Annotated in this window: 27 protein-coding genes (1 of these 27 only partly in view); 20 read left to right on the forward strand and 7 right to left on the reverse strand. The window is 63.5% G+C overall.

The features are described 5' to 3' along the window. Window positions 1-559, reverse strand: partial view of a response regulator gene (locus K1X11_RS23270; protein ID WP_221030099.1) — the 5' portion only. It extends 122 nt beyond the left edge of the window; 559 of the gene's 681 nt are visible here — the first part of the coding sequence; its start codon is at window positions 557-559; its stop codon lies off the left edge, out of view. Window positions 560-699: 140 nt separating this feature from the next. Here K1X11_RS23270 and K1X11_RS23275 point away from each other — a divergent pair, with 140 nt between their 5' ends. Further along, window positions 700-1,707, forward strand: coding sequence for a hypothetical protein (locus tag K1X11_RS23275; protein ID WP_221030098.1), 1,008 nt, complete (start codon window positions 700-702; stop codon window positions 1,705-1,707). On the opposite strand, the gene glmS is transcribed toward K1X11_RS23275, so the two are convergent. Then, complete coding sequence (gene glmS / locus K1X11_RS23280) at window positions 1,694-3,547, reverse strand: glutamine--fructose-6-phosphate transaminase (isomerizing) (RefSeq protein WP_221030097.1); 1,854 nt, start codon at window positions 3,545-3,547, stop codon at window positions 1,694-1,696. The genes K1X11_RS23275 and glmS overlap by 14 nt on opposite strands. Before the next feature lie 86 nt (window positions 3,548-3,633). On the opposite strand from glmS, the gene K1X11_RS23285 reads away from it, so the two are divergent. Further along, a complete protein-coding gene (locus tag K1X11_RS23285) occupies window positions 3,634-4,923 on the forward strand; it encodes a glucose-1-phosphate adenylyltransferase (RefSeq protein ID WP_221030096.1) in 1,290 nt (429 codons plus the stop codon). 76 nt (window positions 4,924-4,999) lie between these two features. On the opposite strand, the gene K1X11_RS23290 is transcribed toward K1X11_RS23285, so the two are convergent. The 3 genes from K1X11_RS23290 to K1X11_RS23300 are packed head-to-tail and all read right to left on the reverse strand — an operon-like array spanning window position 5,000 to window position 8,074. After that, entirely contained in the window at window positions 5,000-6,295 is a 1,296-nt protein-coding gene (locus tag K1X11_RS23290; RefSeq protein WP_221030095.1) for an MFS transporter, read from the reverse strand. 16 nt (window positions 6,296-6,311) lie between these two features. Beyond that, complete coding sequence (locus tag K1X11_RS23295; RefSeq protein ID WP_221030094.1) at window positions 6,312-7,286, reverse strand: N-acetylglucosamine-6-phosphate deacetylase; 975 nt, start codon at window positions 7,284-7,286, stop codon at window positions 6,312-6,314. Continuing rightward, entirely contained in the window at window positions 7,283-8,074 is a 792-nt protein-coding gene (locus K1X11_RS23300) for a 6-phosphogluconolactonase (protein WP_221030093.1), read from the reverse strand. Before K1X11_RS23300 ends, K1X11_RS23295 begins: the two co-directional genes overlap by 4 nt. Window positions 8,075-8,366: 292 nt before the next feature. Between K1X11_RS23300 and K1X11_RS23305 the strand changes: the two genes are divergently transcribed. After that, complete coding sequence (locus tag K1X11_RS23305; RefSeq protein WP_221030092.1) at window positions 8,367-9,569, forward strand: AGE family epimerase/isomerase; 1,203 nt, start codon at window positions 8,367-8,369, stop codon at window positions 9,567-9,569. A 21-nt stretch (window positions 9,570-9,590) separates the two neighbouring features. Here K1X11_RS23305 and ychF read toward each other — a convergent pair whose 3' ends face one another. Next, window positions 9,591-10,691 carry a redox-regulated ATPase YchF gene (gene ychF / locus K1X11_RS23310; protein WP_221030091.1) on the reverse strand — a complete coding sequence of 367 codons (1,101 nt, stop codon included), beginning with the start codon at window positions 10,689-10,691 and terminating at the stop codon, window positions 9,591-9,593. 105 nt (window positions 10,692-10,796) lie between these two features. On the opposite strand from ychF, the gene rpsP reads away from it, so the two are divergent. From rpsP to K1X11_RS23390, 16 genes are all read left to right on the forward strand, one after another. Continuing rightward, a complete protein-coding gene (gene rpsP, locus K1X11_RS23315) occupies window positions 10,797-11,057 on the forward strand; it encodes a 30S ribosomal protein S16 (RefSeq protein WP_221030090.1) in 261 nt (86 codons plus the stop codon). 112 nt (window positions 11,058-11,169) lie between these two features. Beyond that, window positions 11,170-11,856, forward strand: coding sequence for a tRNA (guanosine(37)-N1)-methyltransferase TrmD (gene trmD, locus K1X11_RS23320; protein WP_221030089.1), 687 nt, complete (start codon window positions 11,170-11,172; stop codon window positions 11,854-11,856). Then, the gene (gene rplS / locus K1X11_RS23325) at window positions 11,853-12,218 is read left to right on the forward strand and encodes a 50S ribosomal protein L19 (protein WP_221030088.1); all 366 of its coding nucleotides are present in this window, start codon (window positions 11,853-11,855) and stop codon (window positions 12,216-12,218) included. The genes trmD and rplS overlap by 4 nt, the downstream gene beginning before the upstream one ends. Window positions 12,219-12,398: 180 nt before the next feature. Beyond that, window positions 12,399-14,393: a transketolase gene (tkt, locus tag K1X11_RS23330; RefSeq protein WP_221030087.1), complete on the forward strand. Its 1,995-nt coding sequence runs from the start codon at window positions 12,399-12,401 to the stop codon at window positions 14,391-14,393. Between the two features lie 360 nt (window positions 14,394-14,753). Next, window positions 14,754-15,212, forward strand: coding sequence for a MarR family winged helix-turn-helix transcriptional regulator (locus K1X11_RS23335; RefSeq protein WP_221030086.1), 459 nt, complete (start codon window positions 14,754-14,756; stop codon window positions 15,210-15,212). Window positions 15,213-15,248: 36 nt separating this feature from the next. Continuing rightward, window positions 15,249-16,370, forward strand: a complete 1,122-nt coding sequence (locus K1X11_RS23340) for an efflux RND transporter periplasmic adaptor subunit (protein WP_221030085.1) — start codon at window positions 15,249-15,251, stop codon at window positions 16,368-16,370. Between the two features lie 59 nt (window positions 16,371-16,429). Further along, window positions 16,430-19,543 (forward strand): efflux RND transporter permease subunit, encoded by a 3,114-nt coding sequence (locus K1X11_RS23345; protein ID WP_221030084.1) that lies wholly within the window; start codon window positions 16,430-16,432, stop codon window positions 19,541-19,543. Window positions 19,544-19,565: 22 nt separating this feature from the next. Further along, complete coding sequence (locus K1X11_RS23350) at window positions 19,566-20,906, forward strand: TolC family protein (protein ID WP_221030083.1); 1,341 nt, start codon at window positions 19,566-19,568, stop codon at window positions 20,904-20,906. Between the two features lie 54 nt (window positions 20,907-20,960). Continuing rightward, window positions 20,961-23,960 (forward strand): hypothetical protein, encoded by a 3,000-nt coding sequence (locus K1X11_RS23355; protein WP_221030082.1) that lies wholly within the window; start codon window positions 20,961-20,963, stop codon window positions 23,958-23,960. A gap of 44 nt (window positions 23,961-24,004) precedes the next feature. After that, the gene (locus K1X11_RS23360; RefSeq protein WP_221030081.1) at window positions 24,005-24,994 is read left to right on the forward strand and encodes an AAA family ATPase; all 990 of its coding nucleotides are present in this window, start codon (window positions 24,005-24,007) and stop codon (window positions 24,992-24,994) included. Beyond that, window positions 24,991-25,638, forward strand: a complete 648-nt coding sequence (locus K1X11_RS23365; protein WP_221030080.1) for a hypothetical protein — start codon at window positions 24,991-24,993, stop codon at window positions 25,636-25,638. The genes K1X11_RS23360 and K1X11_RS23365 overlap by 4 nt, the downstream gene beginning before the upstream one ends. Window positions 25,639-25,687: 49 nt before the next feature. Then, a complete protein-coding gene (locus K1X11_RS23370) occupies window positions 25,688-27,928 on the forward strand; it encodes an AMP-binding protein (protein WP_221030079.1) in 2,241 nt (746 codons plus the stop codon). 59 nt (window positions 27,929-27,987) lie between these two features. Continuing rightward, entirely contained in the window at window positions 27,988-29,430 is a 1,443-nt protein-coding gene (locus tag K1X11_RS23375; RefSeq protein ID WP_221030078.1) for an FAD-binding oxidoreductase, read from the forward strand. Between the two features lie 127 nt (window positions 29,431-29,557). Beyond that, window positions 29,558-31,216, forward strand: coding sequence for an alanine/glycine:cation symporter family protein (locus tag K1X11_RS23380; RefSeq protein ID WP_221030077.1), 1,659 nt, complete (start codon window positions 29,558-29,560; stop codon window positions 31,214-31,216). A gap of 132 nt (window positions 31,217-31,348) precedes the next feature. Next, window positions 31,349-35,209 (forward strand): chromosome segregation protein SMC, encoded by a 3,861-nt coding sequence (smc, locus tag K1X11_RS23385; protein ID WP_221030076.1) that lies wholly within the window; start codon window positions 31,349-31,351, stop codon window positions 35,207-35,209. 14 nt (window positions 35,210-35,223) lie between these two features. Further along, entirely contained in the window at window positions 35,224-37,266 is a 2,043-nt protein-coding gene (locus tag K1X11_RS23390; RefSeq protein WP_221030075.1) for a hypothetical protein, read from the forward strand. A gap of 1,265 nt (window positions 37,267-38,531) precedes the next feature. Here K1X11_RS23390 and K1X11_RS23395 read toward each other — a convergent pair. Continuing rightward, window positions 38,532-39,818, reverse strand: coding sequence for an integron integrase (locus K1X11_RS23395; RefSeq protein WP_221030074.1), 1,287 nt, complete (start codon window positions 39,816-39,818; stop codon window positions 38,532-38,534). A 1,237-nt stretch (window positions 39,819-41,055) separates the two neighbouring features. On the opposite strand from K1X11_RS23395, the gene K1X11_RS23400 reads away from it, so the two are divergent. Next, a complete protein-coding gene (locus K1X11_RS23400) occupies window positions 41,056-42,654 on the forward strand; it encodes an IS1182 family transposase (protein ID WP_324725960.1) in 1,599 nt (532 codons plus the stop codon). Window positions 42,655-42,849 lie beyond the last annotated feature (195 nt).

A 42,849-nucleotide genomic window follows, 5' to 3' on the forward strand; every position in this document is an offset into this window, starting at 1 on the left:
GGTGGGAAATCTCTTTGACGGTGAAGCCGCGGGCCGACTCGGCGACGACTTCCTTTTCGCGGGCGGTGAGCAGGCCGACGGCTTCGGCATCGGTGCTGAGTCCGCCGCGGAGCAGGGCGAGGGCTTCGGGCGAATAAAAGGGCAGCCCGGCGGCGATCTGTTCCAAGGCGGTGACGAGGATGTCGTAAGGTTCGCCCTTGGAGACGAAGCCGAGGATGCCGGAGTCGAGCGCGGCGCGCACGGCGGCGCCATCGCGGCGGGCGGTCACCGCCAAGATACGCAGGCCGGGGTGGGCTTGGAGCAGGTCGCGAGCGAGATCTAGGCCGGACTGGTCGGGCAGGCCGACGTCGCAAATCATCACGGCCGGTTCGTGTTGCTGAAAGAGGCGGCGGGCCTCGGCGGCGGTGGCGGCTTCACCGACGAGTTGAAACTGCGCCTGGCGGGAGATCGCCATGCCGACCATCTGCCGAATCATCGCCTCGTCCTCGACCACGATGGCGCGAAGCGGGGCGGGAGCAGAGGAAGCGGCGGGGGTAACGTCGTCGGCGTCGGGAGGCATTGCTGGTGCATCGTTGTGTGCGATGAGGGAGGCAGCGCAACGTCCTAGTGCAAAACGGACTCACCCGATCGGGTGAGGGCCGTCTAACCCGATCACGTGACGCGCGAGGCCATGCGTTTGCGCTAGGCTGGCCGCGTTCCATGAAAACGCTTTCCTCCTGCTTCCTCCACCTCACCGGCCTGGCGACCCTGGGCGTGGGCATCACATCGGCGCAGTTCGATATGCCCACTGGCGTGTTTGATAACGAAATCTCGTTTGTCGGTTCCGCGGCGACCAACGGTGTATCCGGTTACCAAGGGCCCGACGCGGCGACCACCGGTCACACCTTGATCAGTGACAACGCGCCCTCCGGCACGGCTTATCACTTCGTCGCGGGTCGCCCCTACGGCCCCGATCCCGACGGCTCGACCTTCGCTTCGCAGGCGGACGGCGCGAGCGGCTTCACGTCGTTTCAACTGATGCTCGGGACGCAGGGCTACACGCTGAGCGACGTGACGATCCATTTCGGGCCCAACTCGAGTAACTTTGAGAACAGCTGGAATCTTGGGCAGGGGCGCAACGGTCTCAACTCCAGCACCGGCGCGTTGGTGATCCCGGCCGGCGTCCTGGGCGTCGACCACGAATACGAGGCGTGGACGGGCAGCTCGGTGGAGGATCGTTTCTACGCGGCGAACCCGACCGACGTTTTTTACTACATCGCAATCAACGGTATTCGGGCCATCGATGTGGGTTACGCCGATCTGTATATGCGGATCGACTACGGCAGCACCTCAGCCGGAGGCGATGACATCATCCAAGCCTATCACACGGTGTCAGGCGTGAGAATCAGCGCGGGCGTGAACGGTATGCCGGAATACACCATCGCCGACGCGTTTGTGAACGACGTGAGCAACGCCGGCGGCGGCATTCAGGTCATCATCGATTCGGTGCAGGCGGCGGTGACGGGGGCCTATTCCTACAACGGCAAAGTCGGCAGCCATTTCGCGATCGACGGTCGTCTCGCCGCGGTGCCGCTCTCAGCGGTGCCGGAGCCCGGCACCTACGCGGCGTGGGCGGCGGCGGGGGCCTTTGGGTTTGTGCTCTGGCATCGGCGTCGGCAGCAGCTGGCCGCGGTCGCGGCGACGCCGGAGCCGGTCACTCAACCGTGACCGACTTGGCGAGGTTGCGGGGTTTGTCCACGTCGCAGCCTCGCTCGACCGCCACGTAGTAGCTGAAGAGCTGGAGGGGAATCGTGGCGACAATGGGCAACACCGCCTCGTGGCAGGCGGGAATCGTGATGACGTCGTCGGCCAGCCCCTCGGGCAGGTCGGCGTCGTCGGTCGTGATGGCGATGATGGGGCCGCCGCGGGCTTTGATCTCCTGCATGGAGGAGACGACCTTGTTGAAGAGCTCGTTGTTGGGGACGAGGAAGACGGAGGGGCAGTCGGCGTTGATGAGGGCGATGGGGCCGTGCTTCATCTCGGCGGCGGGGTAAGCCTCGGCGTGGATGTAGGAGATCTCCTTCAACTTCAGCGCGCCTTCGGCGGCGATGGGGAAGAGCTCCAGTCGACCGAGGAAGAGCATGTCGCTGACCTGGGCGTAGCGTTGGGCGATCTGCTTGATGTGATCGGCCTGTTGCAGGGCCTCGCGCACGAGGTCGGGGGCGGCTTTGAGGGCCTTCACGATCTCCACACCGTCGCGGAAGCTCATGTCCCGGATGCGGCCGAGGTAGAGCGCGAGCATGGCGCCGATCATGAGTTGCGAGGTGAAGGCCTTGGTGGAGGCGACGCCGATCTCGGGGCCGGCGTGTTGGTAGATACCACCATCGGCTTCGCGGGCGATGGTGGAGCCGACGACGTTGTTGATCGCGAGCACCTTGAAGCCCTTGCGTTGGGCTTCACGCATGGCGGCGAGGGTGTCGATGGTCTCGCCGGATTGGCTGATGACGAAAAAGAGGGTGTTGGAGAACAGCGGGGTGTTGCGGTAGCGGAACTCCGAGGCGTGGTCGCACTCGACCGGAATGCGGGCGAAACGCTCCACGAGGTGCTCGGTGACGAGGCCGGCGAACATGGCGGTGCCGCAGGCGCAGAACATGAGGCGCGAGGTGGCGCGCAGTTCGTTGGCGGAAAGGTTGAGGCCGCCGAAGTTGGCGGTGGAGCCATCCTCGGCGAAACGGCCGCGCATGGCGTTTTCGAGGGCCTGAGGCTGTTCGAAAATCTCCTTCTCCATGAAGTGGGCGTAGTCGCCGAGCTCGGCGTCCTGCACCTGCCAGGTGACCTTGTCGATGACCGGCGAGACGTCGGTATCGTTGATGGTGGAGATCTCGAAAGCGTTGTCGCGGATGCCGACCAGCTCGCCGTCCTTGAGGTAGACAACGTTCTGGGTGCGGCTCACGAGGGCGGCGACGTCGGAAGCGACGACGAGCTCATCCTGGCCGACGCCGAGGATGAGCGGGGAACCCTTGCGGGCGGCGACGAGTTCGCGGGGGCAATCACTGCAGAGCACGCAGATGCCGTAGGTGCCCTCGACGTGGAAGAGGGTCTTGCGCACGCTCTCGAGCAGGCGGGAGCCGCCGTCGGCCGGATCGCCTTCCTTCTCGTAGTGGTAGGCGATGAGGTTGGTGAGCACCTCGGTGTCGGTCTCGGACGCGAAGGTGTAACCCTTGCTGAGGAGGAATTTCTTAATGGCGGCGTAGTTCTCGATCACACCGTTGTGGATGAGGGCGATCTTGCCGTCGGAGGAGAGGTGCGGGTGGGCGTTCTCGTTGGTCACGCCGCCGTGGGTGGCCCAGCGGGTGTGGCCGATGCCGCAGGAGCCGGGCAGAGTGGAGGGGGCCGCTTTTTGAATCAGGCCCTCGACGCGTCCGGTCTGTTTGGCCAGCTTGAAGCCGTCTTGTCCCAGCACCGCGACGCCCGCCGAATCGTAGCCACGATATTCCAGCCGCTTGAGCCCATCGAGAATGATGGGAGCGGCCTTGGACTTTCCTACGTAACCTACGATTCCACACATAATTTTAACCTAATTAGGCTGGCGAAACTACGCGTCGCGCCAAAGCTGGAGCAAGGCATTTGAACCCCTCCCTCCCTCCGAAAAGCATGAGCTCTAGTAAGAAAGTGGTCGCAGTCGTCATGGGCGGCGGCCGCGGCACCCGCCTCCATCCCCTCACCACCGAAAGGTGCAAGCCTGCCGTGCCTCTGGCCGGCAAATACCGCTTGGTCGATATCCCGATCAGCAACTGCATCAACTCGGGCATCAACCGCATCTTTATTCTGACGCAGTTTCACACCGCGTCGCTGCACCGCCACATTCAGAATACCTACCACTTCGATCCGTTCGGCGGTGGTTTTGTGGATATCCTCTCGGCCGAGCAGACCGAAAAGACCAACGACTGGTATCAGGGCACGGCCGACGCGGTGCGACGCAACCTGCAGCATCTGCGCAACGAGGAACACGACTACGTGCTCATCCTCTCGGGCGACCAGCTCTACCGCATGGACTTCTCAAAGATCATCGAGGAGCACGCCAAGACCGGCGCCGAGGTGACCATCGCCGCCATGCCAATCCCGGTCTCCAAGATCGAGGGTCTGGGCCTCATGGGCGTCGACGACGACCTGAAGATCCAGAAGTTCGCCGAAAAGCCGAAGGACCCCGCTGTCATCGACAGCCTCGCGATGGGCGAGGAGCTCGAAAAGAAGCTCGGTAACGCCAACCCGACCGAGAAGCGCTGCCTGGCTTCGATGGGTATCTATGTTTTCAACCGCAAGGCGCTCGATGAAGCCCTTGCCAACGACATGACCGACTTTGGCAAAGAGGTCATCCCGAGCCTCCTCGGCGAGAAGCAGCTCAACGCCTACGCCTTCGAGGGCTATTGGGAGGACATCGGAACGGTGCAGGCCTTTTTCGAGACCAACCTCGCCATCACCGATCCGCTGCCGCCTTTCGACTTCTTCGACGAGGATGCGCCGATCTACACCCACAACCGCGCCCTGCCGCCGTCCAAGGTCAATGAGTGCACCTTCCACAACGTGGTGATCGGCGACGGTTGCATCATCGAGAGCTGCTCGATCCGGCGCTCCGTGTTCAGCCCGCGCTCCTTCGTGCGCTCCGGCTGCCAGTTGGAAGAGGTCGTGATGATGGGCTCCGACAGCTACGAGACAGCCGAGGACGCCAAGCGCAACGAGGCTGCCAGCATCCCGCATCTGGGGTTGGGGCACGATTGCCGCATCAAGGGCTCCATCATCGACAAGAATACCCGCATCGGTGACCGCGTGGTCCTCTCGCCGGAAGGCAAGCAGGACGGCGTTTACCAGCACGGCGTGGTGATTCGCGACGGTGTATTGGTGGTGCCCAAGGGCGTCACCATCCCGCACGGCTTCGAGCTCTGAGCCACCGGTTCGACACTCTTCAGCAACTTTCCCCGGGGCGGACGCGTGGCGTCCGCCCTTTTTTTGTATCTCGATCTCAGGCCGAGATCTGCCCCGTGCGCGGCTGACCCGGGGTGCTGACCTCGCCGAGGTTGCCGACCAACCAGCTCACCAACGCGAGGGCCGACAGGTGCATGACCCCGCTGGCGACAAACACCGGCGTGAAGGACACGTTTTCCACCGTCCAGCCGATCGCCTGTTGCGTCACGATACCGGCGATACCGCCAAAAGCGCCGGCAAAGCCCGTCACCGAGCCCACCACGTGTTTCGGAAACACCTCCGCCGGCAAGGTCATGTTGGCCCAGGCCGCGTGCGCGAACATCGCCACACTGATCATGCCCACGGCCGCAGCGGCTGACGGGAGCGTTATGATCGACAGCAACGCGACCGGCATGGTGCAGGAGGCGATGAACATGGTCGTTTTGCGGGCCTTGTTCAGCGTCCAACCGCGCCGGATCAACCAGCCCGGGAAACCACCGCCCGTCAGGTTACCCAGGGCGAGGGCCACGAAGGGGATCCAGCCGTATTTGCCGACGCTCGCGAGGTCGAAGCCGCGCTCCTGTTGCAGGAACTTGGGCGTCCAAAAGATGAAGAAGTAGGAGATCGGGTCGGTCAGCATGCGCGCCGCGATACAGCCCCACACGCGCCGGTCGGAGAGCAGGGTGCGGATGGGGATGGCTGGTTTCTTCGGCTCGTCGGAACGGCTGTCGTTGTCGGACTCGATGTGCGCCAGCTCGGCCGCCTTGAGCCACTGATGTTGCCGGGGCAGGCGGAAAACGACGGCCCAGACCGCCACCCAAATCAGACCGAGAACACCGCCGACGATGAAGGCGTAGCGCCAGCCCCAGGTCAGCGCGATCCACGAGACAAGCGGTGCCGCCAGACCCGCCCCGACCGCCGTGCCGGCGTTGAAAATACCCACGGCCATGGCGCGCTCTTTAAGCGGAAACCACTCGGTCACGGCCCGAATGCCGGCCGGAAAACTCGCCGGCTCGGCCGCGCCCAAGAGGAAGCGGCACACGGAGAACTGCGCCGCGGTGCGAGCGAACGCGTGCAGCATGTTGGCGACCGACCAGCCCGAGACAAAAATGAGGAAGGACCAACGGCTCCCGAGCACATCCACCAACCGGCCGCAGACCGCATACATCACGGTGTAGCTGAGCAGGAAGGCCGAGGTGATGTTGGCGTAGTCGATGTCGGTAATGCCGAGCTCATCCTGGATGGTCTGCGCCAGCACGGAGAGCGTCTGCCGGTCGAGGTAGTTGAGCTCCGATGCGAGGCAGAGCATGATGACGATATACCAGCGCAGGCCGGGGATCTTGAGACGGGACATGGGCAGCAAGGAGGGATCAGGTGGTGGGCGGCAGGATGGTGAGTTGGTGGGACGATTCCTCCCACTCCACGTCGATGGGCGGAGGGGCGGGCATTTGCAGGAGTGCGGCGGGGCGGGTCGAACCACAGGCCCAGGCATCGGCCAAGGAGAGTCCACCCACGCGCATGGCGTGGGTGACGGCGCGATCCATGGTGAGGGCCGAACCGGCGAGATTGCCGGCGGGCGGTTGGGAGACGCGCCCGTTGGCATCCACCTCGGCTACGATGTCACCCAAGGTATAGGAGCCGGGTGGGGCGGCGGCGCCGCACATGGCGTCGGTCACCAAGATCGAACGCTCGACGCCCTTGGCTTTGAGCATGGCGCGCAACACGTCGTCGGGGAGGTGGAATCCATCGGCAATGAGACTGGCGGTCAGTCGGTCGTCGGCGAGCTGCGGCCAGAGCACGTTGCGATGCCGGTCCATCGTGCCGTGGCAACCGTTGCCCAGATGGGTGGAGAGTCGGGCGCCTGCCGTCACCGCGTCGTGGATACACGCGGCATCGGCGGCGGAATGACCGATGGCGACCAGCACCTGGTGTTCGACCAGATACTCGATGAGCGGCAACGCCCCGTCGGTTTCGGGCGCGAGGGTGACCAGGCGGATGTGCCCTTCGGCCACGTCCTGGCGGCGTTGAAAGTCCTCAATTGATGGGGCGATGACATGCGCCAGCGGGTGGGCGCCGCGCGGTCCGTCGTGCGGCGAAAAGTAGGGACCCTCCATGTGCAGGCCGGCGATCAACGGACTGTCGCATCGCACCAGCTTTCGCGCGCAGGCGGCGAAGTGATCAAAGGACGAGGTGATGAGCGTCGGCAGGCAGCGGGTCACTCCGGTGGCCCGCATCGCGACGAAGGAAGCGTGCAGATCCTCCGCGGAGATGTCGGCGCGATTGTAGTCAACGCCGGCAAAGCCGTTGACCTGCAGATCGAACAAACCCGGGAGCGACTGGATCATGAGTCGCTTCCCGCCACGACGTGGGCAGCCCGATAAGCCGGACTGAGGCGTGACGCGCCGCCTTCATCAAAGTAGAAGTGATTGCCCGGGTGGCGGCGCAGGATCGAGGCCGGGGCGTCCGGAGAAATCGGGCCTTCGAGACAGCGTTGAGCGGCGGCGGCTTTGCGTTCGTCAGGGACCAGTGTAATGACTTGGTTGATACGCAGAAGCTGTTGTGGCGACATCGTGATGGCACGCTGCGGCACCGCTTCGAGGGTGGGGAACCAGCCCTCGCCGAGTTGTTGGCGACGGCAACCTTCGTCGAGGTCGACCACGAGATACGGTTCCTCGGCGTCAAAATTGGCGGGCGGGTCGTTGAAGGCCACGTGGCCGTTCTCACCAATGCCGGCAAAGGCGACGTCGATCGGCGCGGACTGCAGCTCGGCACCCACGCGGCGGGCGGTTTCGTCCGGATCGGATTCACCATCGAGCAAGTGGTAGCGCGTGATGCCGGTCGGCTTGATCAGGCGGTCCAACAGGTAGCGGCGAAAACTCGCAGGATGGTCAATCGAGAGACCGACGTATTCGTCGAGGTGAAACATTTCCACCTTGGTCCAATCGATATCGGGGGCCGCGACGAGCGCGGCCACAAATTCCATTTGGGAGGCTCCCGTCGCGGCGACGATGCGGGCGAAGCCGCGATCAGCGATGGCTTGGCGAATGATCCCGGCGGCGTGGTGGGCGGCGGCCGCGGCAGCGGCGGGACGATCGGGATAGAGTCGAATCAAAGGGTCGGAAGTGGGACTCATCGGTGAGGTAGGAGAGAGCGGAACGACGGCGACGCGGCGAGGGCAAAGAGGGTGAAAATTGCATTTTTACGAATGAAATTTCACTCGTGGTGCGAAGGGGGTATTCGGTAGTTGGATACGGTCGCGGTCAGGGTTGAAGAGGCTGAAATTTCATCCAGCAAAGAGCCGTCGTTTGAAGCTGGCTATGTGGTGCGGCCGTCGTCGTGGTGAGCCAATGGTGAGCTCGAAGCCGGAAGATGAATCGCGATTCGAAGCAGGGCTGGCCGCGCTGCGAGAAGGGAGCGGTGACTGCATGGCTGCCTGGTTGCGAGAGCATCTCACTCAGCAGGTCTTGCCGTATTGGGAGCCGTTGTGGGGGGACGGAAACCGAGGCCTACCCACCTGTGTCGCGGACGATGGCCAAGTGGTCTCCGGTGACCGTTGGTTGTGGAGCCAGTGGCGCGCGGTCTGGGTGTGTGTGCGTATTTGGCACAGCATCGACCGACGTGAAATTTGGCTCGAACGGGCACGACGGATTGCGGCGTTTTGCGAACGTTACGGTTGGCTGGAGGAGGAGCAGGGTTGGGCGTTATTGGTTTCGGCGGACGGTCGGGTGCTGCGGGGCCACGAAAGCATCTACGTCGATGCCTTTGCGATCTACGGGCTCAGTGAGTTGGCGGTCGCCACTGGCGAAGCGCATTGGCTGCAGTTGGCTCAGCGCACCGCGGCAGCGGTGATGCAACGGTTGGGGAACGCGCCGCACACTTGGCCGCACTTTCCGTATCCGGTGCCGGCCGGACATCAACCGCACGGTGTGCCCATGATTTTTTCCCTCAAACTTGCGGTGCTTGCGGCTGCCGGGGGAGGCGCGGAATATGCTCAGGAAGCGCGGCGATTGGCGGATCAGGTTTGGATGGAGTTTTATGATCCGACGGAAGATCGGGTTTTGGAGACGACGCGCGTGGGCGGGGGCAAGGGCGACGGGCCTGGTGGTGAAGTGACCGTCCCGGGGCACGTGATCGAGGGCATGTGGTTCCAGCGGCTGATCCGGGGGGCGTGGGGCGACGGTGGCGTGTCGCCGCAACGCATCTGGCAGTGCGTGCGGCGTCATTGGGAGTTGGGCTGGGATGCTGCGCAGGGTGGGGGGCTTCTGCTGGCGGTGGACGGGTCGGGGCAACCCGTGGCGGAGGATGCCTGGGGCTTCGCGTCGGCCAAGTTGTGGTGGCCGCAAACGGAGGCCCTGTTGGCGAACCTGTTGGCGTGGCACGATACGCGCGACGCGTATTGGCTAAACAATTACGAGGCGCTGTGGCGCTGGTGTCGGCGTCACTATGTCGACTGGTCGCACGGCGAGTGGCGCCAGAAACTGACGCGTGATCTTAAGCCCTTTGGCGGCACGGTGGCGTTGCCGGTGAAGGACCCGTTTCATCTGCCGCGCAGCCTGATCCTGCAGATCGAACTGCTGGAAAACAAAGCGCCGCCTCCTTTGGTGGGAGACGGCGCGGCAAAGCGTTGAGAGGCGGATGGGGCAGGGCGCTTACTTGGAGAAGCGGAAGACGGCGACGTCGCCGTCCTTGAAGACGTAGTCCTTGCCTTCGAGGCGGTATTTGCCGGCGTCGCGGGCGGCGGCCACGCTGCCCAGCGAGGAGAGATCGTCGTAGGCGACCACCTCGGCCTTGATGAAGCCCTTTTCAAAATCGGTGTGGATGACGCCGGCGGCCTGCGGGGCCTTGCAGCCGATCGGAATGGTCCAGGCACGCACTTCCTTTTCGCCCGCAGTGAAGTAGGTCTGCAGACCGAGCAGGGCGTAGGCCTCGCGGATGAGCAGGGAGACGCCGGAGTCGTTCACGCCGAAGTCAGCGAGGAACTCCTTGGCTTCCTCGGGAGAGAGGTCGATGAGCTCGTATTCGATCTTGGCGCTGATCGGCACGTAGGCGGCGTCGTGGTGGGTGCGCACGAACTCGGCCACCTTTTGCACAAACGGATTGGCGTTGGCGTCGGCCAAATCGTCCTCGGCGACGTTGCAGGCGTAGAGCACGGGCTTGGCGCTGAGGAGCTGGAAGAGGCGCAGGAGCTTGGCCTCGACCTCGTCGACCTCGAGCAGGTTGGCGGGTTTACCCTCGTTGAGGTGCGGCTCGAGGCGCTGGAGCAGGGCGAGTTCGGCCTGAGCCTCCTTGTCGCCGCCGCGTGCCTTCTTGGTGCATTTTTCGGCGCGCTTGGTGACCGCCTCGTAGTCGGCGAGGATGAGCTCGGTGGTGATGACCTCGATGTCGCGCACCGGGTCGACCGAACCCATGTTGTGAATGATGTCGTCGTCCTCGAAGCAGCGCACCACGTGGATGATGGCGTCGACCTCGCGGATGTTGGCGAGGAACTGGTTGCCGAGGCCTTCGCCCTTGGAGGCACCGGCGACGAGACCGGCGATGTCGACGAATTCGACGGCGGCCGGGATGACCACCTGCGTCTTCGCGATCTCCTGCAGCACACCCAGGCGGGCGTCCGGCACGGTCACGACGCCCACATTGGGGTCGATCGTGCAGAACGGGTAATTGGCTGCCTCCGCCTTGCGCGAGCGAGTGACAGCATTAAAGAGGGTGGACTTCCCCACATTTGGCAGACCGACGATTCCGGCTTTCATAAAGTGTCGAGCACACTCCGGGGAGTCGGGGCTTGACAAGCCATTTGTCGCCCGGTGCATTCCTCAACTTTTCGCAAGCAACTAGACCGTTTTAGAAACACTTCCATGGCTCTCAAAATCCGCCTTTCCCGCATCGGCACGACGCACGCACCCGTTTACCACGTGGTGGTTGCGGAGGCTCGCTCCCGCCGTGACGGCCGGGCGACCGAAATCCTCGGCACCTACAATCCCCGCGCCAAAGGTGAGCAGCTCACCCTCAACGTCGAACGCGCTGACTATTGGGTCAGCCAAGGCGCCAAGCCGACCGATACCGCCAACTCGCTGATCAAGCAGGCCCGCAAGGCCGACGCCGCCGCCGAGGCCTGATCGAACGAGCGATAAGCGACATTCGTTTCCTTTTCATCGCCCCGGCTTCGTCCGGGGCGGTTTTGTTTACTCAGCCCGAGCTTCAACCCTTCCTCCCGCCGCCCTCCTGATCATGGCACTGCGTGTCGATGTGCTGACCTTGTTCCCTCGCATGCTGGAAGGCTTTCTGACCGAAAGCATCCTCGGCAAGGCTTTGGAGCGGCAGCTCCTCCAGGTCGACGTCCATGATTTGCGCGATTGGTGCACGGACAAACATCGCACGGCCGACGACCGCCCCTTTGGCGGTGGGGCCGGGATGCTCCTGAAACCCGAACCCGCGGTCGCCGCCATTGAGGCGCTGCAGTCCCCGGGCTGCCGCCGCATCTATCTCACGCCGGACGGGGTCCCTTTCAGCCAAGAGATTGCGCAGGAGCTTTCGCAGCAGGAGCATTTGGTCCTGCTGAGCGGCCATTATGAAGGAATTGATCAACGGATCCGTGATGAAGTCATCGATCAGGAGATCAGTATTGGTGACTATGTCCTTACCAATGGGACACTTCCGGCAGCGGTGCTCATCGATGCGATGGCCCGTTTCATCCCGGGAGTATTGGGCGAGGAAAAGTCATTGACGCACGAATCCTTCACCGGCAAATTGCTCGACTTTCCTCAATACACGCGCCCCGCCGAATTTCGAGGTAAGTCCGTTCCAGAGGTTTTGCTCTCGGGAAATCACGGCGAAATCGAGAAGTGGCGTCTTGCGCAACGTATCGAGAAGACCCGCCAAGTCCGTCCAGATTTACTCAATAACCAACCGTCATGAATCCCATCATTAAAGAGGTCACCGCTTCGCAAGTGAAGTCGGACATCCCGTCCTTCAAGGTCGGCGATGGTGTCCGCGTGCACACCAAGGTGCGCGAGGGCGACAAAGAGCGCATCCAGATCTTCGCGGGTATCGTCATCGCTCGCAAGGGCGGGGGCATCCACGAGTCCTTCACCGTCCGTCGCATCAGCTACGGCGAAGGCGTCGAGCGCGTTTTCCCGCTCAACAGCCCGAACATCGACAAGATCGAGATCGATCGTGAGTCGGTTCCGATGCGCGCCCGTCTCTACTATCTGCGCGACCGCAAGGGTAAGGCGGCTATGGCCATCAAGGCCAAGCGCTTCGATTCTGCAAAAGCTTAACATTTGCGCGGAATCCGGGTCAAAGCGACCCGCTTTTTACAATTTGAGGCGACCCGTTTTGGGTCGCCTTTTCTTTTTCACACGTTGGACCGGACTTCCGTATTGCACCACGCGGAGTGGGGGGGTCGTCTTGCGGGCCCAGCCTTGGTTGGGTAACATCCAAGCTTTCCCCGCTACTACATGAAGTTGAATACCGAGATCCTCTCCGCCGCTGCGAACCAAGCCCGTGGGCTGGCCATTGATGCAGTGCATAAGTGCTCTTCCGGCCACTTGGGCCTGCCCCTCGGCACCGCCGAGATTGGTGCTGTTCTCTATGGGAACGCCCTGGTGCACAATCCGGCCGAACCGCGCTGGCTCAACCGCGACCGCTTCGTCCTCTCCGCCGGTCACGGTTCCATGTTCCTCTACAGCTGGCTCCACCTGAGCGGCTACGATCTGTCGCTGGAGGACGTGAAGTCCTTCCGTCAGCTCCACTCCAAGACCCCCGGTCACCCCGAGTTTCACGAGACCCCAGGCGTCGAGTGCACCACCGGCCCGCTGGGCCAGGGCATCGCTAACGCCGTGGGTCTGGCGCTCTCCGGCAAGATGGCCGAGTCGCGCTTCAACACCGCCGATTACACGATTTTTGACCACCACGTGATCTGCCTCGCCGGTGACGGCTGCATGCAGGAAGGCGTTGCCATGGAGGCCGCGGCTTTCGCCGGCCATCATCAGCTCGATAACCTCGTGCTGATTTACGACTCCAATGACGTCACTCTCGACGCGCTGGCGGAGAAGACTCAGAGCGAAAACACCGCCGCCCGCTTCAAAGCCATCGGTTGGGATGTGATCACGCTGGCCGACGGCCACGATCTGGCGGCCATCCTCAAGGCAGTCACCAAGGCCAAACGCGCCAAGTCCGGCAAGCCGCAGCTCATCATCGCCAAGACCATCATCGGTAAGGGTATTGCCGAGGTGCAGGGCACGGCTAAGGGCCACGGTGAAGGCGGCGCCAAGTTTGCCGATTCCGCCCGCGCCTCCCTCGGCCTCCCGGCCGACGAAACCTTCTACGTGAGCCCCGAGGTTCGCGAGTATTTCGCCGCCCACAAGAAGCGCCTCGCTCGCCAGTTCTCCAAGTGGAAGAAGACCTACAAGGCCTGGGCTGAAGCCAACCCGGAAAAGGCCGCGCTCCTCGAGAGCCGCAGCGCCGACATTTCGGCCGACGACCTGCTGGCCAAGATCCCGGCCTTCCCGGCCGACGCCAAGCTCGCCACCCGCAAGGCCGGTGCCGACGTGCTCCAGCCGATCGCCGGGGCCATGCCGCTGATGATTTCGGGCAGCGCCGACCTCCACGGTTCCACGCTCAACTACATCGCCGACGCCGGCGATACCGACCCGACCAACCGCGGCGGTCGCAACGTCCGTTTCGGTATTCGTGAGCACGCCATGGCGGCCATGTGCAACGGTCTCGCTTACGACGGCATTTTCCGCCCGTCCTGCGCGACCTTCATGGTCTTCGCCGACTACGCCCGCCCGTCCATCCGCCTGGCGGCCCTCTCCGGTCTGCCGGTGGTTTACATCTTCACCCACGATTCCGTGGGCGTCGGTGAAGACGGTCCGACCCACCAGCCGGTGGAAACCGTCTCCGGTCTGCGCGTGATCCCGAACCTCGACGTCATCCGCCCGGGTGATCCCGAGGAAGTCGCCGGCGCTTTCGCCGCCGCTTTCTCCCGTGGTGACGGTCCGACCATGCTGTCGCTCACCCGCCAGGCGATGCCGATCCAGAATGAGATCGACGTCGCGACCCGTCGCGAGGGGGTCCAGAAGGGCGCCTACGTCGCGGTGAAGGAAACCGAAGAGCTGGGCTGCATCCTGCTCGCCAGCGGTTCCGAGCTGCAGCACGTCATCGACGCCGCCAAGAAGATCGGTGGTTCCGCCCGTGTGGTTTCCGTGCCCTGCTTCGAGCGCTTTGCGCGCCAGTCGGCCGAATACCGCGAAGAGGTGTTGCCGTCCAGCTGCCGCAAGCGTGTCGCCATCGAGGCGGGTGTGAGTGGTCTCTGGTCCCAATACGTCGGCCTCGACGGCAAGGTCCTCGGCATCGACCGTTTCGGCATCAGTGCTCCGGGTGGAGTGGTGATGAAGGAACTCGGCATGACCGCCGCCGACGTCGTCGCCGCCGTCCAGTCGCTGGGCTGATCGCCTGGTAAAACAATTCCCCGGTTTAGTTGGTTCTGATCGGGTGAGGGGAGTCCGCCGCGGTGGGCTCCCCTCTTTGTTTGGGAGATCGCGACAGGGGCGGTGACGCGGTGGAGCGGGTTTGCCGAGCGATTCTCGGGGTGATTGGCAGCCGTGTGCAACCGGTCCAATCGTTCAAAATGAAACAATTTGCGGAAAAGCCGCAAAACGACTTGCGGAAATAGTTAGGCGGCTAACTATCAGGCACCTTCCCACTTTGTGATGCCTTTATTGATGCTGAAAGACCTGCCGCGCTACGAGTGTCTGCTCGAGTGCTCCAAGCGGTTTCCAGATTTGGATCCTGCTGCAGGAAGCCTATTTATGAATCTTCTCCGCTCGGCGGATGAACTCTTCGCGATCAAGTCGGCATTTTTGAACCAACACAACATTTCAAATGGTCGGTTCACCGTTTTGTTGCTGTTGAGCGCCGCGGTCGACGAAGGGGAAGCCGAACCACCCGCGCGCGGTCCGGCCGAATTGGCCGAAATGGCCGGCGTGACTCGGGCCACCATGACCGGTCTCATCGATACGCTTGAGAAGGACGGTTATGTGCGCCGTGAGCCGGATCCGCGTGATCGTCGGGCGATGTTGGTGCACGTCACGCCCAAGGGGGAGGCCTTCACCAACGAAGTGTTGCCAGGTTATTTTCGTCGTGTGGGCACCATCATGGCGCCCTTGGACGCGACCGAGCGCGAGGAACTCCTGCGCCTCATCATGAAACTCCGGGAAGGCATCGCCGCTGCTGGTGCTGTGGACCTGCCGCCGCCTTCGACCGTTTAACTTTTTTTAATCACCACTTCTTTTCCAGCTCCAGTCATGATCAAAAAATTCATTATCGCCATTCTCGGCTTTGTCGCGGTCGTCGCGACGCTCGTCGTCGTCAAGGCGGCCCAAATCAAAGAAATGATGGGTATGGCCGGTGGCCAACCGACCACCGCCGTGAGCACTGCTATTGCCGAGAAACAGGAATGGCACCCCTACATCCACTCCATCGGCACGCTGTCGCCGGTGCAGGGTGTCACCATCAGCGCCGAGCTGGAAGGGGCGATCACGTCTCTGCCGGTGGAAAACGGCGCCGCCGTGAAGGAAGGCGACCTGCTCCTCACCCTCGATACGACCATCGAGACCGCTCAGCTTGAGGCCGCCGAGGCCCGTGCCGAGCTCGCGCGTCTGCAGCGCAATCGCGCCAAGGAGCTCATTGGCAAAAACACTATCAGCCAATCCGAGCTCGACAGCGCCGTCGCCCAATATGCCCAGTCCATGGCCGACGTTGCCGCGATCAAGGCCACCCTCGCCAAGAAGGCGATTCGCGCGCCGTTCAGCGGTCGCGTCGGCATTCGCATGGTTAACCTCGGCCAATATGTGTCCCGCGGCACGCCGCTCCTGCCGCTGCAGAAGTTGGATGAGGTCTTCGTCGATTTCTACGTGCCCCAGCGCCAACTGCCGCAGGTCGGCCTCGGCCAGAGCGTCAACGTGATGGTCGACGCGTTCCCCGATGAGGTCTTCGAGGCCACCATCACCGCCATCAATCCGGTGGTGGATTCCGCCACCCGCAACGTAGCGGTGCAGGCCACTCTGGCCAATCCGGCCGAGCGCCTGCGTCCCGGCATGTTTGCCCAGCTGGAGGTGGTCCTGCCGGACGCCGAAGAGGTGGTGGTCGTGCCCACCACGGCCATCGCTTACGCCAGCTACGGCAACTCGGTCTTCGTCGTCGAAACCCTGAAAGGTGAAGACGGCGCCGAATTCCTCGGGGTGCGCCAGCAGCCGGTTACGCTCGGCGTGAAGCGCGGTGACATGGTCGCCGTGCTCAGCGGACTCGAAGGCGGCGAGGAAGTCGCCTCCACGGGCGTCTTCAAACTGCGCGACCACCTCCCGGTCCAGATCAACAACGAGATCGAACTCAACGCCTCGATCGACCCGCAACCCGACAATACCTGAGCACGCCGATCGACTGATTTCGACGTCCGCTTCCGCTTCTTTCCGACGCTTTTCCAGCCATGCTAAAACGCAGCTTTACCGATCTCTTCGTGCGCAAGCCGGTGATCGCGCTGGTGGTCAACATCGCCATCCTGGTGGTGGGATTGGTCTCCTACAACCAGCTCAATACCCGACAATATCCCCGCAGCGACAGCGCGGTGGTCAATGTCTCGACCATCTACTTCGGCGCCAGCGCCGATACCGTGCGTGGCTACATCACCACGCAGCTTGAGCGCGCCATCTCCAGCGCCGATGGCATCGATTACATCGAGTCCGAGAGTATGGCCGGCATGAGCACCATCCGGGTGTATCTGCGGCTCAACTACGACACGACGGCTGCGCTGGCCCAGATCTCCGCCAAGATCGACCAGGTGCGCAACGAGCTGCCGCCCGAGGCCGAGTCGCCCACCATCAGCGTGGAGACCAGCGACAGCCAGTTCGCTTCGATGTATCTGAGCTTTTACTCCGATACGCTCAGCCAGAACCAGATCACCGATTATCTGAACCGCATGGTGCAGCCGCGTCTCGCCGCCGTCCCGGGCGTGCAGCGCGCCGACATTCTCGGTGGCCGCGTTTACGCCATGCGCGTCTGGCTCAAACCGGATGAACTGGCCGCCCGCGGACTCAGCCCGTCCGAGGTGCGCCAGACGCTGGCCAGCAACAACGCTTTGTCCGCCGTGGGTTCCACCAAGGGCAACCTGTTGCGCATGAGTCTCGTCGCCAACACCGACCTCAAGAACGTCGAGGAATTCCGCGACATGGTGGTGGCGCAAAACGGTGGTGCGATCGTGCGCTTGTCCGATGTGGCCGATGTCGAACTCGGCGCCGAGAGCTACGACGCCGAAGTCCGCTTCGGCGGCAAAACCGCCACCTTCATGGGCGTGTGGGTGCTGCCGACGGAGTCGACCGTGGAAGTGATCCGGAGGGTTCGCGAGGCGTTCCCCGATGTGCAGGCGAGTCTGCCCGCCGGTCTCGAAGCCGAGATGGCGTATGATGCGACTGAATACATCAACGACGCCCTGCGCGAGATTCTCACGACCCTCATGGAGACGCTGCTCGTCGTCATGGTGGTGATCTTCCTCTTCATGGGCTCCCTGCGCTCGGTCATCATTCCGATCGTGGCCATGCCGCTCTCGCTCATCGGCGCCATGTTCGTGATGTTTATCATGGGCTTCACCATCAACCTGCTGACCTTGCTCTCCATCGTGCTGGCGGTCGGTATCGTGGTCGACGACGCCATCGTCGTGGTGGAAAACGTGGAACGTCACATCCGCGAGGGACTGACCCCGATCAAGGCCGCCATTCAAGGGGCGCGCGAACTGGTGGGGCCGGTCATCTCGATGACGATTACACTCGCCTCGGTCTATGCGCCGATCGGTTTCCAGGGCGGCCTGACCGGCGCGCTGTTCCGCGAGTTTGCCTTCACCCTCGCTGGCGCCGTGGCCGTTTCCGGTTTCGTCGCGCTGACGCTCTCGCCGATGATGAGCGCCTACATGCTCAAGGGCGGCGACGCCGAAGAGAAGGGTCTTACCGGCGTGATCAACCGCGTCTTCGACCGCGTGCGCAACCGCTACGACAAGATGGTCGGGGGCAGCCTGAACGCAGTCCCCGTTACGCTCACGGTGGCGGTGCTCTTCGCGCTGCTGCTCGGGCCGTTCTTCATGTTTGCCCAGAAGGAACTCGCCCCGAAGGAAGACCAGGGCGTGCTCATGACCATTCTCTCCGGTTCGCCCACCGCGACGATTGAGCAGGCCGTGCGCTATACCGAGCAGGTGCAGGCGTTCTACGAAGCTCAGCCGGAGTATGATAACTCCTTCCAGATCACGACGCCCAACTTCGGTTTCGGCGGCATGATCCTCAAACCGTGGTCCGAGCGAGAGCGCAGCGTGATGGAGATCGAAGCCGCGCTGCAAAGCGAGGCCGCCAAGATCACCGGCGCCAACGCCATTCTCAACACTCCGGACGCCCTGCCGGCCGGCGGTCAGTTCCCGATCGAGTTCGTTATTCGCTCCACCGACGACCACCATGAGATGCTGGAGTTTGCCAACGAGCTCGTGCTCTACGCCAACACCGAAGCCAATGCGGGTGGGGGAGCGCCGACCTTCTATTTCGCCGACAGCGACCTGAAGTTCGACCTGCCGCAAACCACCATCGACATCGACAAGGACAAGGTCGCCTCGATGGGCCTCAACCTCACCGACGTCGCCCGTGACCTCGGATCCATGCTTGGTGGCGGTTACGTCAATCGCTTCGTCAACGACGGTCGCAGCTACCGCGTCATCCCGCAGGTCGAGCGTGGTCAACGCCTCAACCCCGAGCAGCTGCTCGACTACCGTATCCGCGGTCCGCAGGGCCAGCTCATCCCCTTGTCGACCATCGCCACGCTGAAGGACACCGTCGAGCCGCGAATGCTCAACCGCTTCCAGCAGCTCAACGCGGTGAAGATCACCGGCGTCGGTCCGAGCATCGATGCCGCTCTCACCAAACTGGAGCAAAAGGCCGGCGAGATTCTGCCGGCCGGTTACACCATCGATTACGGTGGCCAGTCCCGTCAGCTGCGTGTGGAAGGCAACGCCCTTTGGCAGGCCGGTCTGCTCGCGCTCATCCTCATCTTCCTGGTGCTCTCGGCCCAGTTTAACTCCTTCCGCGATCCGCTCATCATCCTGCTCGGTTCCGTGCCGCTGGCCTTGGTGGGCGCGATGTTGCCGATCTTCCTCTGGCAGACGTCGCTCAACATCTATTCCCAGATCGGTCTCATCACCCTGGTGGGCCTGATCGCCAAGAACGGTATTCTGATCGTCGAGTTCGCCAATGCGCTGCAGGAGCAGGGCGTCGCGAAGAAGGAAGCCATCCGCCGCGCCGCCGCCACCCGTCTGCGTCCGGTGCTCATGACTTCGGCCGCCACGGTCTTCGGTCACATGATGCTCATCTTCGTCGATGGCCCCGGTGCCGCCGCGCGTAACAGCATCGGTTGGGTGCTCGTGGTCGGTATGGCCGTGGGCACGTTCTTCACCCTCTTCGTGGTGCCGGCCTTCTACATGTTGATCGCCAGCGAACACCGCCACGCGGTGGTCGAAGACGAAGATGCAGACGATACCGCCTCCGCCGGCGAACCCGCCCCGGCTCAGTCCTGATCCACCGTTCCTTTCGTTCGCCATGAATCCTCTTCGATTTGTCCCGTCCTTTCTGATTCGCCCCGCTGTCGTGGCGGTGGGGGCGCTGCTCCTGCCCGCGGTGGCCGGCGCCCAGCCGATGCCCAACCGGCTCGATCTGGAAACCGCCATCACCTACGCGGTGGAGAACAACTTCGCCATCCGCCAGGCCCGGGAGCGCATCCGCGAGCAGGAAGGTCTCATCCTCGAGGTGAAGTCCCAGGTCCTGCCCAACGTGTCGCTCAACTCCAGCTACACCCGCGACGCCGAGAGCCTCTCCGCCGCCGGCGCCAGCGATCAGAACTGGAACATCACCCTGCAAGCCCGCCAGCTGCTCTACTCGGGCGGCGGCGTGCAGGCGGCCCTCGATGCCCAACGCATCGTGCGCGAGACCGTGCTGCTCGAACTGCAATCCATCATCAACGACCAGCTGCTGCAGGTGCGCACGAGCTTTTATGACGTGCTGCTCGCCCGGGAGCAGATCCAGGTGCAGGAGCAGAACGTGCAACTGCTCGAGGAGCAGCTCACCACCGCGCGCAACCGCTTCGAAGCTGGCGCCGTGTCCAACTTCGATGTCCTGCGCGCCGAGGTGGAACTCGCCAACGCCCAGCCCCCGCTCATCCGCGCCCGCAACGCCCTGCGCATCTCCATCGACCAGCTGCGTTATTACCTCGGGTTCGATAATCCCGACCGCTCGCAGGTCGCCGCGATTCCCGAATTTTTGGGTAAACTCGACATCGAGCCGGTGTCTTTCGACCTCGCCGCCGCCATCGATACGGCTCGCGCCAATCGTCCCGAGTTGGTGCGCCTCACCAAGCTCGTCGAGGCCCGCGCCGCCGGCGTGAAGATTGCCCAATCCGATCGCCTGCCGGACTTGTCCCTCGTGGGTGGATACCAGGTGCGCAAAAACCCGTTCTCGGAAAGCTTCGGTGACTCCTACAATGGCTGGACCATCGGTTTGCAATCGAACTGGTCCATCTGGGATGGCCGGGCGACGCGCGGCCGCGTGGAGCAAGCGCTCTCGCAGCAGAAGCAGGCGCAACTCTCGCTCGAAGACGCCACGCTGGCGGTCGAAGTGGAGGCCCGCCGCGCCGTGTCCGCGCTCAACGAAGCCACCGAGCTGGCCGACGCCGCCGTCAAGGTGGTGGAGCAGGCCGAGGAGGCCCTGCGCCTCGCCAACGCCCGTTACGGGGCCGGCACCGCCACGCAGCTCGAGCTCCTCGCCGCCCAGGTCGCCCTCACGCAGGCGCGCAACAATCAGTTGCAGGCCAACTACAGCCACAACGTCGCGGCCGCTGCCCTGCGTCGGGCACTTGGTCAAAGTGACGTATTGATCGCCAATTGATCGCGACGTAGAACTTCCGCCGCTTGCTGAGGTCGGACCCAGCAAGCTTCAGCAATGACTCGGCGACGCGGAATCCTCATCGGCATCGCACTGCTGGCCGTCGTGGCCGTGGTGTTGGTTGCGCTCGCTTTCAACTCAAGCCTCCAGACGCGCGTCGCCCGGAGCATCCTCGCGGATCAACCGGGCCTCGACGCCTCGCTGGAGCAGGTCGACATCGGTTGGAGCACGGTGCGGGTGGACAATCTGCTGTTGCGCCAGGACGGCGTCGTGCTGCGCGTGCCTCAGGTGGAGGCAGAGCTGCCGTTGTGGCGATTGGCGTTTAACGACGTGCGGGTCGGCCGTCTGGTCGCCCACGATTGGGAATTGCAGATCGAGCCCGGTGCGACGCCCGTAGCGCGAACCGAAACGACATACCCGCCTGAACCCGCGACCGCGACGGCAGATTGGTCGGCGGGACTGCGCGGTTTCGCCCAGCTGCTGGCGACGAGCGACGGTGCCGTGACCGTCAGTCCGCTGAACCAAATCCTCGAGGCGCTAAGCCTGCCGGTGGATGTCGCGCTGGGCGGAGTCGACCTGAGTGGCCGCGCCCGCTGGCGCGACATCGGTCCGGGGGCCGATGGTCATGCGCAGGTCAAAGTGCAGGGCGGCGGTTTGGCCGCCGGAGCGCAGGGCAACTTTACCCTGTTGGTGGAAGCTCAAGGCGCGCGGGCATCATCGGCCGGCATTCAATCATTGACCATCGACGCGCGTATCGCGGTGACGATGGAAGACGCTCGCACGGTGGGGGCGGTGGGCTTGGCGGCCGATTTGGCGGGACGCCGCGAGGACCGCACGGAGCCGGACCGGTTTACCTTGGAAGCGGAGCTCTCGCATCTGGGAGAAGCGCCGCGGGCGAGCGTCGCGCTGCGGGATGAACGCGTGCAACTGCTCAACCTCGAGCTGACCCAAACCGCCGGCGCCGAAGGCCTCGCGGGCACCTGGGCGGTCGGGTTCGACCACGAGTCGGCAGGGAGTCTGATGTTGGGCCAGCTGTTGCCGGAGTTCGCTCTGCGCGGCGAAGGTGAGCTGAGTGCCAGTTCCGATTTGAGCACGGGCGCGATCGCGGGCGAGCTGCATTACACGATGCGCGATTTGGACATGGTGCAGCCGGAGCTGAGCGCGATCGGTGAGGTGCGCGGGCAAATCGGCTTTGATCTGAATTTGCGGGAAAACAACCTCCGCTGCACTCGCTTCACGGCGACGCTCGAAGGCGCGGCGCCGGTGCTGTCGTTCCGCTTGTTGCAGGGCGTCGAGGTAGCGCACGACACCCATGAAGTGCGGGTCATGCAGCCCGAGGAACCCGTCTTTGCGCTCGATTTGATGGGCCTGCCGACGGCTTGGGCCCAACCGTGGTTGGAGCCGATGGTGCTGGATGCCCAAGCGATTCAGGGGACGCTGGTGGGTTTGGTGACCGGTCATGGCCTGCGCCTGGTGACTTCGGAGGACGTGACGGTGCGTGGTCTCGTCGTGGCCGAGGACGGTCGCACCTTGCTGGAAGGCATCGACCTCAATCTTAGTGTCGGGGCGGAGGTGACCGGCGACGGTTGGCAGGTGGAACTCGATCGCTTGGAGGTTTCCGATGCGGACGGCTACCTGGGCTTGCTCAGCGCGCGCGGCGGTCAGCTGCGGCGGGAAAACCAAGTGCTTAAACTGGCTGGCCATTTTGAGTCCGATCTCCGCGTGCTGCAACGAGTGCCGCTGGCGGCCGGCAGTCTGGCGCTCGAAACCGGTCGCGTTTCGGGTGAACTCGGTCTCGGCCTCGAGGAACGGGTATCGTTGGCGGCCGCCATCTCCGTGACGAACCTCACCTTGGCGGACGGGCAGGCGCTGCCGGAAATGCAGCTCGATGGCCGGGTCGACCTCTTGCCCGATGGGGGGCTGGAAGCGCATTTGCCGATGCGATTTACCCAAGACGATCGGATTTCGGACCTCACCCTCAACATGAGCGCCAAGCCGTCGGCGGAAGGCTGGCTCGCGGAGGGTAGCCTCACCGGTCCGCGGGCTTACGTTTCGGATCTGCAGGGCCTGGGCCTCATCGTGGCGGCCGCGCCGGAGGCACCGGGCGCCGAGGCTTCCCCGGCAGGGCCGGATCAGACCGACTCGACGCGTCCGATCTGGGCAGGCTGGCAAGGCACCTTTAAGACGGCGGTGGGCGAGTTGACCCTGCCCAACGGCATGGTGCTGGAAAACGTGCGGGGTGACATCGTGCTGGATGCGCTCGAAGTGAAACTGGACAGCGTGAGCGCGCAGGTGGGCAGTGGTGGATCGGTGACGATGCAGGGCGGGCTCGATTTTGATGCCAACCGGCCGGCGACCTATGCGGCGACCGGCGCGATCTCGGCGGAGAGCGTCGATGTGGGCGCGCTGCTGCGGGTGATCGATCCGACCCAATTGCCGACTCTGGAAGGACGCCTGAACCTCACCGCCCAGCTCAACAGCGCGGCGAGTGACCTGCAGGATCTGATGGACCAAGCCTCGCTGGAGGCTCGGGTCACGAGCGCGGGTGGGGTGCTGCGCGCGCTCCAAGTGGACGTCGAGCAATACCTGCAGACCGGCCGCACCCTCGCGGCAGTGGGGGGCCTGTTCGCGGCGCTCTCCGGCAACGAAACCTTGGGGCGGCGCGCCCAACGACTGCAGACCCTCACGACCGTGGCCGAACGGCTGGCCGCGGTGAGCTTTGACCAACTTAATCTGGAGGTGAACCGCGCACCCGGCGGCAACATGGTGCTGCGCGACCTGGCGGTCATCTCGCCGGGCCTGCGTCTGCTCGGCAACGGCTCCATCCGCTACAGCGAAGATATGTCGTGGTGGACCGCGCCGCTCGCGCTGACCCTGCAATTGGCTGCCCGCGAAGACGTGGGCGACATGCTGGCCCGGCTGAACCTCGTCGAGAGCGAGGCTGACGCGCTGGGTTACCGACCGCTCGTGCAGGCGATCAACCTCGACGGTTCGCTGGCCCATGTCGGCACCGCGGAACTGGGGCGGCTGCTCTCCCGTGCGCTCGACCTGCGCTGACACGCGGCAGTTGCCTTTGGGCGCGGCGTGAGCATCTTGGCGGCGTGATAACCTCGGTCACCTTTCGCCGTTTTAAGGCGCTGCGGCACACCCAGCTGGAATTGGCGCCCTTTAACCTGATCGTCGGCCCCAACGGTTCAGGCAAAACCAGTCTCATCCAAGCGGTGCTGCAACTGCGCAACCTCGCGCCGCTGCCCCTCGCGACCGAGCCACCGCCAGCCGATGCGCCGGAGGGGCCCGAGATCCGCTTCCAATTGACCCATCCCGGTCCACTCGCGGTGAGCATGCACTGCCGGGAACATCGGCGTTGCGACGCCCTGCGTTTGATCGATGGCGACGCGGCCAGTTGGCCGGCGGCGCGCGACCGGCTCGGCGCGGTGCAGGTGTATTTGCTCGATCATTACGCGATCGCCGCGCCCAGCCTGCCGACCGACGGGCGCACCGTGCACGGCAACGGCGGCAACCTAGCCACCGTGGTTGGCCATTGGCGGGAGGCGCTGCCGGCGACGTATCAGGCGTTTCATGACGAGGCGCTGGGCCTGTTCCCGGAATACGACGACCTGCGGGTGAAGGAAGCGGAGTCCTGTCGGCTGACCGTCGCGCTGCGGCTGACCGATGAACAGGATTGGGTGGAGGCGGATTCGCTTTCGCAAGGCACGCTCTACGCGCTCGCCCTATGCGCGATCGCCCATGAACCCGCGCCGGCACCGATCATCTGTATCGAAGAATTGGATCGCGGCCTGCATCCGCGGTTGTTGCGGCAGGTGCGCGACGTGGTCTACCGCCTGAGTTATCCGTCGGATTATGGGCTCGAGCGTGAGCCCGTGCAGGTGATTGCGACCACCCACTCGCCCTACCTGCTCGATCTTTTCCGGGATCATCCGGAAGAGGTGGTCATCGCCGAAAAACGCGGGCGGGAGGCCAGTTTCACGCGGCTCGCGGATCATCCCGACCTGGACCAGCTCCTGGAGGAAGGCTCTTTGGGCGACATCTGGTTTGCCGGTCTGTTGGGGGGAGTGCCCGAGGATTCATGAAAGTCGCCTTGCTGAGTGAATCGCCGGCCGACGAAGCCGCCATCGCCGTGCTGGTGGAGACCGTGCTGGGTCAACGCATCCAGCGCGTGCGTCCGGCGCTGCGGGCGCGCGGTTGGCCCAATGTCCGGCAGGTGTTGCCGGCAGTGGTGCGGCACCTGCACTTTCGCACCGACGCGGAGCTGCTGGTGGTGGTGGCCGATGCCGATGATTCGGTGGTGCACACCAGCGAACACGATCATCACCCCGGCTGTCGCGTCTGCCAGTTGCGCGCGGTGTTTCGCAAGGCGACCAAAAACCTGCCGCCGGCGCGCGGGCGGGACCGGGTGTTGCGCGGCGTCGGCATTGCGGTGCCGGCGATGGAAGGGTGGTATCTGTGCGGCTCCGACGAAACCGTCACGGAGGAGGCATGGATCGCGGGGCAGGAGACCGCGCGCCAGCCGTTTTCTCGCGCGGAGTTGAAGGAGCGGGTCTACGGCACCTCGCGCCCGACGCTGGCGCTCGAAACCGAAAAGGCGGTGGCGGCGGTGCGACGCATGGGGGGCGACCTGCGGCGCCTGGAGCACGAGTTTCCCGGATTTGCCGTTCTGGCCAACGATTTGCGGGCCGCGCTGGCCGAAGTGCGTGGCCGGGAAAATCGACCCTAAAGGGTTGAAACTTCGGGCGACTGCGGTCGCAGTTACCGCCAGTTTTCTCATGGCCAAACAACCCCGTTTCACTCGGTCCACGTTGCCGTGGATCATCGAGCTGTTTGCCGCAGCACTTACGCGCATCTTGTATCGTGTCCGTTTCAGCGGGGCGGAGAAGCTGCCGCAGGGCGGGGCGCTCTTGGCGGCCAACCACCTGTCCTACGTCGACGTGCTGGTGCTGCAACTGGCCTGCCCGCGGCCGATTCGTTTTGTCGGCTTTGAAGGCATGCGCGACAGCCATTGGGTTTTTCGTTGGGCCTTCAAACTGAGCAAATCGATCGCGATAACGCCCGAAAATGCCCTCGGTGCCACGCGCGCCGTGGTCGACCACCTCAAGCGGGGCGAACTCGTGCTGTTGTTTGTGGAAGGCGCGATCTCGCGCACTGGCCAACTCATGCGTCTGCGCCGCGGTTATCAGCTCATGGCGCAGAAAGCGGGCGTCCCGGTCGTGCCGGTGGTGCACGATGGTCTGTGGGGCTCCATCTTTTCCTTCTCGGGCAACCGCTACCTGTTCAAGTCGCCGCGCCTCAAACGCACGCATGTGTTTGTGGCCTGGGGCGATCCGGTGGCGGCCGACCAGTTGCCGCCGGAACGGCTGCGTCGTGACATGCTCGATCTGGCCGAACACGCCTTCCAACAGCGCCCGCAACTCAAACGCCATCTCGGCCGCGAGGTGGTGCGTGGTTTGGCGCGTCGCCCGTGGCGCTTGGAGATTGTCGATCGCACCGCCGGTCGCCGCGAAATCAAGGCCGGCCAATTACTCGCCGCCGCGGCCGCTTTGTCGCGCCACATCCGTCGCACCATACCGGACCGCCGCGTCGGTATCGTGCTGCCGCCCGGTGCCGGTGGCAGCATCGCCAACCTCGCTGTGCTCTGCGCGGGCAAGATCCCGGTGAACCTCAATTTCACCGCGGGCCGGGCTTCCATCGAGACCAGCCTCAAACTGGGAGAGATCACGACCATCCTCTCCGCCGAAGCGGTGCAGGCCAAGGTGAAGGATTTTCCGTGGCCGGAGAAGACCCTCGATCTGCGCAAGGAGATGGAGGCCATGGGCGGCAAGAAAGCCGTGTTACCGTGGTTGCTCGGGGCCTGGTTGCTGCCCAACCAGTGGTTCGCCGACTTGCTCGGCCTACCCAAATACGGCGACCGCGAGGAGGCTGGTCTGCTCTTCACCAGCGGCAGTTCCGGTGAGCCCAAGGGCGTCGTGCTCACGCATCGCAACATCCTGTCGAATTGCTGGCAGATTTCCTCGCTGAGCATCCTGCCAGACTCCGCGACGATGTTGGCCTGTCTGCCGATTTTCCACTCCTTCGGTTTCACCGTTACGTTGTGGTATCCGATGATGCGCGGCTGTCGCGTGGTGACCGTGCCGAGCCCGCTGGATACCCGCAAAATCGTCGACTCGATCCGCGAAGAGGAGGCGACCGTGCTCATCGGCGCGCCCACTTTCCTGCGCCCGCTGGTCAAACGCGCCGAATCCCGCGACCTGCGTTCGCTCAACCTCGTGGTCTCCGGCGCCGAGAAGATGCCGCTCGATCTCTACGAGGCGGTGAAGGAGAAATTCCACATCGAGATCATGCAGGGTTACGGTCTCACCGAGACCACCCCGGCGACCAACATCAACCAGCCCAACCCGCTGCGCCCGGACACGGTGGGCGCGGAGCCCCAGCTCGGCAAACGCCTCGGTTCGGTGGGCCGCATGATGCCCGGCATGACCGCACGTATTTTGAATCCCGATACGATGGAGGAGCAGTCCTTCAGTCAGCAGGGCATCGTCGCCTTCAAGGGCGGCAACGTGTTTGAGGGGTATCTCAAAAACCCGGAGAAGACCGCCGAGGCCTTCCATGGCGACTGGTTCATCACCGGTGATCTGGGCCGTTTCGACGAGGATGGTTTCCTCTACATCGAGGGCCGCCTGTCCCGCTTCTCCAAGATCGGCGGCGAGATGGTGCCGCACGGCACGGTCGAGCAACGCATCATCGACGTGTTCGATCTCGACCAGAGCGAAGGCTACATCATCGCGGTCATGGGCGTGCCCGATTCCAGCAAGGGGGAGGCGCTCGTCCTGCTGACGACGTTGGAACTCACGGTCGCCGAAGTGCGCGAGAAGCTGTTGGCGGTTGGTGTGCCCAACCTCTGGGTGCCCAAGGTCGTCAAACATCTCGACGTCATCCCCGTGCTCGGCACCGGCAAGCTCGACCTCAAGGGCTGCAAGGACGCTGCACTGGCCTGCGTGGAGCTCGACTGACCGGTTCGGGCGCTGAAATCGATTGCGGCGGAGCGGTCGGCTCGGCCAGCGTTTCCGCTGTGTCAAAACCCCCTCATGCCCGTGCCACCGCGCTCCTGCAGCGCCGTCTCGGTTCCGGCCTCGTCAAAACCGACGACGCCACGTGCTACGCCGCGTCCTTCGACAGCGGCCGCATGTCGTTCCTGCCGGAGGCCGTCGTGCTGCCGCGCAAGCACGAGCAGGTCGGCGAGGTGCTCAAGCTCGCCAACACCCACGGAGTCCCCGTCACGCCGCGCGGACGCGGCACCACGCTCATGGGCTCGGCCACGCCGCGCCAGGGTGGTTGGGTGCTCGATCTGACCAAACTCAACCGCATCCGCATCGATGACGAGGCCGGCATGGCCCACGTGCAGGCCGGGGCCGTGGTGGGCAAAATCCAGGACGCCGCGGCGGCCAAAGGCTGGTTTTATCCGCCGGACCCGTCGTCCAAGGCCTACTGCACCATCGGTGGCAACATCGCCTGCAACGCCGGTGGCATGCACGGCGGCAAATACGGCGTGACCCGCGACTTCATCATCGCGCTCAAGGGCTACCTGCCCACCGGCGACTATGTGGAGTGGGGGACCGCGACCCGCAAATTCGCCGCCGGCTTCAATCTGCGCGACCTGTGGATCGGCGGCGAGGGCATGCTGGGTGTGGTGACCGACGCCGTGTTGCGCCTCATCCCGCAACCGGCCGCACGTTGGACCTTGCTCACGTCGTTTACCGATGAAGTGAGCGCCTTCACGGCCGCTCGCGCGTTGTTTGGCGCCAAGGTGCAGCCCGCGATTTGTGAGTTCCTCGATCGCTACAGCGTGAGCTGTGCGGAAGGCGCCATGGGCACCACGATTTTCCCGGGGCAACCCGGCAAACCCGTCATCCTGCTCGAGCTGGCGGGCAGTGCCGCCGAGGTGCGCGAAGACAAGAAGCGGGTGCTGGCGTGGGCGGCCGAGCATGCCGTCGGCCACCGTGCCGCCCGCACCCGCGCCGAAGCCGAAAGCCTCTGGGCGGTGCGCCGCAAGTGTTCCGGGGCGATGTTCCAGATGGGCGATGCCAAGCTCAACGAGGACATCACCGTGCCGCTGCGCGCCTACGCCCAGTTTGCCCGTTTCCTCGAAAAGCTGCGCAAGTCCTCCGGGCTCGCCATCCCGACCTTCGGCCATCTCGCCGACGGCAATCTGCACGTGAACATCATGTATCACAAAGCCGACCCCGCCGAGTGCGCGCGGGCCGAAGCGGCGGTGCAGGCGCTGATGGAAAAGGTGGTCGCGCTGGGCGGGGCGATCAGTGGCGAGCACGGCATCGGTCTGGCCAAGACACCGTTCCTGCGTATCCAACATTCGGATGCAGCGATCGGGGCCATGCAGGCGGTCAAGCGCGCGCTCGATCCGCAGGGCATTCTCAATCCGGGCAAGATGTTTGAAGTCTTCGAAACCTGGAAGTGCCCCAAGGAAGCCGTGAGCTTCCCCTGGGATCACAAGTAAGCCCCGCCGCCGCTCGCACTGGAAGGGCGGCGGACTGACGGAACTCGGTGCAAATGAAAGCAATGAAAGTTTGCATCTCACGGATTTCCGTTTGCCGCGGGCGCTGCGACGTCGAGGCTAGCTGCCCATGCGAGAATTTAACTCCTGGCTGATCCAGCTCGACGGTTTGCTCGGCGGATCCCCGTGGTTCCCCTTTGTGCTTCTGGGCACGGGGTTGTTTTTCACTCTGTATCTCGGTTTTCCGCAGATTCGCTTTTTCGGTCGCGCGCTGCGCATCGTGCGGGGCAAGGAAGACAAGCGCGGCATGCCGGGCGAGACGACGCACTTCCAGTCGCTCGCCACGGCGCTCTCCGGCACGGTCGGCACGGGCAACATCGGCGGCGTGGCGTTTGCCCTGTTCCTCGGCGGACCGGCGGCGCTGTTCTGGATGTGGGCGACGGCCTTCTTTGGCATGACCTCGAAGTTCGTCGAGGTGACGCTCTCGCATAAATACCGCCGCAAGATGACGGACGGTTCCATGGCGGGCGGCCCGATGTATTTTATGCACTACGGCCTCGGCTGGAAGTGGCTCGCAGTGATCTTCGCGGTGGCGACCGTCATTAGTTCTTTCGGCACCGGCAATCTGCCCCAGATCAACAACATGGCGCAGGCGATGGAGGCAGCCTTCGACGTGCCGCCGATGGCAACCGGCGCGGTCATGGCCGTGCTGCTCGGCCTGGTGATTCTCGGCGGCATCAAACGCATCGCCGCAGTCACCTCCAAACTGGTGCCCTTCATGGCGGCGTTCTACGTGATCGGCGCACTGGGTGTGCTCGTGGTGCACGGCGACCGCATCATCCCGTCGTTTCTTTCCGTGTTTCAGGATGCCTTCACCGGCTCGGCTGCCGTGGGCGGTTTCTTGGGCGCGAGTTTCTCCTTCGCGTTTAACCGCGGCGTGAACCGCGGCCTGTTTTCCAACGAAGCCGGTCAGGGCTCGGCCCCGATCGCGCACGCGGCGGCTCGCGCTGAGGAGCCTGTTTCTGAAGGCATGGTGGCCATCCTTGAGCCCTTCATCGATACCCTCGTGATCTGCACGCTCACCGGTATCGTGATCCTCGCGTCGGGCGCGTGGACCGAGAAAATCGAAAACAACTTTGATGCCTCCGACATGCGCATCGTGGCCGGTCAGTGGGACGATGCCATCGAGGCCGATCGCACCGCGCTCTTCCATTATCTGGCGGACGAAGACGACGGCGACGTGACCGACTTTTCCGGTGTCGTGACCGTGACCGATGGTCAACTCGCCGGCGACGCCGGCGTGACCGTGCTTAATGCTCGCTCGGTCGCCGAGGACGTGCGCTTCGCGACGGAGGACGGCACGCCCTACACCGGCACGCTCACGGTGGAGGAGGGGCACTTGGCCGATCAGTCGGTGCAGGTCTCGGGACGTTCCTTGATCCACTCGGCGGCGCTCACCTCGGAGGCCTTTGCCCGTGGCATCTTCGGTGGAGCGGGCCGCAGCTTGGTGGCGGTGGGTCTGCTCATGTTCGCGTTCTCGACCGCGATCGCGTGGAGCTATTACGGCGACCGGGCGATGGTTTACCTCTTCGGCGTCGGGTCGGTTCGTTACTACCGCATCGTATATGTGCTCGGCTTCTTCTGGGCGTCGTTCTCCGACACGACGCTAATCTGGAACCTCGCCGCCGTCGCCATCGTGCTGATGACCCTGCCCAATCTCCTGGGGATCATTTTGTTGCGGAAGGATATGCGCGACACCTTGAAGGGGTTCCTCAAGGACCATTCCTGATCGGCTGACTTTGCCGCCGTGCGGAGGGGCCAGTGGCTCCTCCGGCGGTGTTGGGCAAAATCGAGACGGGCCGGATTTACCGTTGCCGGGGGGGCAGGGGCCCCTTCAATCGACCGCTTTTACTCGCCCCGCATGTATCTCAAGGCCCTCAAACTGCACGGCTTCAAATCCTTCGCCGACCCGACCACGCTCCGCTTCGAACCGGGCGTGACGGCCATCGTGGGTCCGAATGGTTGCGGCAAGTCCAACATCGCCGATGGCATTCGTTGGGTGTTGGGTGAGCAGAGCGCCAAGGCCCTGCGCGGTGGCAAGATGCAGGACGTCATCTTTGAGGGCACCGACTCGCGCCGTCAGGCCCAGTTGTGCGAAGTGGCCCTGCTCCTCACCGACTGCGAGAAGCAGCTCGGCAGCGAATTCCACGAGATCGAGATCATGCGCCGCGTCCACCGCGACGGCGGCAGCGAATACTTCTTCAACGGCCAATCCTGCCGCCTGAAGGACATTCAAAAACTCTTCATGGATACCGGCATCGGCCGGACCAGTTATTCGATCATGGCGCAGGGCCAGATCGATCAGATCCTCTCCTCCAAGCCCGAGGAGCGTCGCGCCGTTTTTGAAGAGGCCGCCGGTATCACCAAATACAAGGCGCAGCGCCGCGAGGCGATGAACAAGCTCTCGCTCACCGAGCAGAACCTCGCCCGCGTGGCCGACGTCATCTCCGAGGTGAGCCGCCAGATAGGCAGCCTCAAACGCCAGGCCGCCAAAGCCCTGCGCTACAAGCGGCTCAGCTTCCGCATGCGCCACCTGAGTCTGGCGCACAGTGCCTTCCAGCACGAGCGACTCGCCGCCACGATTCACGAGCTGCAGGACAAACTCTCGATCTTGCGCCGCGAGGCCGACGAGCGTCGCACCAAACTCGAGAGCGAGCAGGGGGCGTTGGAGGAAAAGAAGGCCGAACGTTCCCGCCTGCACCAGCGCGCGCAGGACGCCCAACAGGCCGTCTTCGACCTCAAATCCCAGCGCGAACAGGCCGAGAACGGCGCCAACCTCGCCAAGATCAAACGCACCGGCCTCGAGGATCGTCTCGCCTCCTCCCGCAACAATCTGGGCGAACTCGAGATGCAGATGCGCGAGTTGTCCGACCAGGTCGACAGCGGTGCGCAGGACAAGCAGGAGCAACTCACGCTGCTCGGCACCAGCGACCAGGTGTTCCAGAACCGCAATCGCGAGCTGGCCGTCGCCGAGGCCGAGATGTCGAAGCTCGAGGACGAGCTCAAGCAGACCAAATTTACGCTCCTCCAGATGGAGAGCACCATCGCCCGCCTGCGCACCGATACGACCGGCTTCGAGGTGGAGCAAAAGACCTCCGTGCAACGTCACGAGTTGCTGGTCAACCAGCTCGAAGGTGCCCGCCAGGAGCACAGCGCCCTCGGTCAACGCGCCGCCGAGGTCGAGCAACGCCTCGAAGAGTCACGCGTCGAGAAAGCCCGGCTCGATCAGGCCGCCGTCGAAGCGCAGCAAACCATCGGCAACCTGACCCGCGAGTTTCGTGAGGCGCAGCGCATTCTGCAGGACATCGACCGCGGTCTCGCCCAGCGTTCGGCCCGACTGAAGCTGCTCCAGCAACTGCAGGAGAAGTGGGAAGGTTTTGGCGCCGGCGCGAAAGCCGTGCTGCAGGGCAAACTCGACGGCGCCCTCCAAGGTTCCACCGTCACGCCCGTCACGAAAGGCCTGCAGGTCGATCCCACCGCCGGCAAAGCGATCGAAGCGCTGCTCGGTTCCGCCGTGGAAGCGATTCACGTCACCGATCTCGCCACCGCGCGCCGTGTGCTCGATCAGCTCGAAAGCGACAAGATCGGCAGCGCCGTGCTGCAGGTTGAGGGCATGGGGCAGGGCGGTGCGGCGGCGAAAGACCTGCCGGCGTTCCTGCGACCCGCGACCTCGGCACTCATCAATGTCGACGAGTCCCATCCGGCCAGCGCGCTGCTCGGGGCGTGTTATCTGGCCGATGACCTGAGCGCGTTTTTTGAATTTTGGGCGGCCAACCCCGACTTCGGTTTTGTCGCCGTCGCGACGAACAAGGGCGAGTTGGTCGATCGTCGTGGTTTGGTTTACGGCGGCTTCAACAAGAAGCCCGAGAACAGCATCGTGCAGCGCGAAATCGATCTGCGCGAGACCGCCAAGGCCATCGCCGACGAGCAGAAGAAGCACGACCAGCAAAAGAAGGTCATCGACGATCTGAATGACCGCATCGCCGGTGCCGAGCAGGCCTTGGAGGATCGCCGCAAGGAGGTGCTGGAATCGACTCAGCTCGTGACCGAGATCCAGACTGAGTTGCGCAACGCCAATCGCGCGAGCGAAGAGGCGCAGCAACGCATCGGCCGCATGGAGCGCGAGCTGTCCGGTCTCGAAGCCGCCCGCAACGAGGCGCAGGCCCGTTTTGAAAAGGCGCAGGCCGGACTTTCCCAAGCCGAAGAGCAGGCCGCTCATGCCCGCGAACGCATCTCCCAGATGGAGGTGCAGATCATGGAGATCCGCACCGATCGGGACGTGAAACGCGACACCCTCGCGCAGGCCCGCCTCGAACTCGCCGAGCGCCGCCAAAAGGTCGAGGTGCTCGACCGCGGCATCGCCGACATGGAGAAGCGCCGCGACCAGCTCGCGCAGATTCTTTCCCAGCGTCAGCAGGAGATCGAGGTGTGGACCGAGCAGATCGATTCCCTCGAACACGAAGCCGAGTCCAGCCGCCAACGCGCCGCCCAGATCGGCGAGACCCTCGTGGTCGCGCAGGAGCAGGTGGAGATCGTGCGTCGCAAACTCGCCGAAGTGGAGAGCGACATCGAAGCCGTCGAAGCCGCCCAGCAGGGCCTGCGTTCCGCCTCCGAAAAATCGCAGGGCGAACTCGGCCGCTGCGAAGTGCGCCTCGCCGAAGCCAACTCCCGCGCGCAGTTCATCGCCGAGGACGTGACTCGCGAGTTTTCCGAAGCCGTCGAGAACCTCGATTGGAAGCAACTCATGTGGCGCTCCGACGAAGAGCCGCCGGACATGAAGCCGCTCGACCTCGAGGAGGATGAGGACGATTTCGACGATTCACCAGAGAGCGAATCCGACGCGGCCAGCGATGGCGAGAGTTCCGGTGCGGAAGGCGAATCCGCCGAGGGCGAGACGACCGACGCCGCGCCGAAAAAGAAGCGCCGCCGCAAAGCCAAGAAGGCCAAGGGCGACCCGAGCGAAACCGATCTGGCCCAGCTCGAACTCACCGATTGGGACGGCGTGAAGACCGAAGCCGATGCGCTGCGCCAACGCCTCAACTCGATGGGCGCGGTCAACCTCGTGGCCATCGAGGAATACGCCGAGCTCAAGCAGCGTTACGACTTCCTCAAGGGCCAGTGCGACGACCTCACCAACGCCAAGCACGAGTTGCTCGGCGCCATCGATGAGATCAACCGCACCTCTCAAGAGCAGTTCGCGATCACCTTCGAGCAGATCAAAAAGAACTTCAAATACACCTTCGACACGCTCTTCGGCGGCGGCAAAGCCAACCTCGAGCTGGTGGTCGAGGACGACATTTTGGAGAGCGGCATCGAAATCACCGCGCAACCGCCCGGCACCAAACTCAAGAGCATCACGCTGCTGTCCGGTGGCCAGAAGACGCTCACCGCGGTGGCCCTGCTCTTCGCGCTCTACATGGTGAAGCCGTCGCCGTTCTGTTTGCTCGACGAGTTGGACGCCCCGCTCGACGAGTCCAACATCGGTCGCTTCACCACGCTGTTGAAGAAGTTCGTCGATTCGTCGCAGTTCATCATCATCACCCACAACAAACGCACGGTGTCGGCCGCGCAGGCGATTTATGGCGTGACGATGGAAGAGCGCGGCGTGTCCAAGACCGTCTCGATGCGCTTCAATCACGAGAAGGGTGACGCCGAAGAGAAGCACCCTGAGAACATCGCCGAAGCCGTGCGCGGCACGAAGCCGGCGGCGCCCACGTCCTGACCCCCTGACACATCATGGCTCTACCCCGCATCAGCTTCAGTTGGAAACCAACCATAAGCGGGCGCGAGCGGTGGCGCCTGGGTCTGTTCATGATCGTCCCGAGCAAATCGGGTCGGCGCAACAAGCTCCGCATCATGGTGCGCGGCGTCCTCTTGTGGCTCAGTGCCATGGCGATCGCCGCCTACCTCGCCGCCGCGACCGCGTGGTTCTACATGCTCAACCAACGTCCCCACAATCTGGTGACATGGGCCGACTGTGTGCTCGCGCCGGTGCGTTGGGACGAGATCAAACGCAAGAAAGGCGACGCCTACATCGCCGAAGGTTTGGCCGCGATGGACGCGATGAATTGGAGCGACGGCCGTCTCAAGTTGGAGGCCGGTTTGGCGCGGTCGCCGGATCACCGGCGCGGTCGCGAAAAGTTGGCCATGTTTTACGTCGCGGCCGGTCAGCGGGAGCGCGGGCTGCGCCTCATGGTCGACGGCATCAAGCGCGCCTACCCGGGGCGTGAAAACGTCGAGCTCTTGCTTAACCTCTGCTTCGCCGGCGAGGACTACGACATCGCCCTCGAAGCGATCAACCTGAGTCTGGACCAAAAGGGCGCGGCGGTGGAGCGGGAGCACGCTTGGCTCGTGGAGCAGAAAGGGCGCTTGTTGATCGTAGCGAAGCGCTACGAAGAGGCGCTCGCCTGGATCGATGACGCCGGTTTTCAGTCCTTCCCGCTGCGGGAAATGCGAGTGGTGGCGCTGCTGGGGCTCGAGCGTTACGACGAGGCCGATGCCGCGCTGACGGCCTGGGATCAAGTGCAGGGCGCCAATGCCGGCGAGACGCACAGCCTGCGCGTGCGGGTCGCGCGGGAGCGGGGCGATTTGGCGGAGATGCGTCGTTATTTGAATCTGATGCGCGAGCGCACCGGCACGCAGCCCACCGCGTGGATCTATGCGGTGGTGCAGGAAGCGCAGGCGGACGAAATTCAGGCGGCGCAGGCGGCGCTCGGCGCGTTCCTCATGCGGTTTGAGACCAACGCTGCGGCCATGCGGGCGTTGGCGCAGTCATTGGTGAAAATCGAGTCCTGGGGGCTGTTTGAACAGGTATTCAAACGCGCGGAACTCTTGGGCCAAATCGACTTTGCCTGGCAGACCCTCGCGGTCGAAGCCGCGGCCAAACAGGAACAGTATGCCCGGGCGCTGGCCGTGTTGCGCGCCATTGAGATTCCGGAAGCGGGCGACGAGTTGGACGAAAGACAGGTCCAAACCCGCAAGTTCTGGCTTAACCTGCAGACGGCCTTCATTGAGCTGCTCGCCACCAACGAAGCGGCCTCCGGCGAGGAACTGGTGCAGATCGTGCGGAACGCGGCCGTCGCGCTGCCGGCCATCAAGGGCATGGCCTCCGCCGCTGAAGCGGACGGGCATGTCGGCACCGCCCTGGCATTGATCGAGGTGGCGCGCGCGCGGTATCCAGGAAGTAAGGACATCGCGGCCCAGGCCGAGCGTTTGCGTCAGCTCGTCAGTGAGAGTGAACGCGAACGAGTCGAGGTGGACCTGCCGTTGGTGCAGAATGGCCGCCCGCTCGACATCGAGGAGATGGGGGTCGTGGGGGCGCAGCCGGCCACCGGAAATTTTGAGCGCGAAATGGGCTCGGCCCGACTCTTCCTCGCGCGCGCCGATGAACTCATTGCCGCGGAAGCCTGGGATTCGTTGGAAGAACTCATGCGCGAACTGCGTCGTGCACGACCGGCGTGGATGCGCAATCAGACTGAGGAGCTGTTGAAGCGGGAAATGGAGCTCAATATCGGTCGGCAGAATTGGTCGGGCTTGGTGGGCAACGTGCGTTTCCGCATCGACGGCACGCTACCCCGCGCGCTCGAAGTGATGAACCTCGTGCGTCGACTCGATGCCGCGGGTGAACGCCGCGCTGCCGAGCTGGTGCTCAGCGAAATCGAGCGCCGTCACGATGATTTCCCGCCCGCCCGCCGCCTCCGCGAAGACTGGGCCGCCGCCGATGCCGCCGCAGAGGAAGACGCCGAAGCCGAAGCCACTGCAGACGAGACCGACGGTTAGTTGCAGGGCAGGGGAGCGACGGGTTTATTTACCGCCGGCAACAAAGGAAACGAAGGCGGAGAGGCAGCGCATGACAGCCCACGGACCACACGGAACGGCACGGAAGACCGAAAGGCAAATCCGTGAGGCACCGGCATTTTAACGCCAAGGCAGGAAAGGATGCAAAGACCGTAAGGAAGGTGGATGCGGACCTCCGGGCCGCGTCGTTTCACGTGCCACTCAGCGTCTTGTATCCACATAATTACGACGCGTTCTTTTCGTGCCTTTTTGTGTCTCTTCGTGGCTATAGTTCTTGAACCGCAGATCACGCTGATTGGCGCAGAACGCCGTGAGGCAACGCGGATGAAACCGCGAAGGACGCGAAGAAGCGCGAAGCTGAGAGGCAGGGCCCCGACCGTCAGGGTTTTTTATCCACAGAAATCACCGAAGAAATGCAGAGGAGCAGGGAAAGGTAGGGTCGGACCGCCGGGCCGACCGCCGAACGCAAAGAGACTGGATCAAACCGCAGATATCGCCGATTGACGCAGATATCCGAGAGAGGCAACTGCAGCAGAGCCCACGAAACACACCAAACACACGAAAGCCGAGAGGCGGGGCATGAGGGCCCACGGAACACCCGGAAAGACACGGATAATTCACCTTTAAGCATTCCGCTGCCGGTATCCACTGAACCACCACACTCTCTTTTCGTGTATTTTTGTGCCTTTTCGTGGCCAAAAAACAGAACCGGAGATCACGCCGATGAGCGCAGAAGACCGAGAGGCAAAGCCGTGAGGCACCGGCATTTTAACGCCAAGGCAGGAAAGGATGCAAAGACCGCAAGGAAGGTGGATGCGGACCTCCGGGCCGCGTCGTTTCACGTGCCACTCAGCGTCTTGTATCCACTTTATCACAACACCTCCTTTTCGTGCATTTTTGTGCCTCTTCGTGGCTATAAAAACTAGAACCGCCGATCACGCAGATGATCGCAGATACCGAGAGGCAACGCGGATGAAAACCGCGAAGAACGCGAAGAGGCGCGAAGCCGAGAGGCACCGTAAGAAAGCCCACGGACCACACGGAACGACACGGAAGAGCTGAACACAGGAGCCAGAAATCCGCATTCCACCCTACGCCCCTTTCACTCTTCACCTTTAACCATCCCGAACCCCGACCCCCGCACCCCGCATCGCGCCCCTACGCCCCTTTCACCATTCACCTCGCCTCCCCGTCCTCTCCCCTCAAGCGATCCAGCGGACTCCGCACGCCCAGGCCCGGCTTTTTCATCACGTGCAGGTAGCGTTGGGTCGTTGTGAGCTTCGCGTGCCCCATGAGATCCTGCACGTTTCGGATATCCGTGCCCCCTCCAGCAGGTGCGTGGCAAACGAGTGCCGCAGCACATGCGGCGTCACCCGCTTGTCGATCGCCGCCCGTGTCGCCGCGGCCTTGATTGAGCGCTGAAACGCCGAATCCGAAACGTGGTGACGTCGACGCACTCCCGACGCCGGGTCGATGGACATCTTCCGCGACGGCCAGAGCCACTGCCACGGCCACTCCTCCCCGGCCTTCGGATACTTCCTTGCCAAGCCCTCCGGCAACCATACCCCCGGCGCCCCCGCTGCTCGGTCCTCTGCATATAATCCCCGCAGCCTCTCCAACCGCGCCTCCAACCGCCCCACCAACGACTCCGGAAGGAGCGTCACCCGATCCTTGTCGCCCTTTCCCGCCAGCACATTCAAACGGCCCCGCGCCAGATCCAGATCCTTCACTCGCATCCGCATCAACTCGAGTAACCGAATCCCCGAGCCATACATCAGCTCCGCCATCAATTGCTCCGTCTCGGACAGCTCCTCCCACAGCCGATTCAACTCCTCCCAACTTAGGATAGTCACCGCACACCCCTTCCGCTTTGAATACTCAAACGGGATCGCCTCCAACTGGATGTGCAGCGCCTCCTGCATCAAAAACACCAGCGCATTCAAGGCCTGCTTCTGACTCGATTGGCTCAGCCCCTCGCGCACCGCCAGCTGACTTAGAAACGCTCCGACCTCCTCCGCCGTCGCGGCCCACGGGGTCCGCGGCGCGAGAAACCGTGCAAATCGACGCGCCCACCCGCGATACGTCTCCTCCGTGCGCCACAAATGCCCGCGCTCCCGCGCGGCCTTTACCAACGCCTGCTCCCAGTCGGTCTCGCCCAAATCGTGGGCCCGGATAGGCCGAGGTGCCGCATGCGAACGAACTTGCCCGCCAGGCTCCTCATTGGCCTCCGACGGCAGCCCGCCTGGCGGAGCCTGAAACAGGCCCCGCCCTGGCTTCGTCACGCCCTCCTTGCGCGCTTCTCGCACCAACCAGCGCAACGCCTCTCGACGGATCTCCCGCGGCTCGCCATCCCGCTGATCCGCCGCCTCCACATACCACCCCATGAAACCGACCGACAGCCGCCGCCGGAGCTGCTTGCACACCCGCAACAATGCAAAAATCTCCTGCTCAAAAAGCCGCTTCCGGGTCGCCGGCATCGCCGCCGCTCGCAGCCTCGCCTTCCACTCGTCGAAGTCCAGCATCTCGTCATTCATCCGCGGTTCCCCCTACGCACCAAAACCCGCAGGCAACTCCGAACATCCGATCGCATCGCTGGAAAATAGACATAATGGCTCCAGTTAATCACTTTCTGACTATGACCCCCGGCCACCAAATCGACCGAGAACCTATAGGTGAAACGACGAAACCACGGCCAATATTTCAGCCAATTTGGTAAAAATTCATCCCCTCGTCTGCCCCGAAAAAATCCGCGCGGCGCCTCCAACCGGTGCCCCGCCGGACCGGAACTCACTCCTTACCGTCACCTCAGGACTACGCCGCTTTTCGGGAAACGCCAACAGCGTTGAACCGACCAGTAGAAGCTACATTAGTTGCGCATTACCAGGAACTATAGTCGTCGCTCACGGTGAAGAAACGCCGCTTTCCCGTTCCCGATAGGCTGCATTCAACAGCGTTGGCCCCAACGCTGTAGGGCTCTTTCTCACCACTCCATGCTCCGAAGCTCCAAACCAGTCAAAACACGCCGCTTTTCGGGAAACACTGACAGCGTTGAAAACGCCCCTGCCCATTCGCATCACCCTTAAATACAACCACTAAAACTACATCGTCCCTCTCCGGAGACGAACCGGCGTTTCCCGATAGGCTGCATTCAACAACGTTCCAACCAACGCTGTCATTTTTCCCTCGCGTAAACGCCACCGAAACGGATGCTGTCCGACGAACTCCGACTGGCCCGGATTTCTTTTAATTCCCCACTGCGATGCAGATACAAATCCACCGCCAGCACCTCACCACGCCCGCCCCATCGAGAAAATCGGTGTCGAATGCAGGCTAATAACACTGTTGGGCAAAGATGAAATCGCTTTTGTCCATGGTGCTGATTTTTGGTGGCGGGGCCTCCCTGTTGGGCTCCCTTTTTTTCACCGCAGCGATGTTTCCAATGTCGGCATTCGGAGGTGGGCAGAGGGAGTTGCATGCCGGGGGTGTTGGCATCGCAGTTGGGGCGGTAGCCCTTTTAGCCGGATTCGTCATGCGAAGCAGCGAGCGAGCACCAGAATCTGGCGAGACTGAATGGACCGAAAAGATGCGAGACGAGGAAGCGGATCTTAAGCGACGTGCGAACAATGGAGAGTTGTAAAAAGACAGAGCCCAACCAACCGGTGCAGACAAGGCCGACAGGTCGGCCTGTCTGACCTCAGACGTTGAGACTGTCGAAAAACCCCGTTTGTCGGTGATTATTTGATACACGGTTGGCCTGATAAATGATGGGTTATGGGCACGCCCGAAAGAGGCGTGCACATCATGGCGAAGTATAAACCTTATGACTACGCGCAGACGATGATGGTGGCGGTGTCGCTGGCGGACCAACTGCAGCCGGGGACACTGGAACACACGATCCACTACGTGGTGCAGGAGCGACTCGATCTGCGCGCCTTTGACGCCGAGCATCACAACGACGATGGGGGCCGCCCGGGTTACGATCCACGGGTGCTGCTCAAGGTCGTGTTGCTGGGCTACTCGCGGGGGCTGCTCAGTTCTCGCAAGCTGGAGGCGGCGTGCCGCGAACAGATCGTGTTCATGGCCCTGTGCTGCGGCCAACGGCCGGATCACAGCACGATCGCGACGTTTGTCTCGGGCATGGGCGAGGAACGCATCAGCACGCTGTTCTCACAGGTGCTCTTGGTCTGCCATGAGGCCGAGCTACTCGGAGGGACCCACTTCGCCATCGACGGCTACAAGCTCTCCAGCAACGCGGCCAAGGAATCGAGCGGCACGCATGAGGACCTGCGCAAAAAGCGCGACAAGCTCAAGGAGCTGGTGCGCGAACACGTGCGCACGCACCAGCACAACGACCGTCGCAGTGAAGACGGCAAAGGCGGCGGCAGTTCGTCCCTGCTGCCCCGCGATCCCGCCAAGCGCCTCGCGCGCCTCCAACGCCAGGCCGAGCGCATCGAACGATTCCTCAACGAAAACGAACCCCGCCAGGGCCGCAGTGGCACCGAGATCCAAAGCAACGTGACCGACAACGAGTCGGCCAAGATGAAGAGCAGCCACGGCATCATCCAGGGCTACAACGCCAACGCCATGGTCGACGCGAAGCACCAGGTCATCGTGCACGGCGAAGCCTTTGGCGTCGGCGACGACGGCGCGGTGGCCACTGCCATGCTGGCCGGCGCCGCCACCCACCTCACTCACGCCACCGGCGAGGACGACCCGTTGCGCCAAAAGATCGTGAGCGCCGACACCGGCTATTTTTCCAACCAAAACCTCGAAGCGTTCGAGGCCGCCGAGGTCGACGCCTACGTGCCCGATCCGAAGTTCCGCTCCCGTGACCCGCAACTGGCCACCGCCAAGCGGCACCGTCGCCCGACCGACCGCCGCAAACAGGACTACCGCTCCAAACGTCGCTGGTTCCGTGGCGACGACTTCACGTTCGACGAAGCCACTGAGCGCCTCATGTGCCCCGCCGGCCAGCGCCTGTATCGCTGCGGCCACGACCACGTCACCGCGCAAGGTTACCGCGCCACCTCTTACCGCGCGCCTAAGACCGCCTGCTTAAGCTGCGAGCTGCGTGACCGCTGCCTGCAACACCCCGAGAGCGGCAACCCACGCCAAGTGCGCGTCTTCCACGGACGCGTCACCGAGACCCTCACCTCGCGCATGAAGGACAAGATCGACACGCCTGAGGGCCGACAGATCTACAGCCGCCGCCTCGGCATCGTGGAGCCGGTCTTCGGCAACCTCGGCGCGCAAAAAGGCATGAACCGATCGACGCTGCGCGGTAGGGCCAAAGTGGATACCCAATGGAAACTCTACTGCCTGGTGCACAACCTGGAGAAGATCGCCCGCCACGGCAGACCCATAAGATGAGCGAAGGGGCGCAATCCAGCCCGCGATCGCGGCGCGCAACGCCGCCGCCAAGGCATCCTATCGCATCATTCCCCTCAAATCCCCAGATCCTCCCCAAAACCGCGCCCCTGTAGCAAAAATCCCGTGCCCCTATATCAATCCCAACCAAGCCCACCCCAACCTCGACAGCAGCGGGTTTCCCGACAGTCTCGTTGG

Source organism: Actomonas aquatica, assembly GCF_019679435.2.
GTDB classification, from domain to species: domain Bacteria; phylum Verrucomicrobiota; class Verrucomicrobiia; order Opitutales; family Opitutaceae; genus Actomonas; species Actomonas aquatica.

What these genes read in the sequence shown, in the direction of transcription:
- K1X11_RS23275 (WP_221030098.1), top strand. Translation starts at nt 700, where the DNA reads ATGAAAACGCTTTCCTCCTGCTTCCTCCACCTCACCGGCCTGGCGACC.
- glmS (WP_221030097.1), bottom strand. Translation starts at nt 3,547, where the DNA reads ATGTGTGGAATCGTAGGTTACGTAGGAAAGTCCAAGGCCGCTCCCATC.
- K1X11_RS23285 (WP_221030096.1), top strand. Translation starts at nt 3,634, where the DNA reads ATGAGCTCTAGTAAGAAAGTGGTCGCAGTCGTCATGGGCGGCGGCCGC.
- K1X11_RS23290 (WP_221030095.1), bottom strand. Translation starts at nt 6,295, where the DNA reads ATGTCCCGTCTCAAGATCCCCGGCCTGCGCTGGTATATCGTCATCATG.
- K1X11_RS23295 (WP_221030094.1), bottom strand. Translation starts at nt 7,286, where the DNA reads ATGATCCAGTCGCTCCCGGGTTTGTTCGATCTGCAGGTCAACGGCTTT.
- K1X11_RS23300 (WP_221030093.1), bottom strand. Translation starts at nt 8,074, where the DNA reads ATGAGTCCCACTTCCGACCCTTTGATTCGACTCTATCCCGATCGTCCC.
- K1X11_RS23305 (WP_221030092.1), top strand. Translation starts at nt 8,367, where the DNA reads ATGGCTGCCTGGTTGCGAGAGCATCTCACTCAGCAGGTCTTGCCGTAT.
- ychF (WP_221030091.1), bottom strand. Translation starts at nt 10,691, where the DNA reads ATGAAAGCCGGAATCGTCGGTCTGCCAAATGTGGGGAAGTCCACCCTC.
- rpsP (WP_221030090.1), top strand. Translation starts at nt 10,797, where the DNA reads ATGGCTCTCAAAATCCGCCTTTCCCGCATCGGCACGACGCACGCACCC.
- trmD (WP_221030089.1), top strand. Translation starts at nt 11,170, where the DNA reads ATGGCACTGCGTGTCGATGTGCTGACCTTGTTCCCTCGCATGCTGGAA.
- rplS (WP_221030088.1), top strand. Translation starts at nt 11,853, where the DNA reads ATGAATCCCATCATTAAAGAGGTCACCGCTTCGCAAGTGAAGTCGGAC.
- tkt (WP_221030087.1), top strand. Translation starts at nt 12,399, where the DNA reads ATGAAGTTGAATACCGAGATCCTCTCCGCCGCTGCGAACCAAGCCCGT.
- K1X11_RS23335 (WP_221030086.1), top strand. Translation starts at nt 14,754, where the DNA reads ATGAATCTTCTCCGCTCGGCGGATGAACTCTTCGCGATCAAGTCGGCA.
- K1X11_RS23340 (WP_221030085.1), top strand. Translation starts at nt 15,249, where the DNA reads ATGATCAAAAAATTCATTATCGCCATTCTCGGCTTTGTCGCGGTCGTC.
- K1X11_RS23345 (WP_221030084.1), top strand. Translation starts at nt 16,430, where the DNA reads ATGCTAAAACGCAGCTTTACCGATCTCTTCGTGCGCAAGCCGGTGATC.
- K1X11_RS23350 (WP_221030083.1), top strand. Translation starts at nt 19,566, where the DNA reads ATGAATCCTCTTCGATTTGTCCCGTCCTTTCTGATTCGCCCCGCTGTC.
- K1X11_RS23355 (WP_221030082.1), top strand. Translation starts at nt 20,961, where the DNA reads ATGACTCGGCGACGCGGAATCCTCATCGGCATCGCACTGCTGGCCGTC.
- K1X11_RS23365 (WP_221030080.1), top strand. Translation starts at nt 24,991, where the DNA reads ATGAAAGTCGCCTTGCTGAGTGAATCGCCGGCCGACGAAGCCGCCATC.
- K1X11_RS23370 (WP_221030079.1), top strand. Translation starts at nt 25,688, where the DNA reads ATGGCCAAACAACCCCGTTTCACTCGGTCCACGTTGCCGTGGATCATC.
- K1X11_RS23380 (WP_221030077.1), top strand. Translation starts at nt 29,558, where the DNA reads ATGCGAGAATTTAACTCCTGGCTGATCCAGCTCGACGGTTTGCTCGGC.
- smc (WP_221030076.1), top strand. Translation starts at nt 31,349, where the DNA reads ATGTATCTCAAGGCCCTCAAACTGCACGGCTTCAAATCCTTCGCCGAC.
- K1X11_RS23390 (WP_221030075.1), top strand. Translation starts at nt 35,224, where the DNA reads ATGGCTCTACCCCGCATCAGCTTCAGTTGGAAACCAACCATAAGCGGG.
- K1X11_RS23395 (WP_221030074.1), bottom strand. Translation starts at nt 39,818, where the DNA reads ATGAATGACGAGATGCTGGACTTCGACGAGTGGAAGGCGAGGCTGCGA.
- K1X11_RS23400 (WP_324725960.1), top strand. Translation starts at nt 41,056, where the DNA reads ATGGGCACGCCCGAAAGAGGCGTGCACATCATGGCGAAGTATAAACCT.